At 70.7% G+C, this 44,043-nt stretch carries 33 protein-coding genes; 14 read left to right on the top strand and 19 right to left on the bottom strand.

Annotation, left to right across the window (positions count from 1 at the left end; genetic code table 11):
* Positions 1 to 133 precede the first annotated feature (133 nt).
* The 4 genes from AB0M82_RS42390 to AB0M82_RS42375 all read right to left on the bottom strand — a co-directional run bounded on the left by AB0M82_RS42390 (position 134) and on the right by AB0M82_RS42375 (position 4,645).
* On the bottom strand, positions 134 to 2,032 hold the full coding sequence (locus AB0M82_RS42390; protein ID WP_364734862.1) for an ABC transporter permease subunit: 1,899 nt from the start codon (positions 2,030 to 2,032) through the stop codon (positions 134 to 136).
* 119 nt (positions 2,033 to 2,151) lie between these two features.
* Positions 2,152 to 3,576 carry an extracellular solute-binding protein gene (locus AB0M82_RS42385; protein WP_364734860.1) on the bottom strand — a complete coding sequence of 475 codons (1,425 nt, stop codon included), beginning with the start codon at positions 3,574 to 3,576 and terminating at the stop codon, positions 2,152 to 2,154.
* Positions 3,577 to 3,670: 94 nt separating this feature from the next.
* Entirely contained in the window at positions 3,671 to 3,850 is a 180-nt protein-coding gene (locus AB0M82_RS42380) for a hypothetical protein (RefSeq protein WP_364734858.1), read from the bottom strand.
* A gap of 48 nt (positions 3,851 to 3,898) precedes the next feature.
* Complete coding sequence (locus tag AB0M82_RS42375) at positions 3,899 to 4,645, bottom strand: FadR/GntR family transcriptional regulator (RefSeq protein WP_364734857.1); 747 nt, start codon at positions 4,643 to 4,645, stop codon at positions 3,899 to 3,901.
* A 74-nt stretch (positions 4,646 to 4,719) separates the two neighbouring features.
* Here AB0M82_RS42375 and AB0M82_RS42370 point away from each other — a divergent pair, with 74 nt between their 5' ends.
* Complete coding sequence (locus tag AB0M82_RS42370) at positions 4,720 to 5,877, top strand: mandelate racemase/muconate lactonizing enzyme family protein (protein WP_364734855.1); 1,158 nt, start codon at positions 4,720 to 4,722, stop codon at positions 5,875 to 5,877.
* A gap of 271 nt (positions 5,878 to 6,148) precedes the next feature.
* On the opposite strand, the gene AB0M82_RS42365 is transcribed toward AB0M82_RS42370, so the two are convergent.
* The 3 genes from AB0M82_RS42365 to AB0M82_RS42355 all read right to left on the bottom strand — a co-directional run bounded on the left by AB0M82_RS42365 (position 6,149) and on the right by AB0M82_RS42355 (position 8,898).
* Entirely contained in the window at positions 6,149 to 6,730 is a 582-nt protein-coding gene (locus AB0M82_RS42365) for a short chain dehydrogenase (RefSeq protein WP_364734853.1), read from the bottom strand.
* Positions 6,727 to 8,229, bottom strand: a complete 1,503-nt coding sequence (locus AB0M82_RS42360; RefSeq protein WP_364734851.1) for an amidase — start codon at positions 8,227 to 8,229, stop codon at positions 6,727 to 6,729. The genes AB0M82_RS42365 and AB0M82_RS42360 overlap by 4 nt, the downstream gene beginning before the upstream one ends.
* A gap of 438 nt (positions 8,230 to 8,667) precedes the next feature.
* Positions 8,668 to 8,898 carry a hypothetical protein gene (locus tag AB0M82_RS42355; protein ID WP_364734849.1) on the bottom strand — a complete coding sequence of 77 codons (231 nt, stop codon included), beginning with the start codon at positions 8,896 to 8,898 and terminating at the stop codon, positions 8,668 to 8,670.
* Positions 8,899 to 8,944: 46 nt separating this feature from the next.
* Here AB0M82_RS42355 and AB0M82_RS42350 point away from each other — a divergent pair, with 46 nt between their 5' ends.
* Positions 8,945 to 9,208, top strand: a complete 264-nt coding sequence (locus AB0M82_RS42350) for a TetR-like C-terminal domain-containing protein (protein WP_364734847.1) — start codon at positions 8,945 to 8,947, stop codon at positions 9,206 to 9,208.
* A gap of 417 nt (positions 9,209 to 9,625) precedes the next feature.
* Here AB0M82_RS42350 and AB0M82_RS42345 read toward each other — a convergent pair whose 3' ends face one another.
* Positions 9,626 to 10,219: a hypothetical protein gene (locus AB0M82_RS42345; protein ID WP_364734846.1), complete on the bottom strand. Its 594-nt coding sequence runs from the start codon at positions 10,217 to 10,219 to the stop codon at positions 9,626 to 9,628.
* Positions 10,220 to 10,376: 157 nt separating this feature from the next.
* Here AB0M82_RS42345 and AB0M82_RS42340 point away from each other — a divergent pair, with 157 nt between their 5' ends.
* Together AB0M82_RS42340 and AB0M82_RS42335 are read left to right on the top strand one after the other, a co-directional pair.
* Positions 10,377 to 11,432 carry a sensor histidine kinase gene (locus AB0M82_RS42340; protein WP_364734844.1) on the top strand — a complete coding sequence of 352 codons (1,056 nt, stop codon included), beginning with the start codon at positions 10,377 to 10,379 and terminating at the stop codon, positions 11,430 to 11,432.
* A complete protein-coding gene (locus AB0M82_RS42335) occupies positions 11,429 to 12,055 on the top strand; it encodes a response regulator transcription factor (protein ID WP_364734842.1) in 627 nt (208 codons plus the stop codon). The genes AB0M82_RS42340 and AB0M82_RS42335 overlap by 4 nt, the downstream gene beginning before the upstream one ends.
* A gap of 79 nt (positions 12,056 to 12,134) precedes the next feature.
* Here the strand turns inward: AB0M82_RS42335 and AB0M82_RS42330 are convergent, their stop codons facing one another.
* Entirely contained in the window at positions 12,135 to 12,995 is an 861-nt protein-coding gene (locus tag AB0M82_RS42330) for an LLM class F420-dependent oxidoreductase (protein WP_364734840.1), read from the bottom strand.
* A gap of 80 nt (positions 12,996 to 13,075) precedes the next feature.
* On the opposite strand from AB0M82_RS42330, the gene AB0M82_RS42325 reads away from it, so the two are divergent.
* Together AB0M82_RS42325 and AB0M82_RS42320 are read left to right on the top strand one after the other, a co-directional pair.
* Entirely contained in the window at positions 13,076 to 13,996 is a 921-nt protein-coding gene (locus AB0M82_RS42325) for a LysR family transcriptional regulator (RefSeq protein ID WP_364734838.1), read from the top strand.
* A 457-nt stretch (positions 13,997 to 14,453) separates the two neighbouring features.
* Positions 14,454 to 14,807, top strand: a complete 354-nt coding sequence (locus AB0M82_RS42320; protein ID WP_364734836.1) for a hypothetical protein — start codon at positions 14,454 to 14,456, stop codon at positions 14,805 to 14,807.
* A 5-nt stretch (positions 14,808 to 14,812) separates the two neighbouring features.
* On the opposite strand, the gene AB0M82_RS42315 is transcribed toward AB0M82_RS42320, so the two are convergent.
* A complete protein-coding gene (locus AB0M82_RS42315; protein ID WP_364734834.1) occupies positions 14,813 to 15,172 on the bottom strand; it encodes a hypothetical protein in 360 nt (119 codons plus the stop codon).
* 58 nt (positions 15,173 to 15,230) lie between these two features.
* A complete protein-coding gene (locus AB0M82_RS42310) occupies positions 15,231 to 19,514 on the bottom strand; it encodes a polymorphic toxin-type HINT domain-containing protein (protein ID WP_364734832.1) in 4,284 nt (1,427 codons plus the stop codon).
* A 226-nt stretch (positions 19,515 to 19,740) separates the two neighbouring features.
* Here AB0M82_RS42310 and AB0M82_RS42305 point away from each other — a divergent pair, with 226 nt between their 5' ends.
* The 3 genes from AB0M82_RS42305 to AB0M82_RS42295 all read left to right on the top strand — a co-directional run bounded on the left by AB0M82_RS42305 (position 19,741) and on the right by AB0M82_RS42295 (position 23,345).
* Entirely contained in the window at positions 19,741 to 20,271 is a 531-nt protein-coding gene (locus AB0M82_RS42305) for a hypothetical protein (protein WP_364734830.1), read from the top strand.
* 67 nt (positions 20,272 to 20,338) lie between these two features.
* Positions 20,339 to 22,288: an FG-GAP-like repeat-containing protein gene (locus AB0M82_RS42300; RefSeq protein ID WP_364734828.1), complete on the top strand. Its 1,950-nt coding sequence runs from the start codon at positions 20,339 to 20,341 to the stop codon at positions 22,286 to 22,288.
* A gap of 559 nt (positions 22,289 to 22,847) precedes the next feature.
* A complete protein-coding gene (locus tag AB0M82_RS42295) occupies positions 22,848 to 23,345 on the top strand; it encodes a GNAT family N-acetyltransferase (protein ID WP_364734826.1) in 498 nt (165 codons plus the stop codon).
* Here the strand turns inward: AB0M82_RS42295 and AB0M82_RS42290 are convergent.
* From AB0M82_RS42290 to AB0M82_RS42280, 3 genes are all read right to left on the bottom strand, one after another.
* Positions 23,336 to 23,857: a GNAT family N-acetyltransferase gene (locus tag AB0M82_RS42290; RefSeq protein WP_364734824.1), complete on the bottom strand. Its 522-nt coding sequence runs from the start codon at positions 23,855 to 23,857 to the stop codon at positions 23,336 to 23,338. The two genes, AB0M82_RS42295 and AB0M82_RS42290, sit on opposite strands and share 10 nt — an antisense overlap.
* Positions 23,858 to 24,102: 245 nt before the next feature.
* A complete protein-coding gene (locus tag AB0M82_RS42285; RefSeq protein ID WP_364734822.1) occupies positions 24,103 to 25,689 on the bottom strand; it encodes a cellulase family glycosylhydrolase in 1,587 nt (528 codons plus the stop codon).
* A 271-nt stretch (positions 25,690 to 25,960) separates the two neighbouring features.
* Positions 25,961 to 26,497: a MauE/DoxX family redox-associated membrane protein gene (locus AB0M82_RS42280; RefSeq protein ID WP_364734820.1), complete on the bottom strand. Its 537-nt coding sequence runs from the start codon at positions 26,495 to 26,497 to the stop codon at positions 25,961 to 25,963.
* A 131-nt stretch (positions 26,498 to 26,628) separates the two neighbouring features.
* Here AB0M82_RS42280 and AB0M82_RS42275 point away from each other — a divergent pair, with 131 nt between their 5' ends.
* From AB0M82_RS42275 to AB0M82_RS42255, 5 genes are read left to right on the top strand one after another with little or no spacing between them, the layout of a single operon-like run.
* A complete protein-coding gene (locus tag AB0M82_RS42275) occupies positions 26,629 to 27,309 on the top strand; it encodes a hypothetical protein (protein WP_364734818.1) in 681 nt (226 codons plus the stop codon).
* A gap of 11 nt (positions 27,310 to 27,320) precedes the next feature.
* Positions 27,321 to 27,845, top strand: coding sequence for a hypothetical protein (locus tag AB0M82_RS42270; RefSeq protein WP_364734816.1), 525 nt, complete (start codon positions 27,321 to 27,323; stop codon positions 27,843 to 27,845).
* Complete coding sequence (locus tag AB0M82_RS42265; RefSeq protein ID WP_364734815.1) at positions 27,811 to 28,374, top strand: hypothetical protein; 564 nt, start codon at positions 27,811 to 27,813, stop codon at positions 28,372 to 28,374. The genes AB0M82_RS42270 and AB0M82_RS42265 overlap by 35 nt, the downstream gene beginning before the upstream one ends.
* Positions 28,374 to 28,553, top strand: a complete 180-nt coding sequence (locus AB0M82_RS42260; RefSeq protein WP_364734813.1) for a hypothetical protein — start codon at positions 28,374 to 28,376, stop codon at positions 28,551 to 28,553. The genes AB0M82_RS42265 and AB0M82_RS42260 overlap by 1 nt, the downstream gene beginning before the upstream one ends.
* Before the next feature lie 18 nt (positions 28,554 to 28,571).
* Entirely contained in the window at positions 28,572 to 29,135 is a 564-nt protein-coding gene (locus AB0M82_RS42255; RefSeq protein WP_364734812.1) for a hypothetical protein, read from the top strand.
* Here AB0M82_RS42255 and AB0M82_RS42250 read toward each other — a convergent pair.
* From AB0M82_RS42250 to AB0M82_RS42230, 5 genes are all read right to left on the bottom strand, one after another.
* Positions 29,110 to 32,445, bottom strand: coding sequence for a S8 family serine peptidase (locus AB0M82_RS42250; protein WP_364734810.1), 3,336 nt, complete (start codon positions 32,443 to 32,445; stop codon positions 29,110 to 29,112). The genes AB0M82_RS42255 and AB0M82_RS42250 overlap by 26 nt on opposite strands.
* Before the next feature lie 101 nt (positions 32,446 to 32,546).
* Positions 32,547 to 33,764 carry a cytochrome P450 gene (locus AB0M82_RS42245; RefSeq protein ID WP_364734808.1) on the bottom strand — a complete coding sequence of 406 codons (1,218 nt, stop codon included), beginning with the start codon at positions 33,762 to 33,764 and terminating at the stop codon, positions 32,547 to 32,549.
* Complete coding sequence (locus tag AB0M82_RS42240) at positions 33,761 to 35,080, bottom strand: MFS transporter (RefSeq protein ID WP_364734806.1); 1,320 nt, start codon at positions 35,078 to 35,080, stop codon at positions 33,761 to 33,763. Before AB0M82_RS42240 ends, AB0M82_RS42245 begins: the two co-directional genes overlap by 4 nt.
* Positions 35,077 to 43,818, bottom strand: coding sequence for an amino acid adenylation domain-containing protein (locus tag AB0M82_RS42235; RefSeq protein WP_364734804.1), 8,742 nt, complete (start codon positions 43,816 to 43,818; stop codon positions 35,077 to 35,079). The genes AB0M82_RS42240 and AB0M82_RS42235 overlap by 4 nt, the downstream gene beginning before the upstream one ends.
* A partial coding sequence (locus AB0M82_RS42230) for a hypothetical protein (RefSeq protein ID WP_364734802.1) occupies positions 43,782 to 44,043 on the bottom strand: 262 nt, incomplete at its 5' end. The genes AB0M82_RS42230 and AB0M82_RS42235, both read right to left, overlap by 37 nt.

Below are 44,043 nucleotides of genomic sequence, written 5' to 3'. Positions count from 1 at the left end.
ACTTCCTCACGAAGGCGCTGGCGGCCAAGGCGGGCGTGGGCACCGAGGACTATTGAGGGACTTCAAGTCCCTCAATGCGACATTCACGGCTTTTCCAGCGCCCGGAGGAACGCGAGGACCCCACCGCGTCCGGTCATCCCTTCACCGCCCCCGCGGTGAGGCCCTCGGTCAGGAACCGTTGCCCGAAGCCGTACATGAGCACGACCGGGATGCTGACCAGCAGCGAGGCCGCGGCCAGCTGCCCCTGCGGCACGACGTCACCGAAGATCATCGACTGCATGCCGAGGGGCAGCGTCTTGTTGTCGTCCTTGGTGATGAACACGAAGGCGAACAGGAACTCGTTCCACGCGTTGGTGAGCGTGAACAGCGCGACCGCGAGCAAGCCCGGCTTGGCCAGCGGCAGCACGATCCGGATGAACGCCCCGAACCGCGTGCAGCCGTCGACCAGCGCGGCCTCCTCGAGGTCGGCCGGGATCGACTTGAAGTAGCCGACGAGCAGCCAGGTCGCGAACGGCAGGGTGAACGTGGGGTAGGCGAGCACGAGCGACCACAACGAGTCGTTGAGTCCGATCCCGCTCATCAGCTGGTACAGCGGGATGAACAGCAGCGCGCCCGGCATCACGTAGGTGAGCAGGATCGTCACCGTGAAGCTCTCCGAACCCCGGAACTTCAGCCGTGCCAGCGCGTAACCGGCCAGCGCCGCGCAGACCAGGGCGATCACGGTGGACGCCACCGAAACCAGGATCGTGTTGACGTACCAGGTGCCGAACGTGCCGGTGAACAGGTTGGTGAACTGCTCGGTGGTCCACGGTGTCGGCCAGAGGTCGTCGGTACGCGCGACGATCTGGTCGTCGGACTTGAAGGCCGTGATCGTCATCCAGTAGAGCGGCGCCAGCACGAAGCCCAGCAGGCCCACGAGCGCGACGCCCGAGCCGGTGCCGGCGACCAGGCGTGCGGCCAGCCGCTTGCTCCTCGCTGCGAGCGCGGAGACGACCCGTCCGACGGCGGCCGCGAGCACCACGAACACGCCCAGCACGAGCGCGGCTTTCCACACGATGTGCGGCGACGCCCAGACCAGCACGAGCACCGAGGCCGCGACGATCACCCACGGCAGCGCCTTGCGCTGAACGGGAGTCAGTCGCCGGTGCCCCAGGTCGGCGGCGCCGGGCAGGTCGCTGCGCCGCATCATCCGCACGAGGATCACCACGAGGATGGCGATGATCGGCAGCATCACCAGCGTGACCGCGGCGCCCGCGCCCAGCTGCAGCTGCTGGATGGCCTTGGAGTAGGCCACCATCACGTACGGGGCGGTGGCGTCCCCCGGTCCGCCCTGGGTCATCAGCCAGATCAGGTCGAAGTTGTTGAACGTCCAGATCGACGACAGCAGCACCGTCACGATCATGACGGGGCGCAGGCCCGGCAGCGTGATGTGCACGAAGCGCTGCCACGGCGAGGCGCCGTCCATCATCGCCGCCTCGTGGAGGTTGCTGTCGATGGCCTTGAGCCCGGCGAGGAACGTCACCGTGAAGAACGGGATGCCCTTCCAGACATTGACCAGGATGACCGCCGGCATCGCGAGCGCGGGATCGGACAGCCACTCCGCGGGCCACTTGTCGACGAGCCCGATCGCGGCGAGGCCCGGCCCGATACCCGATTCGGTGAGCAGGACGTTGACGCTGCCGAAGATCGGGTCGAGCAAAGACCGCCAGGTGAAGGCCGTGACGACCGTCGGAATCACCCACGGCAGCAGGATCACCCCGGCGACGATCGCCCGGCCGCGGCGCATGTGGTGCAGCATCAACGCCGCGATGAGACCGAAGGTCACCTTGAAGATCTCGGCGTACGCGGTGAAGACGAACGAGTTGAGCACGCCCTTGTGGAACAGGGCGTCGTCGACGAGGGCGGTGTAGTTGTCCAGCCCGGCGAAGACCGTCTCCGCACCGTGGCGCTCCGTGACGCTGGTGAAGATCGAGCTGACGATCGGGACCAGGATCAGGCCGGCGACCAGCACCAGCGTCGGCCCGATGAACACCGCGGCGAGGCGCCAGTCGCGCCCGAGCCGCCGCTGTGTCAGGGTGAGTGAGGACGACGTACCCGGCGCCGGACGGGCCGGCGCCGACTGTGTCCTTTTAGGACGTGGACGCAGGACTGTCACTGCCGGTAGCCCTGCTGCTCGAAGATCTGGACGATCCGGGTGTGGGTCGCGGCAACGGCGTCGGCCGGGCGGGTGCCCTGGATGACCGACTGCATCATGTCGGTCAGCAGGTAGGCGGCGAGGGCGGCCTGCTCGCCGGGGCTCGGCGCCTGGGGGAACGCGTAGCCGGTCCTGGTCTTCATCGGGAGCGGCGCACGGGTCTGCTCGCGCAGCGCGGCGAAGGCCGGGTCACCGCTGGTGTAGTACGGGTCGGAGTCCCACACCTTGTCCCACGAGGGATTGACCAGGCACGGCGCTTCCTTCGCGACACCTAGCAGCGCGCTCCCGCTGACCATGAACTTCGCGACCAGCTTGGCGAGGTCGGGGTTCTTCGCCCCCTTGAACACGACGAACGAGTTGGACTCGCCATACGCGAGCGGCCGGTCGATCGCCGGTCCGGTGGCGCCGTTGAACGGGTGCGTGTTGGCGTAGACGGGGTTCTTCTTGGTCTTCGAGTCGGCGTAGACGCTGTACTGGTTCAGCGTGAGCCCCAGGATCTGGGCCAGCCAGTTCTCGTTGTTGCTCGAGTCGGTCCAGCTGCCGATCCCGGGTGGCAGCATCGGCTTGTACTTCGGGTTCGTGTAGATGTCGCCGATGAACGTGACGGCGGCGACGGTCTCCGGCGAGTTGAACACCACCTTCGTGCCGGTGTTGTCCGCGATCGCCCCGCCGTAGGTGTTGATGACGTTCTGGATGAAGCCGTTGGCGTCACCGGAGCGGTTCACCGTGAGGCCCCAGCCGAAGCGCCGCTTCGCCGGGTCGGAGACCGCCAATGCGTTGTCGCGCAACTCTTCCCAGGTGTAGTAGGGCTTGAGCGGAAGCCCCTTCTCCTGGTACCAGTCCTTGCGCAGGTACATTCCGGACGCGATGAAGTGGTACGGGATCGCGAACCAACGCCCGTCGAACACACAGAATTTGGCCGACGCCGTTGCGGGCTCCCCGTAAAGCGCTTTCATCTCGTTGACCACGTCGGTGACGTCGGTGAGGGCGCCGAGGTTGTGGAGCTGGCCGACGAACCGCCGGTCACTCATGAAGGCCAGATCGCGGTTGGTGCCCGCCTTCACCTCGGCGTCCATCTTCGCGACCATGTCGCCGGCGTCGCCGGAGACCAGGTCGTTGCGGACCGTGGTGCCGGTGGCCTGCGCGAACACCTGCAGCGACCGGTCCAGCGCCTTGTTGGCGGCCTCCGAGTACAGCTTCTGCGAGAGCATCCCCACCGACCCGCCGCGGAGCGCGGCAGCCTGGTCGAGCAGCGCCTTGGGCACCTGGACGTCGACCTGCGGCGCCTCGGCGGGGCCGCCTCCGCAGCCGGCGAGACCGAGCACGCCCAGCGCGCTCACCCCGAGGAACGTGCGCCTCGACAGATCCGTTTTCTCTTCCATGACAACTCCTCTCGCGTCCGATCGAGCGGACGCGTACCGACGGGCGACGGTGCAACCGGCGGGACAGCGAGGCGAGCGCCGCGCTGCGGGTCGTTCATGCGCCGAAGGACGCCGAACTGCTGATGCGTTGTCCGGACGACCCGTCGAACAGCGCGGTCGAGCCACGGGGCAGCCGCCGATAGCGCGGAAGGCCGCCGGATGAGTGGTGGCGCAGGAGTTGCCGCGCCGCGCCGATCAGCCCCAGCCGGAGCGGCGGGATCGCAGGTGCTGCCATGCCTCGTCCGTCCTCGTCATCGGTTCCGGATTTCGGTCGTGCAGTGTGCTAGCGCCGCCGGGCGGCCCGCTTGCTTCGCTGCTCCTTTTCCGCGAGGAGCGTGGAGTAGTTGTTGCTCAGGTGCCTGCGCATCGCCGCGCGGGCCCCGGCCGGATCGCGCGCCACGAGCGCCTCGTAGATCTCCGTGTGTTCGGCGGTGGCGCGGCGCAGCCCGGCCGGCGCCTCGTTGGTGAGGCGCCGGCTGGCCGTGCCGAGCCAGCGGGCGGAGTACATGATCCGGTCGAGGATGCGGTTGTCGGCCGCCCGGCAGATCTCCATGTGGAATTCTTGGTCGACCTCGAGGTAGGCGTCGGGGTCCGCCTCGAGTGCCGACATGCGGTCGATCTCGTCCCGGAGCCGCTCCAGCGTCTCGTCGGTGATGCTGACCGCGGCCATCGCGGCCAGTTCGGGCTCGAGCAGCACGCGCAGCTGGTGCAGCTCCTGCAGCAGCTCGTCGACGATCTCCGCCGGCAGCCACTCGATCAGCAACGGGCTCAGGTAGTCCCACTCCGCGCGGGGGCGCACGACGACGCGGCGACCCTGCGCGATTTCGACGATGTCGAGCGAGGCGAGCATCTTGAGCGTTTCCCGCGCCACCACGCGGGACACCCCGAACTCCTGGGAGATCTCGAGTTCCGACGGGGTCCGGCCGTCCTCGATGTCGCCGCTGACGATGCGCCGGGTCAGGCGCGCCGCCACCTGCACCGGCAGCGTCCGGACCTTGACAGCGTCCGGAGACTCTTGTCTCCTTTGCATGTCAGCAGCTTATCGGACAAGTTCGACATCGCATTAGTCCGTTCATACGCATGACTTGGGCAGTATGGAGCGCAATGCGGATCGTGAACGTCACGACGGCCGTGGTGGCCTACCACGGTCAGGCCACACTGGTCCGGATCGACACCGACGAGGGCCTCAGCGGGTTCGGCGAGGCCAATCCCGATGCCGGCGCGGGCGCCGTCGTCGGGATGATCGGCTTCCTGACGCCCCTCCTGATCGGCGAGGACCCGCGCAACGTCGAGCGGTGCTGGGAAAAGCTGCGCCGCGGCAAGGTCTTCGCCGGCGCCCAGGGCGGGGTGTTCGTGATCGCCCTGTCCGGGATCGAGCTCGCGCTGTGGGACCTCGCGGGCAAGGCCGCGGGCCAGCCGGTCCACCGGCTGCTCGGCGGGAAGTTCCGCGACCGGATCCGCCTCTACGCCGACTGCGGCGACGGCGACGACCCGGCGGGCTCGATCGCCGGGTGCGTCGACCGGGCCCAGCGGATGGTCGCCGAAGGCTTCACCGCCATCAAGTTCGACGTCGACGACCTGCGCCACCCCGCCAAGTTCGACGCCTTCAACCACACGATCAACGCCGCCGAGCTGCGATCGATGGTCGAGCGCGTGGCGGCCGTCCGGGAAGCGATCGGACCGGACGTCGATCTGGCCATCGACCTCCACGCCCGCTATGACCTGCCGAGCGCGTGCCGGATCTCGTGGGAGCTCGAGCCGTTCCACCTGATGTGGCTCGAGGAGCCGCTGCCGGCGGAGAACATCGACGCGCTCGTGCGGGTACGCGCCCAGACCCGCACACCGATCTGCGCCGGAGAAAACCTTTACCTGCGTTGGGGATTCCGCGAGCTGCTCGAACGCGGCGCCGTGGACGTCATCGAGCCGGACGTGCCGAAGTGCGGTGGCCTCGCCGAGGCCAAGAAGATCGCCAACCTCGCGGAGCTGCACTACATTCCCTTCGCACCGCACCTGGTGTCGACCCCGCTGGGCACGATGGCCACGTCGCACCAGTGCGGAGCGATCCCCAACTTCCTCGTCCAAGAATGGCACGCCCTCGAGGAGCGCGCGGTGTGGGACAGCTACGTCCACGCCCCCGACGGGAGCGGCTCGATCGTCAAGGACGGCTACATCACGCTCCCCGACACTCCGGGCATCGGCGTGGAACTCGACATGGACGGCGTCCGGGCACACGCCGTCGCGGGCTACGGAATTTTCGAGTAGCGGAGCCACTCGGCTTGGTGTCGCGAATGACCAAGGCCGGGCAGTTAGCTGCGGCAGCGAGCTGTCAAGCTGCCCGATTGGCCCGGTTTCAGGTGCTCGCCCACAGCCGTGAATGGCTCATTAAGGGACATAGAGTCCCTCAATGGGCCATTCACGGCCTTCCGTTGACCGCTTGCGCGGCAGAGGAACCCTTAACTACCCGGCCTTGCTTGAATGACTCATTCGGGACCAAGAAACGCCCTCGCAGCCACCGCCAAGAGACTTTGCCGGGCTACCGGGGGACGACGGTGGTGCCCCGCGCGTCCCCTTCGACGAGTTCCCGGTAGGCCTCGGCGACAACAGCCACGGACGTCCCGCCCGCGCCGTCTTCTCCCATGGCTTCAAGGGTTTCCCTGATCCAGCCGGGGCTGACGACGTTGATCCGCGGCCCGTGCGGCCGCTCGGCGCCGACGGACCGGACGAAGCTTTCGAGCCCGGCGTTGACGAGCGCGCCGAGGCCGCTGCCGGGGATCGGCTCGGTGAACGTCCCGCCGGTGAGGGTGATCGAGCCGCCCGCGGGCAGGCGCTCGGCCGAGAGGCGGGCCAGCTCGACCTGGCCGAGAAGCTTGCCGCGGAGGTCGTCGGCGACCTGCTCGGCGGTCAGGTCGCCGAGCGGCCGGAGCGGGACGTTCGCGGCGCAGCACACGACGGCGTCCGGCGCGGTCTCGAACAACCCGCCGAGCGAGGCGAGGTCGCGCAGGTCCGCGCGCACCGGCGACCTCCGCGAGACGGAGACGATTTCGTGGCGTGCTTCGAGAGCGGCGACGACGGCCCGGCCGACGAGCCCGGTGGCACCCACTACGACGATCTTCACGTCTCCGACGCTAGCGGACCCGGCAACCGGGTTCCCGGCTCAGAAGGGCCCGACGGCGCCTGGAAGCCGCCGATCTTCCGCTCGAGCAGTTCGGCCAGCCGCAGCGGGGTGCGGTCTTCGAACATCGGACCGATGAGCTGCACGCCGACCGGCAGGCCCTCGGGGGACCGGCCCGCGGGTATGGCGGTGGCGGGCAGGCCGGGCATGGTGGCCAGGCCGGCCCAGACGAGCTGGTCGAAGTACGGGTACTCGACGCCGTCGATGTCGATGCGCCGTTCCAGCGGATTGGGGTCGTGGTCGTGCGGGAACGCGGGGGTCGGCGTGATCGGGCACACCACGGCGTCGAACTCGGCGAACAGCCGCCGCCAGCCGTGGCGGTGGACCTCGCGGCGGTGGTTCGCCTCCATCCAGTCGCGGTGGCTGAACACCATGGCGCGCAGTCGCGTCGCGTCGAGACTCCGGTCGTCCGCGCCCAGTGCGGCGGCGCGGGTCCGCAGCCGCTCGTCCGATTCGACGGGAAAGCGTGCGACGGAGCCCGAAATCAGCAACTGCGTGTAGAGCGTCGCGGCTTCGGTCAGATCGGGCAGCAGCGGACTGCGCCGTTCGACGAGGGCGCCGCCGTCGACGAGCGCGGCGGCCACCCGGTTCACGCCCGCCCGCACGGCGGACCCGGTCGGAATGAGCGGATGCTCGTCGAGGACCAGGACCCGGAAATCGCCGAGCCGCTCGTGGCGGGCGGGCGGCAATGCCAACCGGTGCGCCACGCCGAGCGTCAGCGGGTCCGGTCCGGCCATGACGTCGAGCAGGAGCGTGAGGTCGCGGGCGGTGCGCGCCATCGGACCGACGACGGCGAGGTCCAGGTCGGCCGGCAACGCCGGCTCGGACGGCGGGACCATCCCGCGGGTGGCCGCCAGCCCGAGCGTCGGCTTGTGCGCGTAGACACCGCAGAAATGCGCGGGGGTGCGCAGCGAGCCGGCGATGTCGGAACCGATGGACAGCGCGCCGAACCCGCACGCCAGGGCCGCCGCCGACCCGCCGGAAGACCCGCCCGGCGTGCGACCGTGATCCCACGGGTTTCTGGTGGTGCCGTAGATCTCGTTGAAGCTCTGGATGTCCTGCAGTCCCAACGGCACATTGGTCTTGCCGAGCACCACCGCGCCGGCGGCCTTCAGCCGCGACACCTGTACCGCGTCCTCGGCCGGCACATGGTCCCGGTGCGGTGGCATGCCCCAGGTCGTCGGCAGCCCGGCGATGTCGTACGACTCCTTGACCGTCACCGGAACACCGAGTAGCGGCCGGTCCTCACCACGCGCGCGTGCCCGGTCGGCACGGCGTGCGGCGGCCCGCGCACGGTCGAAGTCCGGCACGCAGATCGCGTTGATCACCTCGTCGTCGCGCTCGATACGGGCGATCGCCTCGTCGGTCAATTCCACCGATGTCACCGCACCGGCACGCAACGCGGCAACGAGGTCTTCGGCCGCCTGAAAGCTCCATTCCATGAATCCGAAGCTATCGGCCCGCCACAGAGGACACGAAATTCCGGTTCGCGCAACAGGCGGCCGGACGGGCCACCTTCACCGGCGAAGTCGCGCACTCGTTCCGCCTTCGAAGCTGGCCCACCGCAGGTCACAGCGCCGGAAGCGGGCCGGCTCCATTGGCGCAGGCCATGAAATGCCGCGGCGTGCAACAGGACGGACGTCTCAATTCCTGGCCAATGACCGTTGATATTCCCGATCGCCCAGTGGACCTTGCCGAACAGGCCGCGGGGGCGCGCCAGGCGCGGCTTGGTGATGATGTCGTTGTCCCAGTCCAACCAGCTCCACCGCAGCGAAACACCGCCCAACCTGGAACAGAAGTTCCCAGTTGGGCGGTGTTTCGTGTACCCGCATCCTGAGCCGCCCAGTAGGTGAAGCGACGGCCCAACGGTTCAGGCGCGATCAGATCAGGTAGAGCCACCACTTCTGGCTCGCCGGGCTGTTGGAGTGCGGGCCGGTGCAGTCGTACCGGTACGCCTTACCGGACAGCACGTATTGCAACCCCCAGGTGTCGCACGCGGACTCCGTGGCGTACTTGGCGTACGGGTCCTGCGCGGACGCCGTCCCCGCGCCGGCCAGCAACATGCCGAACGCGGCCGAAGTGACCGCCGCTGTGGTCAGAACTCGCTTCACTGGTGCTCCCTCCAGTCGATGTCGATGATCATGATGCCATGCGGGCGTGGGGTGTGTCCGCTCGATCGCCGAGCCGGCGGATTTCGAACCCGGCTTCGCCGCGTTGATCAAGGAGTCGTTCCCCGACCTGCCACCGGCGGCTGTCGCGCTGGCGATGCGAGTATGGGGCCGCATGCATGGCCTGGTGGCCTTGGAGGTCTACGGCCACCTCCGACCCCAGGTGCGAGACCCGGCAAAGCTGTATCGCGCTGAATTGCGCGACCTGACCACAACGCTGGGACTTACGTCACCTCCGAACCGTCCAATGTGAACAACGAACAGCGCGCTTCGCTGCTCGAACATGATCACGAAACTGCGTCGTGCCGCCCTCGGCTGAGAATGGGCGCGTCCACAGTTGCCGTCCTGACCGAACCGGCCCAGCCACTGGCCCAGGGCAGGTGCCTGCCCGTCCGCATCGCCGCACTGCGCCACCTCGCCGACATGGCGATCGTCAACGATCACGTGTGGGCGGTGGCTCGCGCGATCACAGACAACCCGCACGGATCGCCTACTTCGGCGGCTGGCGCGTCTTCACCGAAGACGAAGAGATCAGGACCGCCGCATCCGCGCTGCTCGGTTGATCACCGACCAGCCCAACACAGCGCGGTCCCGGAACGTGCCCATCGCGGAATCGTGAGGGGCCGTTTCGGACCGGTCCACCGCACGACGTCATCGGCTCGTCCGCCGCTCACGTCGTCACCGACCTCGATCCGAGCCGATGCGCCAGCGCAAGTAGAATGCCGGCATCCGAGACACCGGCTGACAGCCACATCAGCGACCCTCCGGCCACGACGTGCACGACGCTGGTGACCGGGGTGTCCGGCAGCCGCGCCGCGACCGCCAGCACGGGCAACGCGACGAGGTAGGCCACCGCCGGGACGCGGGGGTGGATCCTGGCTCGCAGCATGGACACCCCGAACAACACCGCGCCGGTGGCGAAGACCAGCGCGCTGCCCAGCAGCGCGACCATGGTCGGGCCACGCAGCAGTTCCTCGACCACCGCGTCGTCGAGGAAGAACAGTGCCAGGTTCAGGGTGAACGCCGCGCCGCCGAACAGGCCGAGGCCGACGGCGTTCACCGTGTAGGCCACCGCGCCGAAGGCGCCGGCCGCGGTGGCCTGCCGCAGGTGGAGCACGGTGAGCAGCGGGACGGCGAACGCCGGGGACAGACCGAGCATGAAGCTCGTCGGCGCGCTCTCGCCGGTGAACGCCTCGATCAGGCCGGGCACGGCGATGGCCAGGCCGGCGAGCACGCCGCACCAGGCGCCCAGTCGGGTCAACATGGGGAATCTCCTTGGGACGTAAGAGTTTCCCTGAACGGTAGGAACCGCGACCGACACCCGGGAAGTGCCGGCCGGCCAGTGACCGCGTGGCCGACCGGCACGTGCCGGTCGGCCAAAGTCGGGTCCCGGCACCGGCGAATGGCCGTAGGCTCGGGTGATGGTGACGCGGATCGTGCCGTGGGTTTCCGGTGCCGTGTACGGGATCGTGCTGCTGGCCGGGCTGTACTACGTGTTCGCCGGCCTCAGCCCGGCGAACGGGGCACGACTCGCCGGCTTCGTCGCCGGGATCGGCGCGTTGTTCGTGCTGGAGGCCGTCGAGCGGCGAGTGGCCCGCGGGCCCGTCGCGTTCCTTGTCGCGCGGCTGGTGCTGTTCTTCGCGGTCGCCGCGCTTGACGAGTCGGGGCTGTCGCGGGTGCTGTTCGTGCTGGTCCCGTTCGCCGCGTACCTGACGCTCGGGCGCACGGTCGGGCTCGTGCTCGGCGGGCTCTGCCTCGCGTTGCTCGTCGGCGGGTTCGCGGTGTGGGTGCCCGGCTGGTACCGGGACACCAGCTACGTGTCCGACGTGCTCATGTTCACCATGGGACTGGTGCTGGCACTCGCGATGGCCGACGTCGCGGTCCAGGAGCGGCGGGCCGCCTCGCGCGTCGCGGAGCTCTCCGCCGCGACCGAACGCAACCGGCTGGCCCGCGACATCCACGACAGCCTCGGCCACCACCTGACCGCCGTCTCCATCCAGCTGGAGAAGGTGGCCGCGTTCGCCGACCGGGACCCGGACGTCGCCGGCCAGGCGCTGGCCGACGCGCGCCGCTCGGTGGGGCACGCGCTGGAGGACGTCCGGACCTCGGTCAGCACGTTGCGGGCCGGGGAGCGTTCCCTGGTCGACGCGCTCACCGAGCTGGGCGTGGCGCTCGATGTGCACGGCGAGGAACCCGACCTCGACCCCACGACGGTCACCACGCTCTACCGAGCCGCGCAGGAGGCGGTCACGAACGCCCGCCGGCACGGCCGGGCCAGCCAGGTGCTGGTTTCGGTGACCTTCGGCGCCGCCACCAGCCTGGTCGTCACCGACAACGGCCGCGGCTTCGACACCGGCGCGCCCCAGTCCGGGTTCGGCCTGCTCGGCCTGCGAGAACGCGCCGCGCTCGTCGGTGGCGCCGTGACGGTGGACAGCGAGCCGGGCACGGGCACCAGGGTCACGGTGACCGTGCCGTGAGTGTGCGGGTGCTCGTGGTCGACGACCAGCGGCTGGTGCGCGAGGGCATCGCGTCCCTGCTGGACATCCAGCCGGGAATCTCGGTGGTCGGCATGGCGGCCACCGGCCGGGAGGCGATCGAGCGGACCCTGGCGCTCGGCCCGGACGTGGTGCTGATGGACGTGCGGATGCCGGAGATGGACGGCGTCGAAGCGGTCGCCGTGCTGCGCCGCCGCGCCCCGGACTGCCGCGTGGTGATGCTGACGACGTTCGACGACGAGGAGTACGTCGTGCAGGCGCTGCGGGCCGGCGCGGCCGGCTACCTGCTGAAGGACCTTCCGGCCGCGGAGCTGGCCGAATCGGTCCGGCTGGCGCACGCCGGAGTCACCCAGCTCGATCGCACGGCGGCCCGGCACGTTGCCGCGGCGCTGTCAGGGCATCCGGCTCCCTCGGATGCCCTGACCAGCCGGGAGACGGAGGTGCTGCGCATGGTCGCGACCGGGGCGACGAACCGTGAGATCGCGGCGAAGCTGTTCCTCAGCGAGGGCACCGTGAAGAACCACATCTCTCGCGTCCTCGGCCGCCTCGGCCTGCGCGACCGCACGCAGGCGGCTGTCTACGCCCGCGACCGGGGTCTCATCTGACCGCCTCGACGAGGGCCCTGACGCGGACAGCCACCACCGACACGCCTGAACTGGACTCGGTGTCGGCTCGCCGAGCCGGTCAACGTGAAGCGGGACCGTGCGGCAAACCGGCGTGGTGTTCCAGGAACCGCGCGACGTCCGACGGATCCTCGAGCGGCAGCGGGTAGATCACCAGGCGGTCTACTCCGAGGTCGGCGTAGCGCTGCGAAGCACGAGGATCCACCATCACCGGATCGAGTGGCAGGTAATTGATCTCCAGCCTTCCCAGCCGTTCCGGGCGCTCGACCTCGCTCGCGGCCTGCCGCAGACCGGCGAGGTGCCGGGGCAGGTCGTCGAGCGTGCCGTTGCCGAACCATCCGTGGCCGCGGGTGACCGCGCGGCGGAAGGCAGCCCGGCTGTGACCGCCGATCACGATGCGCGGCCCGCCGTGCCGCGCCGGGCGAGGATGCGCGTCGATGTCACGGAACGCGACAAAACGGCCCTGATATGCGGGAGCCGGGGCGGTCCACAACGTTGTCATCGCATCGAGGTATTCATCAGTACGTCTGCCTCTTTCGGACATCGCGACGCCCACCGCGCGCATCTCGGGTTCGAGATATCCGGCGCCGACGCCGAGCAGCAAGCGGCCACCGCTGAGCACGTCCAGGCTCGCGGCCTGCTTGGCGAGGACAAGCGGGTTGCGTTGCGGCAGGATCACGATCCCGGTCCCGAGCTCGAGCCGCTGCGTGACGGCTGCGACATAGGACAGGTGGACCAGCGGGTCGAGAATCGGGTCGGTCGGCTCCATCGGCGAATCCGCCACCCGGGGGCTCGGCAGCACCACATGATCACCCGCCCACCACGACGAATAGCCGAGATCCTCGGCCAGCCGCGCCAGCTTGACCGTCTCGGCCGAGCCCAGCGTGGCTTTCGCGTTCAGCCCCGACACTCCCAGTTCCATGCCCGTGCCCTCCTGTCGATGATCACTTCCCATCGTCCGGCAGCTCGGGCACAGCCGTCCAAGACTTGCGGCTATAGCCTATGGCTATGGATGTTCACGTCCGGGACCTGCGTTACTTCGTCGCGGTGGCTGAAGAGCTGAGCTTCACCAGGGCAGCCCACCGGCTGTTCATCGCCCAGCCGTCATTGAGTAAGCAGATCCGCCGGCTGGAAACCTCGTTGCAGGCAGCGCTTTTCGAACGGGACCACCGCGCCGTCGCGTTGACCGCCGCGGGTGCGGCCCTGCTGCCGCAGGCCCAGCGGATCATCGAGCAGTGGGCGGTTGCGCAGAGCGCGGTCTTCAACGCGGTCACTGCGCGGAGAACAACCCTGACGGTCGGTTTCCACACCAGGATCGGCCGTGGTCTCATCCCCCACGTCACGGCCGGGATGGCGAAACTGCTGCCGGGCTGGAAACTGCTGTTTCGGCAGGTCCCATGGAGTGACCCCACCGTCGGACTCGCGAGCGGCGAGGTCGACGTAGCCGTCGCCTGGCTGCCGATCCCGGACGACGGCGAGTACTCCTGGAAGGTCGTCGCCACCGAGGAGCGTTGGGTGGCCCTGCCCGCCGGCCACCGGCTCGCACTCCGGACGGTCGTCCCGCTGGATGAACTGGCCGACGAGCCCTTCATCGCGCTGCCGCGCACAGCAGGACCGCTTCGCGAGTTTTGGCTGGGAAACGACCAGCGCCCGGCACCGGCCCGGATCGCCGCCGAGGCCGAAACCGCCGAGGAGTCCCTCGAAGCTGTCGGCTCTGGGCTCGGCGTGGCACTGCTGTCCGCGGGCAACGCCGAGATCTATCAGCGCGACGACGTCGTGTGCCGCCCGGTGACCGGGCTCGGCCCCTGCGAACTCACCGTGGCCTGGCGAGCGAGGGATGACCGTCGCGCAGTGCATGTAGTTGTCGAAGCGTGCACACGATGTCTGTGCGGCGGACCGGATACCACCTCCTCCTTCGGGTGACGAACCGACGTCCGGAAGATCGTGTACGGCCATGGCCGCGCAAGGGGATCTTCAACACTGAGCCGGTACGTCCGCGGCACTTGGAGGGCTCCGGGCTTGGTGGTCAGAGTGATCGACAGGCCCTGTCCATGGCGTGGAAGGATTGCTTGGGGGGGCGAGGCTGCCGTCGGGCATCAGCTTGCAGACCTCGCAGGAGGCCAGGTCGAGGTCGAAACGCGGGTCGGCGACCCTTCTCACGGTCGATGACCACAAGAATCGGCCTTCATCTTGGTGGAGTACCGCGCAGAAGGATGCTGCGGCCGGACACTCGTACAGACTCGACCGAATTTCGCCATGAAGGACGAGTTCTCGCGAACGTGACTGTCCGCTCTGAACGTCCGGCATGCCGCGAAGCCACCCGGCCGTTACCGGTCCGGGTGTGCCCAGCGTTTCCGGCAGTCTATGGGACCATGCGAGCATGAGCTACGACTTGGCGGTGTGGGACGGCGCCCGTCCCGCAGCCGATCGATGGGCCGAGAGGCTCTTTTCGCAACTGTATGACAAATACATCCTCACCGACGCCACCCAGCCACCGAGCCCAAGAATTCTGCGGTGCATCGCAACACTGGTCACAAAATGGCCAGACCTGAGCATCGACAACCTGGACACATGCCCATGGACATGCTCGCCATTAATCAGCAACGCGCGCGGACCGATGTTTTATTTCAGCATGAATTACGAGATGGCCGACGATGTAGTGGCATTTGTCATCGAAACCGCAAAACGACTTTCCCTGGTATGCTACGACCCTCAAACGCGTAAGCTTCGGTAATCAGTCTACCGGCGGGTGAACCACTCGCCGATCGACTTCCACTCGAATTTGTCTCGCCATGAGAAGTCGCCCTTCGCCCAACCGGCGAGGGCAGCTACCACATCATCACGAGAATCTGTTAATGTCTGGAAGTGTTCCGCCGCACTCCCCGATCGATATTCAAGCTGATAGCCGCCCTCCGGTCGAAGCCTGGCTTGGGCATAGTGAACGTCGATTTTCCCTTGCTCACCATCGTGTTCCAGAATTACGTGCTCGCCAGGCCGAAGGCCGACTACCGTTATCCGGATGTTCAGTTCGCTCGCCGGACGAACAGTCGCACCATTGAATTCTCGAATGACAACTTCCGCATCCACGACATCTCCCATGGGGCACCTTCGAACTTACACCACAGGCAGATCATACCAGAACAACCGAAAGCAGGGTTCAGACGTGGATCTTCCGCACACCGATGATTCTGAAATCTCGAGCCCGACCAGTGCCTTTGGCTATATTCCCACTTTCGACCCAGTGGTCGAACGCCCGCTGGGCGGCGTCCCGATCAGCCGTCCCACTCTTTACTTCGATGCCAACGTAGTCACCGTTCCCCAGATCGATGGCCCCATCGTAGACGCGCACCTGCTCACCGTTGCCAACGCAGTAAATTCGCCCTCGCACAATGTTCATTCCACGCGCCGAAAGGTCGTCCCACACCGCCTTTTCAGCGTCGACTCCGACATTCGCACCCAAAGTTCCGGCCCATTTACCGTCTGCGGTGCGAATAGATCCGTCGTCATATCGAAATATGCCGTCACCCAAGTCCTCGACGCAGCGGGCTCCGTTGTGTACGAGAACGGCAATCGTTCCCGCCATCACATAGAACGTGTGGACGTTGCTGATAGTCAGGTTGTACGTCCGGGCAACCGCCGTATGCCGATGGGTGCCGATTACCGTGGTGCGAACATCACCAGGGGCATCGAGTTGCTCACCGTGCACGAGGTCAGCGGCATACGTCCATTGTCGAGTGGTGTCATTCCAGAACAGGTGATGCGCGGTCGCAGTAATGATCCCAGTACCGCTGGAACCAGCGATGGCCAGGTCGACGAAGTCGGTGTCGTTGTCCGTGACGTGGACGGCTTGCACTGTGTGCGACTGGACTTTCCCGTCGTCTGGCGAAGCATTGAGGACCAGATCGCCTGGTTTGACGTCCTCGATGGACTTGGTGGTCCGGTCGGCCATCAGTACCTGCGTACCAGGGACGAAGCTGTTCGGCACGCAGGCGATCGGGTTTTCGGAGAGCTCACTGGCGATTTTGCTCAGCTGCCTCTGTTCTGCGGCCGCCTCGGCCGCGATTTCGGCGGCTTCGCCGAGTTCGGCGTCGATTTCGACGCCGAGAATCTCGAAAGCGCTCCTGCCTGTCGCCAAGGCTTCCGCGATCGCGGCCGATGTTTCGAGAGCGTCGACTGCTCCGAGTTCGGCACCGGCGCCTCCGAGCAGTGCGAGGATGTCGCAGATGCCTTCACAGGCGGCGGTAAGCAAGCTGATGCCGACGAACAGGAAGATGTCGTCGAGCGGGTCCCCTCCACTGTTGGACTGGAGAGGATCGGGATCCCGGGGCTTGAAGTCGGGATTGAACAAGTTGTGCGGGTCCAGACACGACTGAACCTTGAAGCTGCCGTAGGGGTTGAGCTGGCGGCAGAGGTCCTTCAGGTGCTGCAGGATACGGTCCTTGTCCGCCGGGGTTCCGGTGATCAGCAGGATGCAGTCTTCGGTGCTGTAACCGGCTGTTTCCGAGCCGGTTCGCATGGCGGGCTGACACGCTTGCCTGCGCTGTTCGATGACCTGTTGTTTCTCGGTCTCGACTTTCCTCGCGGCCGCTTCCCAGGCTGTGTGTGCGGCTTCAGCAGCTTGCGTGGCGCTTTTGCCGGCATCGAGGGCGTCGTTGTATGCATTGTGTGCATCGTTCGCCGCGTCACGCGCGAAACGCGCGGCGTCCGCCGCTGAGTGGGCGGCCCAGGCCGCGGAACGGCCGGCCCTGTCGGCGGCGGCGGTCGCGGAGGCCGCGGCCGAGGCGGCCGTGTGCGCCGACGCCTGCGCCTGCTGCGCGGACGTGGCGGCGCGGTTGGCAGCCTCCTGGGCTCGGTTGGCGGCCTCGGTCGCTTGAGCGGCGGCGGTAGTGGCTTGGTCGGCGTAACGCGTTGCGTCGTCGGCCGCGTTGCGGGCGCGTGCTGCGGCGGCCTGGGCTTCGTTGGCGTCGTGGGTGGCACTGGCCGCGGCACTGGTAGCTTGCAGGAGCAGGCTCTCGACGGCGTCGTTGTGCGCGGCGGTGTTCTGGTCGCGCCGGGCCGCGGTGAACTGGCCGACGGTCAGAAACTCGCGCGCCAACGTCGGCGGGCCGTCCAGCGCAGCCTGCGCACCGGCGACGACCTCACGAGCCCCGGCCGCCCGGGCAGCCGACTGAACCTGGGCGACCTTCACCTTGTCGTCGATCTGCAAGGATACGTACTGGTCGGTGTCGAGGAAGTCCCGCAACGCCTTGTCGGTCCCGACATCCAGCGCGGTTTGGCCGTGCTGCACGACCACGGTGCGACCGGCCGCCCTTGCCGCGGACATGATCTGGCTGACCTGCAGGGTGTCGTCCTGCAACCGGCCCGGGTAGTCGCGGCTGCGCAGGAAGTTCCGCACGTCGACGTCCGAGCCGGCGAGCGCGGCGGCCGCGGCGGTCTTGAAGCCGGGCGTCCCGTTGTCGGAAAGCTGCTTGAGGATGACACGGTCGTCCTGCCCCGCAGCCGCGTTCAGGCCGGTGGTGATGAAGTCGACGACTTCGTCGTCGGTCGCGGCGACCGCGGTGAGCGCCGCGGCCTTCACCCAAGAACCGCCGGTGTCCGCCAGCTTCAGCGCGGCCTTGCGCGCGTCACTGATAACGGTGGCACGGGCGGTGCCCGGAGTGGTCGCTTCGGCGATCAGGCGGTTGGTCTCCGCGTCCCAGATGCTGGCCTGGTCCAGGTCCCACCGCGGCGGAACCCGCCGAGAAGCGTATGCCGCCGCGGCAGCGAAAGCCGCGTCGTCGGCCTGCTGCCCCGCCAACGCGATCCGGTCGTCGTCGGCTTTGCGCGCCACCTGGGCGATCTGCGACGCCTGCTGCGCCGCCGTCCCCGCCGTGTTCGCCGCTGCCGTCGCCGCGTTGGCGTGGTCGGTGGCCTTCCGGGCCGCGTCGGCCGCGTTCCCCGCGAAGACCGCCGCCTCGGCGGCGGCGTTGGCGGCCGCGGTGGCGTTGGCCGCGGCGGCGTCGGCGGCATCGGCGGCCTGGCCGGCAGCCGTACTCGCCTGATCCGCCCATGACTGGCTTGCCTGCGCGGCGGCCACCGCACGCGCAGCCTGTGCCCGTGCCTTGGCCGCCGCAGCCTGCGCCTGCCGGGCGTCAGCGCCGGCGGCTGCGGAGGCATTCGCCGCATCCGTGGCCGCTTGCGCCGCCGTGCGTGACTGATTCGCCGCATCGGTGGCCGCCTGCCCGGCAATCTTGGCTTGCTGCGAAGCAGTCCGGGCGGATCGCGCGGCATTGGCGGCCGTCGTCGCGCTCACAGCAGCGTCGCGGGCGGTCTGGGCTGCCGCGTTGGCATCTGCTGCTTTGGTCTTGTCGCCCAGTGCCGCAGCGGCAGCATCGTAGGCGTGGGAGGCCGCGTTGCCGGCCTGGGTGGCGGCAGTCGCGGCTCGTGACGCGGCGACGGCCGCGGTGTGCGCGGCTGCGGTGGCGGCGTTGGCCGCGCCGATCGCCCGGCGTGCGGTGATCGCGGCCTGGTCAGCAGCGTTTGCGGCCCGGTTCGCGGCGTCCGTCGCCTCACTGGCGTTTCCCTGCGCCGCCGCCGCCGCATCCTTCGCTTGCTGGGCTGCCTTCTGGGCGGCAGCGGCCTCGGTGACGGCTCGGTCCGATTCGTCCTTCGCCTGCTGCGTCTGAGTCGCTGCTTGTTCCGAAGCAGCTTTGGCCGTCGCGACGAGCTGTCTGATCGAGGCCGTTTCCGCGTCCCGCGCTTGGGCGACCGGCAGATCGATGATCAGGAACTGGTTCAGCGCATCGAGGGTGCCCGCGTCCAGAGCCTGCTGGCCCGCCCTTTTCACCTCGGGGCCGCCGCCGGATCTTGCGCGGCTGACCTTCACCGTCTGGTCGGTCTGGAACGGGATCTGCCACCCGGAATCGAGGAACGTCTTCAGCGCGTTGTCGGTCCCCGCGTCGAGCGCCTTCTGTCCGGCCTTCTTGACCTCCGCGCCACCGGCCGACATGACCTGGCTGACGCGCACACTGAGGTCGATCCCGTGCGGCGTTTCCCAACCGGTGTCCAGGAACGCCGTGAGCGCATCGTCGGTGCCCGCGTCCAAAGCCCGCTGACCGGCCGACCGGGTCGCCGGTCCACCGGCAGACATCATCCGGCTCACCTGCACGGTCCGGTCGATCGAGGCGTCCCGATCTTTCTGCGTCGTCAGGAATCGGGTTACATCCGCGTCCGTTCCGGCCAAGGCCGCTGCGGCATCCCGCCGGGTTGCCGGACCACCGAACTGCCATAACCGCAGCACCTTCGCACGATCCGAATCAGGCGCAGCATTCACGGCAGCCGCTGCACTCGCTGCCTTCGGCTCCGCCGCGACGGCATCTGGCACCGTGATCGCATTAGAAGTCAACGTCGCGATCAGAACAATTGTCAGGGCAGCACGAAACACGGGTCTTGCCGCACGCATCTGAGTCCCCCTCGATCGACCGGCGCGAAGATTTCGCCCCGACATAAATCGCGCACAAGAACATCTACCGGGGAGGCCAAGGACCGTCAACCGCCGTTGAGCCGTGATCGAGATCACAATGCGTTTTCCTGAATTGGCTGATTAACCTCGCGCTGCCCGCAGCGTTTCGACACTGCCATCCACATTGGGCGATATGTCGGAATTTTCTCATCTTGAAGGGGGAGTCATGCGCCGGTTGAGCCGGACATTTCTCGGCACAGTGGTGGCGGCGATCGCTGCTGCCACTGTGAGCATCATTGTCGTCCCGTCCGGCGGGGCAGCCTCAGCGGCGGACGAGCAGCCGTCTGCCGTGGAGGACTACAGCTACCCGGGGGCGGACGCGATCCTGGCCAGCGATCACGTGCAGTTGATCAGCGGCGATGGCCACATTCTCTACAAGCCATGCCCGCCGATGGAGGCACCGGGGTTGATCATCGTGCGGAGCAGCGACACCATCGGCTCCCTGGGTAACGGCAGGCTGTGCTTCGAGGTCACCGCCGCAGCCGGCCATCTGACACTGAAGATCCCGAACGTCTTCGCCGTCCGCGGTGACGGCACCACGGCGACTGCCGGCCACAAGCTCAAGGCCGAGCTGACCACCGACGCCGGCGCGCATACGACAGTGGACGTCGATCCGAATAACGACACCGAGGTCGGGATCGCCGCCACTCCGCCGGGCGACCCCACCACGCTGCTGCAATTGGACGCCTCGCGTTAATACCGGCTGGTGCTTTTTTCGTAGCCGACGGCACATCAATCTTCGCTTTTCGAAAGCAGGAACTTCCGTGCACAAGCTGAGAGCGCTCGCGCTCGTCCCCCTCGCCGGCCTCGCAACCGGCCTCCTGACCGCCTTCCCGGCCGAAGCGATCTCCAACGCCTCCGGCGCCGCAGACGGCGCTTACGCGTTCACCGCGAAACTGTCGAACGAGTCCGCGGCCTGTACCGGCGCGCTGGTCGCGCCGCAATGGATCATCACCTCGGCCGGCTGCTTCCCCCAGAACCCCCAAGGCGGCACCCCCGCCAAGCCGACCACCGTCACGGTCGGCCGCACGAAACTCGGCAGCACCGGCGGGCACTTCGCCACCGTCACCAACCTGATCGCCCGGACCGACCGCAGCACGATGCTCGCGCGCATCGACACCCCGATCACCGACATCACCCCGGTGTCCCTCACCGCCACCGCTCCTGCCCCCGGGGACACACTGCGCCTGGCCGGCTACGGCCGCACCAGCTCGACATGGGCCCCCGACCAGCTGCAGACCAGCGCGTTCACCGTCGCATCGACCAGCTCCACCAAGCTGGCACTGACCGGCGATCAGGGCGCCGACGCCTGCAAGGGAGACGCAGGTGGCCCGGTCTTCCGCGAGAACGCCGGCCACACCGACCTCGCAGGTGTCGTGACAACGACCTGGGGACACGGCTGCCTGGTCACCACCGAAACCCGGCAGGGCACCACCGCGGACCGCACCGACGACCTCGTCGACTGGATCCGCCAGCAGGTTCTCTCCCCGTCGGCCAAGGCTGTCGGTCACTCGATCACCGTCAACTGGAACGCACTCGCCGCGCAGGACAACGCCTCCTACCGCGTCTACAGCTCCACCACCACCCCGGTCCCGATCGACGCCGCGCACCTGGCCGGGACGACCCAGGCCACGACACTGACCCAGACGTCGATCCCGGCGAAGCAGACCCGCTACTACCAAGTCGTCGCCGTGACCGCGGGCGGGCGGACCACACCACCGACCGACGTTGTGTCCGCATCCACCCCGCTCCCCATCCCCGTCGACTTCACCGGTGACGGCAAAGCCGACATCGCCACCTTCACCCGCGGCACCGCCGGCGACGTCTACGTGGCTGCTTCCGACGGAACGAAGTTCACCGGCAACAGCGTGCTGTGGCACGACCGGTTCTCCATCGGCACCGAAATCCCGCTCTCCGGCGACTTCAACGGCGACGGCAAAGCCGACGTCGTGACCTTCGCCCGGGGGACCAGCGGAGACGTCTACGTCGCCCTCTCCGACGGCACCAAGTTCGACGGCAACGGCGTGCTGTGGCAGGACTACTTCGGCATCGGCGACGAAATCCCCGCCGTCGGGGACTTCAACGGTGACGGCAAAGACGACATCGCCCTGGTCAAGCGCGGCAGCACAGCCGACGTCCTCGTCGCCCTCTCCGACGGCACCAAGTTCGGCGCCGGAACACTCTGGCACGACCACTTCGGCATCAACGACGAACTGCCCTACGTCGGCGATTTCAACGGCGACGGCAAGGACGACATCGCCGTCTTCACCCGCGGCACCACCGGCGACGTCTACGTCGCCACCTCCGACGGCACCAAGTTCGTCGGCGACGGCGTGAAGTGGCACGACAACTTCGCGTTCAACAGCGAGATTCCCGCGGTCGGGGACTTCAACGGCGACGGCAAAGACGACCTCGTCGTCTTCACGCGCGGCTCCGCCGCCGATGCCTTCGTCGCCATCTCAGACGGTACGAAGTTCGTGGGCACCAGCGCCAAGTGGCACGACCACTTCGCCGCCAACGCCGAAATCCCCGCCGTCGGAGACTTCAACGGCGACGGCAAAGACGACATCGCCACCTTCACCCGCAGCACCACCGGCGACGTCTACGTCGCCACCTCCGACGGCACCAAATTCGTCGGAGACAGCATCAAGTGGCACGACGACTTCGCCTACAACAGCGAAGTCCCAGCCCCACGAGCCATCACCATCCTGTAGAACCTGACGAGCCCGGGCCGGCACTTTCCCGGCCCGGGCCCCCTGCACGAAACAAGTACGCTCACGCCGAGCGGCGGACGCATCCCGGAGCCGCGGACCTCGCCCCATCTCACCGTAGGAAGCCTCCTGCTGACGAGCGCAACCGACGACGAGTCACACTTCGAAACCGAACCCAGCGGCCCCGACATCGCCGCAGCGCATGAGGCACCCACGTGCTCCCGTCTCCGACTGAGGCATCGAGCGGGCACACCTGCCCGGCAAACAGCCAGAGCCATCATCGGCTCGTGCCGCTGAGCGCGTCGGGCCGCCCTGCGTCGACCACCCCGCCAAATGCCGCTCCACGACCTGGACGGCCCGGCGTAACCCACTGCCACTCGGTGGCTCTATGGCCGAGTGGGGAAGGCAGCCATTCGTGGAAGGCCCGCTTCCAGTGCTCGCTCATGCCGAAGAGGGTCGTGATATGTCGGGTGCCTCGTGCTCGGATCTGTGACAGGTTGCCTCAGTGCGGAACCATCACCACTCGGCGACATCGAACAGGCCGAAGCCGGATGTTCGCATCGTGCATCTGACCGGCCCGACGTTCGACTCGCTCGCCCGCGGCGACCTGGCAGCAGCGAACGCGACCAGTCCGGTACGCCTGACGGCCTACCTGGCCGGACCGGACAGGCGTCGGCTGTGGGAGAGGCGCAGCAGGCAGGTCGCCGCGGACCCCAGCAGCGCCGCCTGGGTTACCGGCGTCATCTGGGATCAGCAACACCTGTTGGCCGTCGGAACGGCCGGTTACCACGGGCCTCCCGACACATCGGGCATGGTGGAGATCGGCTATGCCGTCGTCCCGGCACATCGGCGACGCGGTTACGCGCGGGCGGCGCTGGAACTGTTGCTGACGCGTGCCGCCCGCGAGCCGCGGGTGCACACCATCCGGGTCACGATCAGCCCCGACAATACGGCCTCCTATCGGTTGGCATCGCAGTACGGCTTCGTCGAGATCGGCCAGCAGTGGGACGACGAGGACGGGCTCGGGATCATCTACGAGATCCCTGCGGCTCAGCTGTAGTCAGACGTCAAACCGTGCGGCGTGCGTGTCTCTGTTCCATGGTCGAGGTCTTTGGCCATGACGACGTTGGTCTCGACGTAGCCGAGTTTCCGGTAAAGCGACCGGGCGGCCGAGTTGTTGCCGAAAACCTGGAGCCGCACCGTCTTCAGACCGGCGGAGCGCACCTCGTGCTCCATCGCCCGCATGAGTGCTTCACCATGCCCCTGGCCACGCAGGTCCGCGTCGACCTTGATGTCGTAGAGGTAGGCGACCCGGCCGGCGCCGTGAGGGCGTTCGGCAAACCAGACCATGCCGACCTTCTGGTCGCCGTTCCGCGCGATGTAGAGGTGGTGGCCGGGTGTGGCCACGCCCACGGGCAAGAGCTCGGCGTACTCGTCGACGGCGCGCTGCCGCGCCCCATCGGCCGGCCAGCTCTTCGCCGAAACATGGGCCTCGGCATAGGCCAGGACCGCGTCGCGGTGGTACGCCGCGTATTCCTCGCTGGTCATCCGATCGAGCCGGACGTCTGCCATGGCCACCCTCCTGTTCGCCTGCCTCGGACGGAGGCCGCCGCCGAACACGAGCAGCTTCGCAAGAAGGAAGCCTGCTCGTCTACGCCGACAGCGTCGCCCCCGTGCTCGGCCGGGGCGTGCTGTGGGAAGGCAGCCACGCTCGAACCCGCGCCCGGCCACACCCGGGGCTTAGTGGCGTCTGCCGGTAGCCGGGGATCCGCGCCCCTGGCCGCGGTGCCTGCGCGGCACCGCGGCCAGGGGGCCGGTCACGTGGTGCAGGCCGCCGCGTTGAGCGTGACCGCCGCGGGTGCGCCCGACGGGCCGTTGGCGGTGAAGCCGAGCGACACGGCCGCTCCCGCGCCCAGGGACGGGCTGTGCGACGGCGCGGTCACGGTGACCGTGGTGCCGGACTGGGTGAAGGTGCCGTTCCAGCCGCTGGCGATGGTGGCCCCGGCAGGCAGGGTGAACACCACCTTCCACGGGTTGGCGGCGCTCGTCGCGGTGTTGGTGACGGTCAGCGTGCCCTGGAAGCCACCCTGCCAGGAATTGTCCAGCTTCCACGCCGTCTTGCACCCGCCGGTGCCGCCGGACGTCGGGGTGGTCGTCGTCGGGTCGGGGCCGCCGACAGGCGGGATGAGGTAGGGCTGGAGGATGCTCTGCTTCGCCTGGTTGACCGTGGTCCAGTCGTCGTTGAGGATGCCGCCGGTGTCACCCGAGTTGGGGTTCCACGACCAGTAGGTGAACGAGATGCCGTTGACGCCGGTCCCGGTGTAGGCCATCAGCTTCTCCAGCCACACCTTGTCGACCGGGTTCGCCAGCGTGGTGCCGAACTCGCCCATCATCAGCGGCGCGATGTTCTGCTTGTACAGGTAACCCCAGTACTTGTCCCAGATCGCGGTCATGTTCGCCGGGTAGTCGGGAGCGCTGAACCACGGCTGGTTGTAGACCGAGGTGGCGTACTCGTGCGGGGAGTACACCAGCCGGCCGGGCACCGACAGGCGTACCGGGAACTCGCCGGCCTTCGACAGGTTCCCGCCCCACCAGCCACAGTCCTCGTCGTTGGACGGGTCGCCGTCCCACACGTTCGACAGTCCGCCGCTCGGGCAGCTCACGCCCTCGACGAAGATCAGCCAGTTCGGCTGCACGCCCAGGATCGCGTTGCCCGCGCGTTCGGCGGCCAGCCGCCAGTCGCGGGCGGTGTCACCGCAGCCCCAGCACGCGCCGGTCGCGGCCGGGTTGGTGCCCTCGGCGTGCGGCTCGTTGTGCAGGTCCGCGCCGATGACCGTGGTGTTGCCCGCGTAGCGCTGGGCGAGGGCCTTCCAGTCGTTGATCCAGGTGCTCTCCGGGACGCCCGCGGTGTACCAGAGCGGGGTCTGGCCCGAGCTGGTCGGCCGGTGCCGGTCGAGGATGACGCGCATGCCCTTTTGGCCCGCGTAGCCGATCACCTTGTCGAGGATCTGCAGCGGGGAAAGCCCGATCAGGTCGGGATTGGTGTAGTCGTTGATACCCGTGGCCTTGGCGCCGGGTTTCAGCGCGTCGTCGGAGAACGGCACACGCAGGGTGTTGTAGCCCAGCTGAGCCATCTGGTCGAGCTGCTGCCGCCAGGTGCGGCTGGACCACAGGCCGTGGAAGGTCTTGTTGTCGGTCTCCATCCCGAACCAGTTGATACCGGTCAGCCGGACCGTCGCGCCGGTGCTGTCCAGGATCCTGCTGCCGCTGGTGTGCAGGTACCCGGTGCCCGTACCGCTTGCCGTCGCCGCCGCGACCTGGCCGGTCGCACCGAAGGCGACCAACCCGCTCGCGGCCACCACCGCCGCGGCCAGCGCGCCGAACGCCTTTCTCCACTGCGTCATCTGCTCTCCTTTGAGCAATACCGAGCAATAACCGAGTTCTGGGAGCGCTCCCAGACGCCAGGATAGCTGGTGAAACGTCGAATGGGCAGCCCCTGCGGCACGCGCGCCCGGCCGGTGAGGACCGGCAGGTCGACGAGCGGACCGGCCACCCTCGCCCGGGCACACGTCCATGCCGTGGCCGCGGAATTCTCCATCGAAAAGATCGAAAAAATATGACGTGCGTGCGGCGGCGACCACGGGACCAACTCCGGAAAACGGCGAAAGAAAATCATCAACCAGCGCGGCCGGATTTTCGTCCGCCGCCTTCGCGCCAAAACGGAATCAGGTGGTTCGCCATCGCGAGGACCACCCCGGCCGCCACGCACGACCACCGGTCCGGCACCGGCTCGACCGCGCCGGCCGCCGCGCATCCGGCACTGCCCGCGGAGAGCGTGACCGCTCTGGACACCACCACCCACGACACCTTTCCGGCGCCGAAACATCCGCACGGCACTCCCGCCCGGCGCGTCCGCAGCAACGCCGCGTAACCGGCGAAAGCGCAGTACACCACGGCTTGCGCGGCGACCGGCAGGACCACCGCCGACGGGGCCGTGACCAGCGCGGCGAGCACCGCCACGCCCACCGCGAGCTCCGCGCCGGCGGTCGCCGCCGCCACGAACGCCGTCGACGCCGGCGGGAGCAGGCGGTGGGTGCGCAACACCGCCCGGTGCTCCCGCGGCCGCGCCGCGTGGGCCGCGCCGGCCGCGGTCAGGAGAATCGCCCCCGCCGCGGCCAGGACGGTCATTACCGGCGGCCAGAAAACGTTCATGGCCCCAATGTATTGGCTGACAAAAGTACCGTCCACGTTCGGACCAACCAGAAAACCGTTCCGAAACGATCGTGGCCACGGCCGAATCCGTCGGCTAGTGTCACGGGCGGATTCCCGGAATCGGAGGTCTCATGGCGACACAACGGTTGCGGTTGGTGGCGCCGAGCGGTGACCGGGTGATCGTGGACCTTCCCGCGGCGGCCCCGGTTTCCCACGTGGTGGCCGGGGTCCGCTTCGTCGGCGGCTCGTTCGGCACCGGGTTCCAGATCGGACCCCGCGGTTACCACGATTTCGCCTGCACGCACGTCGCGCCGGGCAAGACGCGCGAGCGCCTCGTCGTCCACGGCCGGGAAGTGGTCGTCGCCGAGGCGGACGACGGGCAGTCGTCCCTGGCCACCCTGATCGGCGCGTACCACGAGCTGATGACGGTGTACGCCGGACCGGCCCCCCACCGCGAGCGCGTGCTGGCCCTGTTCGGTTCGCTGCGGATCGAAGACCACGTCGGCGGCATGATCGTCGTCCCCCGCGCGGCGACGTTGCTGGACCCGGCGAACGAGCACTTCGTGGTCGTGGTGAAGGACCACGGTTCGCTGTCCATTCCCGCGCCGCGCCACGCCACGGCCTTGCTGCCGGAACACGCCGGCGCACCCACGAAACGGGGTGAGGTCTGGCGGTCCGATTCGGCGCGCTCGTTCGTCCTGGGGTGCCCGGCGGGGGCGGCCGAGGTCCACCTCGCGGACACGACGGTGACGACCGAGCGGCAGCGGCTCGACTGGCTGGACGAGATCGGTGTCACCTGGGACCAGGGCTGAGGAAGACGCCGATGACTTCGTCGATCGCGTTCGACCTCATCACCTGGGCGGCGATCATCCTGCTGTTCTTCGGCCTGGCGGCGGTTCTGCGCGAGGTCCGGCTGCTGCGCGGAGTGGTCGCCCGGGGCACGGACGGGTTCGTCGCCGTGCCCCCGGATCTGGCCCTCGGTCCGCGGTTCGCCGGGGACGGCGGGCGGATCGTGGCGGCGGTCGATTCCGGCTGTCCGCTGTGTCTCACGGTGGTCGAGCGGCTGGCCGAGCTCGGTGCGGAAGCGACGCTGCTGACCCACGAGCCGCTCACGACGTGGACGCACCTCGCCCGGGGACTGCCGGTGATCAGCGACGGCGAAGCGTGGCGTTCGGTCTCCCATCTTTCGCCGCCGGTGCTGATGCTGCTCGACGGGACCGGCCGCGTCCGCAGGATGCTGCTCCCGGCCCGGGCGGCCGAAGTGGACATCACCCTGGCCGACTGGGCCGGCCCGAAGTCAGGAGGCGATACCGGTGACGCTGACGTTGGCGCGAATTCCCGGCCATGACCGGCCCGCGCCGGGTGCCGTCGGCACCAGCGCTGGGAAGAAGCTGAAGGCCCGCACGCGAAGGACGTTCCTGCGGGCGGTGGCGCTCGGCGCGCTGACGATCGGCGCGACCGCGCTCGACTGGTCCGGGCTGTCCCGCACCAGGAAGGCGAACGCCGAGTTCGGCCCGTACGGCATGCCGGGCTTCGACCGCAACGACTGCCGCGACGCCTACCCCACCGGCTACGGCGAACTGCCCGACACCAGCGGCGCCTACGTCAGCACCTACGCCGCCTGCTTCGGCGGGTTCTGGCGGGGCAGTGGCTACTGCGAGGCGGGCTGGCACAAGTACGGCACCTGGAACGAGGGCGGCATCCAGGTCGACCATCAGCCCGTGGCCAACACCTGCGGCCAGTTCGTCGGCAAGAACGCGTGGCGGTGGACGACGCCCGACCTGAAGGTCTACCGCTGCTCGGACGGCTTCTCCACCTTCTGGGGCGGCGGGCACACCGGCCAGACGTACCTGACCATCTGCCGCGCCGCCCTGTGATGCCCAGGAATTCCCAGCGCCGGCGCCGGTGGCACCCGCTGACGATCGCCGCCGGCCTGGTGCTCGCCGCGGCCGGCGTGACCGCCGCGCTCGTGTTCGCCCGGCCGGGCTGGCTGCTGCCGAGCGCGTGGCTCGTGATGTGCGCGGCGGCGGGGTTCGCCACCAGCGGCTCCAGTTGAAGCCGGAACTCGGCCTTCGTGCTGAGCTCGCCGGTCTGGCGGGGTACTCCGACACTGGCGTTCTGCGCGGGACTGGTCTGCGGCGGCGCCCTGACCGCGTTCGTCCTCGTCGTGGTCGGCTCGCTGCTGCGCGCACCGCTACCCGCGGCACTCGGCTGGGCCGTGGTGGCCGTGGCGCTGGCCGCCGTACTGCTCCGGGAAACGGGCGTGTGGTCGTTCCGGCTGCCCGAAAACCGGCGGCTGGTGCCGGACACCGTGTTCCGCCTCGGCCGCCACCTCGGTCCGCTGCAGTTCGGCTTGGAGATGGGCACCGGCGCGCGCACCTACCTGCCCAGCGGGCTGCCCTACGTCGCCGCGATCGCGGTGGCTCTCACGGCTTCGGTGCCCGCGGCTCTGTGCGCCGGCGCCGGGTTCGGGATCGGCCGGGCGTTGATGACCACCGCGAACCTGCGGTACGACGCGGACAACGGCTGGGACGGCGAATGGTGGGCCCACGGCCGGAAGCTCAAGGTCCTGACCGGGGCCGCCTTCGTCGTCCCGCTCGCCACGATCGCCGTCACGGCGTCGTCTGGTACGCCCTGATCACCGTCTGGGTCACCGAGTTGCCGCCGGTGTCGCGGGCGGTGATCCGCAGCGACACGAACCCTTCGCCCGGCGGGTTGTGCACCACCGCGAGACCGCCGTTGCCGATGCGCGCGGCGGGCACCGACGTCCAGGTCGTGCCGTCGTCGCTGGACGTCTCGACCTTCAGCTCCGCCAACCGGAAGTCCCCCGCGCCCGGCTGTCGCTGCGCGCTCAGCGTGAGCACGAACGGCCGGCCGGCTGGTGCCCGGCTCTGGTCGTCGACCGCGCCCTCGGCCCGGACCACCATCAGCGGCAACGGGACCGCCGGCGCGGCCGGGCCCGGCTCGTGGAACGTCCACGCCACGTCCACTTCGGTGCCCACCACCGACCACGGCACGCTGCGCGTGGCGACGGCTCGCAGCGTGTAGGCGCCGGCGCCGTCCGGGATGGTGAACGCGCCGAAGACCGGGTTCCCGGTGGTGCCGAGCGCGACGCCGTCCCGCGACAGGGTCATCGTGCCGGTGAGGCCTCCCGGCGGCGAGGTGTACTGCTCTGGGTCGCTGCCCGAAACCAGCGGGATCGCGTACGTCAGCTGGTTCCCGGCGCGGAGCACACCCCAGCCGTCCTGTGGTGCGCCGAAGGCGGGACCGACCGGTGCCCGGTTCCACCCCGAGTGCTGCGGGCCGGGCCGGTAGTTGCGGTACGAGTAGTCGTTCTCCGCGTCGGTCAGCGGCTCCGGGTACACCGCCACGATGTGCTGCCAGCCGACCCCGGTCGTGTAGTACTCGGTGCGCCGGCTCGGCAACGCCTGCGGCACCAGCTGGTACGTGCCGCTGTCGGCACCCGGGAAACCGAAGGTGACGTCGTCGAGGCGCAGGCTCTGCGCCGGTTTGCCCTGGGTGTGGTAGCGGGCGTCGACCACCGCGAGGTCGCGGTCGCGCACCCGGAAGACCGGGTCGGCCGGGACGCGGCCGCGTTCGAGGAGCGCCAGCTGGTAGACGTACCCGTTCGGATCCACCCCCGGCGGCCGCGCGGCCAGGGTGGCCCGGAAGTACAGCGCGTAGGTGTGGTCGGTGACCGCGGCGTCCGAGCCGACCGCGTACAGCTCGTTGCCCGGCTGGGCGATCCAGGCGAGCGTGCTGGTGCGCGTCCCGCCCGGGTTTCCCGACACCAGGCCGAGTTCGCCACCCTGCGGCCGCGCGTCCGGGCGGTCGACCACCGCGCGCACGGGCTTTCCCGCCCGGGCGTCCAAAGTGAACGACACGTCGCCGGTCACCGGCCGGCCGGGCCGGGAGAACAGCGTCACCGCGGCCGGCCGGGTCTGGCCCGCCGGGTCGCCGGACACGTCGAAGGCGTTGAGGTCGTACCGCCCCTTGGGCACCCGCACCGCGGCCGTGCCGTCGGCGCGGAACGGGCGGACGCCGAAGGCGGCCCCGGTTTCCGTGTCGACCAACGTGGCGACGCCCGCGGTGAACCCGCCGTCCCGGCCGATCAGCCGCACGGTCACGGTGTAGCTCTCGCCCTCGAGGACGGCGCCGAGCGCCGTCTGCACGGTGATCCCGGGCGCCGTCGCGGTCAGCCTGCCACCGTACTGACCGGCGCCGCCCGCTTCCGTCCGGAGGGTGACACCGACGTCGGCGCTGCCGTGAGCGGGAACGACCACGGACGCCGCCGAGGGCGTGAACAGCCGCACCGGCCCGGGGCTGCCGTCCGGTCCCGTGGCGGTGGTGGCGAGCGCCAGGGTGACGGCCGCGTCGCCGTCGTTGCGGTAGGTCACCGTCTTCGTGACGGACTGGGTGCGGGGCCAGGGAAAGAAACCGTAGCTAAGGCTTCCGGTGGTGGCGGTGACCTGCTGGGTCACCGCGCGGCCCGCGTCCACCCGGCCCGCGCCCTGCTCGGCGACGCCGGCGGTGGGCTTGGCGGTGCTCGTCAGCGCGGTCTTGAGCCGGCCGGCGAGCCAGTCCGGGTGCCGCTGGAGCAGGAGCGCCGCCGAGCCGGCGACGTGCGGCGCCGCCATGGATGTGCCGGAAAGCCTGGTGTAGGCGGCATCGACCGGAGCGGTGTCGCCGTCGCGGGTGCCCGCGGCCCTGGCCGAGACGATGCCCTCGCCGGGCGCGGCGATGTCGGGCTTCACCGCGTGGTCGCCGAGCCGGAAACCCCGGTTGGAGAACGGGCTCGTGGTGTCCTGGGCGGACACGCTGCCGACCGCGAGCGCCGCGTCCGCCGCGGCGGGCGCGACGACCGGCCCGGGTTCGGGCAGGTCGATCGAACGGTCGTTGCCCGCCGGGGCGACGAACAGGGTGCCGTACCGGCCGGTGAGCGCGTTCACCGCCTGGGACACCGGATCCGTGCCGTCGGTCGCGTCGCCGCCGAAGCTCATGTTGACCACGCGCGCCTGGGGCGCGATCCACTCCATGCCGGCGATCACCGCGGACTCCGGGCAGCCGTGTTCGACGCAGACCTTGCCGCTGACCAGCCGCGCGTCCGGTGCCACGCCGCGGTAGCGGCCGCCTGAGGCGGCGCCCGTTCCGGCGATGATGCCGGCGACGTGCGTGCCGTGCCCGAGGTCGTCGCCCCCGTCCGGCCTGGTCCCGGTGAAGTCCTTCGCCGCCACGACTTTGCCGGCCAGGTCCGGGTGGTCGGCCTTGACGCCGGTGTCGAGCACGCCGACCGTCACCCCGCTGCCCGTGTAGCCCGCCTGCCAGGCGGCCGGGCCGCCGATCTGCGGCACGCTGACGTCGAGGGCGGGCGTGGCCAGGCCGTCCAGCCACACGACTTCGGCCCGCGGCGAAGAGGACGGCCCGGTGAGCCACTTCCAGAACTCCGTGCCACGGCGCCTGTCCTGGCGCAGGGCCGTGCCGTGCACGCTCGGCAGGGCGCGGACGGTCGTGGTGGCGGGCGGCGCATCGACGGGAGCCGTCGCGGCCGAGTACGTCACGATCAGCGGGAGGCTCGCCGCGGAGTCGGCGAGGTGTTGCCTCAGCAGCTCGGAAACGTTGAACAGCCGGGGATCCACCCGGCCGGCCGCCACCAGCGGGAGCGCGTCCGACGGCACCACGGTGATGTCGCCGCCGCGGCCCCCGGTGCCGGTGGTCGTGTCGCGGAAGAAGCCGATCCCGGCACGGCCGGGCCCCGGTTCGACCGCCACCGCGGCCGCACCGCGGTGGTTCGGCAGGACCCGCACCCGGTCCCCCGTGACGAGCGTGACCGTCTGCCCGGGATCGCCGGACGCCGGTGGGGCGGCGGCCGCCGCCGGCACGGGAAGCGAGGAACTCGCCGCCAGGACGGCGACCACCGCGGCCGCCACCGCCTTCCGCTGGTGCTGCATGTCAGAACCCCTCAGTGAGAACGGTCCCCCCGGATCGTTTTCCACGCGCCCCCGCGATGCCCGTTTCCCAGTCGCTCGGCGAGCGGGTCCTGTTACCGGAGTCAGGCCGGTTCGACGTCGAGCGGGAGGCGCTTGACGCTGACGATCACCGCCGGGTTCTGGAATTCGACCCGGTCGTCGGGGGCGACGGCGAGGTCCCGGTAGCGCTCGAAGAGGACTTCGAACGCCACCCGGCCTTCGAGCCGGGCCAGCGGGGCGCCGAAACAGAAGTGGATCCCGTGCCCGAAGGTGAGGTGCGGGTTCGGGCTGCGGCGCGCGTCGAATTCTTCGGGCCGGTCGAAACTCGCGGGGTCGCGGTTGGCCGCGCCGAGGTCGGCCATCACGATCGAGTTCGCCGGAATGGCGCAGCCGCCCAGTTCGACCTCCGTCGTCGTCCGCCGCCCCAGTTCGGGGAACGGCGGCAGCATCCGGAGCACCTCCTCCAGCGCGGCCGGCAGCCCGGCGGGTTCGGCCCGCAACGCGGCCGCGGCGTGCGGGTTCCGGTCGAAGCTGACCACGGCGTTGCCCAGCAGCGCGGTCGTCGTGATGTGCCCGGCGATCAGCAGCAGCGCCACGAAACCCACGATCTCCTGGTCCTCGAGCCGCTCGCCGTCGAACTCGGCGGCCACCAGCCTGCTGGTGAGCCCGTCGCCGGGATGCGCGCGGTGCTGCCGGATGTGGTCGAGCAGGTAGGCGTTCATCTCGCGGATGGTGGGAGCGATGGCGTCCAGCGCGCGCTGGATGTCTTCCATGTCGGCCGACTCCCCCAGCTGGTCCCCGCTGAACAGCACCCGCGCCCACCGGGTGAACAGCGGCCGGTCCGCGACCGGGACGCCGAGCAGTTCGGCGATCACGATGATGGGCAGCGGGTAGGCGAGCGCGTCGACGACGTCGATCCGGGACGCGCCGCCGACCTCGTCGAGCAGTTCGCCGGCGATGGCGCGGATGCGGGGTTCGAGCCCGGCCACCACGCGCGGGGTGAACGCCTGGGTGACCAGCGTCCGCAGTTTGCGGTGGTTCGGCGGGTCCATCCCGACGAAGTTGCCCTTGCGGAAGGCTTCGAAGTCCTCCTGCACCGGGGTGAGCCCGCTGAAGTCCGACGAGAACGTGGCGGGGTCGGACAGCACCCGCGAGACGGTGGGGTGGTCGAGCACCCGCCAGATCCCCCGCTCCTCGTCGTGGTACACCGGTCCGCCGCGCTCGCGCAGCTCGGCCGCGCGCGCCAGGAGGTCTTCGAAGGCGAAGCTCAGATCGCGGGCGCCTGACAGGTTCTGGGTCATGGCTTGGTCTCCTCGGTCGTCGATCCGTCGGAGTGCGGGGCCGACGGCGGCCCCGGCGGTTCGTGGTGCGGGCCGCCCACCGGCTGCGGTTCGGCCGGCCCGGCGGTGAGGGCGTCGGCGCGGGGGAACCGGCGCAGGGTGGGGCTGCAGGTGACGACCACGGTCACGAGCGCGATCCCCGCCGTGCACAGCACGACGGCGCCGGCGCCGGGCACGGCCTGCACCAGCAGACCGCCGAAGGCGGGCCCGGTCGCGGCGGACACCCCGCCGATCACGCCCATCACGCTGGTCAGCCGGCCGCGCAGCCGGTCGGGCGTGAGCAGCAGCTGGTAGGTCCCGATCGTCGTGTTGGCGGTCGGCGGGAGCAGGGCCATGGCGACGAACAGGGCGCCCATGAGGTAGCCATCGTGGATGACGATCGCGAGCGGGGTGAGCAGGGTGAGCACCCAGAACACGCTCATGATCGACGCGTACGGGCTGAGCCGCCGCTGCAGGTACGGCGCGACGAGCGAGCCCGCCACCCCGCCGACGCCGAGCATCGCGGCCATCACGCCGATCTCGCCCGAGGAGATGCCCCGGTCCTTGGCCAGGACGATGATGACGAGGTAGTAGGCGCTGAAGAAGAAGTTCAGGCTCACCGCGCACAGCACGGTGACGCGCACGTGCCGTTCCCCCCACACCCAGCGCAGTCCCTCGGCCATCTCCCGGCCCAGGTGCCGGTCTTCGGGCGGCACGGGCTCGTGGCGCGGTGCCCGGACGAAGCACAGCGCGACGAACGAGAGCGCGTGGGCGAGCACGTCGAACGCGAACGGGACGGCCCGCCCGATGCCGTACAGGAACCCGCCGACCGCGGTGCCCGACAGCTGGCCGAGCGCGCCGCGCGCCGAGTTCATCGCGACCGCGGTGGGCAGCTGGGCCGCGGGCACGATCCGGGCCAGGGTCGCGCCTTCGGCCGGGCCGAACAGCGAGCGGCAGCAGCCCATGACCGCCGCGACGACGACGAGCTGGGCCACGCTGACGACGTTCCACCAGATGGCCGCCACCAGGCTCGCCACCGTCAGCGAGTAGACGGCCTCGCACGCGAGCATGATCTTCTTGCGGTTCCAGCGGTCCGCCAGCGCGCCGGCGGGCAGCCCGGCGACCAGCTGAGCCATCGCGTCCACGCCGAGCACCAGCCCGGACAGCGCGGGCGAGCCGGTCACCGCGAGCACCAGCAGCGGCAGCGCGATGACCGACGCGCTGAAACCGGCCTCCGACAGCGCCTGGCTGCCCCACAGCAGCCGGTAGTCCCGGTTCCGGGAGAGCGGCCGGGTCACCGCCGGCCGGCCCGGCTGTCGGCGGCGATCTGCCGCAGGGCGTCGGCGAAGTCCCCGGCCACCGCCTCGACGGTCCGCCGGTCGTGGCGGCCCGGCTGGTGGATCAGCGAGAACACCAGCTCGCCGTCCTGGACCGCGCCGACCAGGTCGAGCAGGTGCGGGCGGTGCTCGGCCGGGTCGTGGTCGTGGCCGAGCGAACCGTGGAGGGCGGCGTACAGGCTGTCGGACGCCGCCGGGCCGGCGGCCCCGGAGCCGTCCCACTGGCCGAGGTAGTTGAACGAGATTCCGGGCTGGGGCCCGGATTCGGTGAGCCGCTCCCGGACGTCCGGGGGGCCGAGGTGGCGCAGCGCGCCGTAGCCGAACCCGTTGCCCGGCACGGCCCGCAGCTGCTTGCGGACCGACTTGACCAGCGTCCGCCAGTCCGGCCGGTCGACACTGTCGGCACTGTCGACAGTGAGTGCGACCGGGTACAGGGTGGTGAACCAGCCGACGGTCCGGGTCAGGTCGACGTCGTCGAGGACGTCCTCACGGCCGTGGCCCTCCAGGGCGATCGACACGCCCGCGCGGCCGGTCCACCGCGCCAGTGCCCAGGCCAGCGCCGTGAGCAGGACGTCGTTGACGCGGGTGCGGTACGCCGCGGGCGCCGACCGCAGCAGGGCGTTGGTGTCCTGCGCGTCGAGCACCACGGTGACCTCCGCCGTGCCCGTGCCGCCGGGCTCGCCGTCGTGGTCCACCGGCAGGGCGCCCGAGCCGGGAAGACCGGTCCAGTACGCCACTTCGTCGTCGAACCCGCCGGCGCGGACGTGCTCGGCGAGCCGGTGCGACCAGTCCCGGAACGACGTCGTCCGCGGGCCGAGGTCGATCGGGGCGTGCCGGGCGGCCTGCCGGTAGGCGGTGTCGAGGTCGTCGAGCAGGATGCGCCAGGAGACCGCGTCGACCACGACGTGGTGCGCCGCCAGGAACAGCCGCGGCCGCCACGCCGGTTCGGCGGTGACCAGCGCCGCCGCGAGCAGCGGGCCGCGGGTCAGGTCGAAGCCCGCGTGGACTTCGTCGGCGATCCGTTCCAGCGCGGCCGGCCGCTCGGCCTCGGCGACCGCGGTCAGGTCGTGGTGACGCGGGGCGGGTGCCGGGTCGAGCCCGGCGTTGTGCTGCCGCCAGCCGCCGTCGGTCCGCTCGAACCGCATCCGCAGGGCGTCGTGGTGGGCCCACACCGCGGCCAGGGCCTGCTCGAGGGCGGCGACGTCGAAGCCGGGGGCCAGCTCGACCAGCATGGACTGGTTGAAGTGGTGCGGGTTGACGGTGTGGGTGGCGAAGAACCAGTCCTGGATGGGGGTCAGCGGCACCGGCCCCACCACCAGCCGGCCGGGTTCCGCCGCGCCTGGCACGTCAGACACCGCGGTCGCCCGCGGCGCGAGCGCGGCGATGGTCTGGTGCAGGAACATGTCCTTCGTGGTCAGCCGCAGCCCGGCCTGCCTCGCCCGGGACACGACCTGCATGCTGAGGATGGAATCGCCGCCCAGTTCGAAGAAGTTGTCCTCGGTGCCGACCCGGTCCAGGCCCAGCACCTGGGCCCAGACCTCGGCCAGCACGCGCTCGGCGGGCGTGACCGGTTCGACGTGGCAGGCGGCGGGCTCGGCCGCGGCGGTGACCACCGGCAGGGCCCGCCGGTCGACCTTGCCGCTCGGGCCGAGCGGGAGGGCGGGCAGCGGCTGGAACGCCGACGGCACGAGGTGGCCGGGCAGCGACCGGCCGAGGAACTCGCGCAGGCCGGCGGCGCCGGGCGGGTCGGCCGGGGACGCCGCGACGAAGCAGGCGACCAGGCGCTTGTGCCCGGAGCCGTCCTGCTGCACGGCGGCGACGGCCTCGGTGACGTCCGGGTGGCGCAGCAGCGCCGACTCGACCTCGCCCAGCTCGATCCGGAAGCCGCGGACCTTGACCTGGTCGTCGGCCCGGCCGGTGAACTCGAGCTGCCCGCCCGCGGTCCAGCGGACGACGTCGCCGGTGCGGTACATCCGCTCCCCCGGGGCGCCGAACGGGTTGGCCGGGAACCGGTCGGCGGTCAGGCCCGGCCGGTCGAGGTAGCCGCGGGCCAGGCTCGGCCCCGCGACGTACAGCTCACCCGCCACCCCGATCGGGACCGGCGTGAGCGCGTCGTCGAGCACGTAGACGCGGGTGTTCGGGATCGGCCGGCCGATGGGCGGCGCCGTCCCGGGGGTGAGCGGCTCGCTCCAGGTCGCGACGACCGTCGATTCGGTGGGGCCGTAGGCGTTGATCATCCGCCGGCCGGGGGCCCAGCGGTCCACCAGCTCCGCGGGGCAGGCGTCGCCGCCCACGACGAGGGTGCGCAGGTGCGGCAGGGCCACGGCCGGGACGGTGGCCAGCGCGGCGGGCGGGATCAGGGCGTGGCTGATTTCGTGCCTGGCCAGGAACTCGGCGAGGGGCTCCCCCAGCAGGGGCTCGGGCGGGACCACCACGAGCGCCGCGCCGGCGGGCAGGGCCAGGCACAGCTCGAGCACCGCGGCGTCGAAGCTCGGTGAGGAGTAGGCCAGGACGCGGTCGCCCTCGCCGACGCGCAGGTGCTCGGCCTCCGCTTCGGCGAAGCTCGCCAGCCCGGCGTGGGTGACGACCACGCCCTTGGGGCGGCCGGTCGAGCCGGACGTGTAGATCACGTACGCGGGGTTGCCCGGCCGAGGCGGTGCCGGCAGGTCCCCCGGGTCCGCGGCGAGCGCGGCCGGATCGTCCAGCGAGAGCACCGGGATGCCGTCCGGGACCGGCGGGGCGAGGGCGTCGAGCGTGAGCACCAGGGCCGGGCGGGCGTCGGCGAGCATGAAGGTGATGCGTTCGAGGGGGTAGGTCGGGTCCACCGGCAGGAACGCCGCGCCCGTCTTCAGGACGGCGAGCTGCGCGACGAGGATGTCCACCGAGCGGGGCAGGGCCAGCGCCACGATCCGCTCGGGGCCGATGCCGTGCCCGGCGAGCACCCGGGCCAGCCGTTCGGCGCGGGCGTCGAGCTCGCCGTAGGTGAGGGTGCCGTGCTCGTCCGAGACGACCGCGATCGCGTCCGGAGTCCGCCGGGCCCTGGCCTCGACGCGTTCGGGCAGCGTGCCCGGCCCCACCTCGCGGCCGGTGTCGTTCCAGGCGCCGAGCAGCCGGCGGCGTTCGGCCGCGCCGAGCAGCGGCAGCCGCGCCAGCGGCCGGGCGGGGTTCTCGGCGATGCCCGCGAGCAGGACGCTCAGGTGCTCGGCGAGGCGGTCGATCGTCTCGCCGTCGAACAGGTCGGTGTTGTAGGTCAGGGCGGCGCGCAGCGCTTCCCCGTCCGGCTGGAACTCGATGGTGAGGTCGAAGTTCGCCGCCGTCGCGGGCTGCGCGACGTCCTCGGTCTCGATGCCGGGCAGCCGGGCCGGTTCCCGCGGCGCGTTCTGCAGCACGACCATCGCCTGGAACAGCGGGGTGCGGCTGGGGTCACGGCCGGGCTGGACGGCGTCGACGACGCGGTCGAACGGCAGATCCTGGTGGTCGAACGCGGCCCGGACGCCGGCGCTGACCTCGTCGAGGAACTCGGTGAAGTGCAGGCCCGGGCGGACCCGGGACCGCAGGACCAGGGTGTTGACGAAGAACCCGACGAGGCTCTCGAGTTCGGCGCGCTCGCGGCCGGAGGTGACCGTGCCGACGGCCACGTCGTCCTGGCCGGACCAGCGGCCGAGCAGCACCTGGCAGGCGGCGACGAGGGTGGTGAACAGGGTCGTCTCCCGCTGCCTGCTCACCTGCTCGAGCCGGGCGGTCACCGCCGCCGGGACGACCAGCTCCCGGGTCGCGCCGCTGGTGGTGCGCACCGGCGGCCGGGGCCGGTCGGTGGGCAGCTCCAGGGGCGCGAGGTCGCGCAGCCGCTCGGTCCAGTAGGCGACCTGGCCGGCGAGCACCCGCTCGGCGAGCAGGCCGCGTTGCCACGCGGCGAAGTCCGCGTACTGCACGGGCAGCGGCGGCAGGTCCGCCGGCTCGCCGCGCAGCGCGGCGGTGTAGCGGAGGCTGATCTCTTCCGCGATGAGCCCGTTCGACCAGCCGTCGGTGACGATGTGGTGCACGGTCAGGGCGAGCACGTGCTCCCGCGCGGCCAGCCGGATCAGCTTCACCCGCAGCAGCGGGCCTTCGCGGAGGTCGAACGGCTGCTCGCCGTCGGCGCGCAGGACTTCGGCGAGCGCCGCCTCCCGGGCGCCGTCGGGGCGGCCGGTCAGGTCGGTGACCGGCACCGGCACCGGGGCCGGCGGGTGCACGACCTGGACACCGTTCCCGTCGACCGAGGCGAACGTGGTGCGCAGCGGCTCGTGCCGCGCCACCAGGCCGGTGAAGGCCTCGGCGAGCGCGTCGACGACCAGCTCGCCGCGCAGGCGCACGGCCGTGCTGGTGACGTACTCGGTGCCGCCGGGCTCGAACTCGTCGAGGAACCACAGCCGCTGCTGGGCGAAGGACTGGGGCAGCTCGTGGTCGCGGGGCACGGCGGGGATCGGGTCGGCGGCGGTGCGGGCCACGCCGACGGTGCCGATCGCGGCGGCGAGCCGGGCGACCGTCGGGTGGGCGAACACCGCCCGCGGGGACATCGACACGGCGAACTCGGCCAGCAGCCGCGAAACGAGCCGGATGCTGAGGATCGAGTCACCGCCGAGCTCGAAGAAGTTGTCCTGCCTGCCGACCCGCTCGGCCCCGAGCAGCCGCTGCCAGATTTCGGCGACGGCCCGTTCGGTGGCGGTGGCGGGCGGGACGTACGCGCGCCGCGGGGCGGGCGGGCCGTCCGGCGCGGGCAGCGCGCGGCGGTCGACCTTTCCGTTGCGGTTCAACGGAAGGGCGTCCAGGACGGTGACGACCGCGGGCACCATGTACTCGGGCAGGGTCTCGGCGGCGTGCGCGCGCAGCTCGCCCGGGTCGGCGGCGCGGCCGGGCGCGGCGACGACGTGGGCGACCAGGCGCCGGGTGCCGGCGGGGTCGGTGTGCACCGTCGCGATCGCCTGCCCGACCGCCGGGTGGGCGGCCAGCACGGCTTCGACCTCGGCGGGTTCGATCCGGAACCCGCGCAGCTTGACCTGGTCGTCGGACCGGCCGAGGAACACCAGTTCGCCGTCCGCGCCGCGCCGGACGACGTCGCCGGTCCGGTACATCCGCTCCCCCGGCGCGCCGAACGGGTCGGCGACGAAGCGGTCGGCGGTCGGGCCCGGGCGGCCGAGGTAGCCGCGCGCCAGGCCGGGTCCGGCGAGGCACAGCTCGCCGGGCGCCCCCGGCGGCAACGGGCGCAGGGCCTGGTCCAGCACGTAGGCGCGGACGCCGTCGAGCGGGCGGCCGATGGGGACCGGCTCGGGCACGGCGGCGGTGCCGGGCATCCGGAAGGAGGTGGCGAAGGTGGTGGTTTCGGTGGGGCCGTAGCCGTCGACCACGACGAGGCCGGGGCAGGCGGCCTGGACGGCGCGCACCGCGGCCGGCGGGACGACGTCCCCGCCGGTCCACACCTCGCGCAGGCCGCGCAGGGCGTCCGGGGCGTCCTGGGCGAGCAGGCGGAACAGCCCCGCGGTCAGCCACACCGCCGTCACACCGTGCGTGGACACCGCGCGCCGCAACGATTCCACGGTCAGGTCGGGGGTGCCGGCCGGCACCACGGCGCCACCGCCGAGCAACGGGACCCACAGTTCGAAGGTGGAGGCGTCGAAGGCCAGCGGCGAGTGGGCCAGCACCCGGGTGCAGGCGCCGCCGGTGAACCGGCTGTCCTGGGCCAGCGCGGTGACGTCGCGGTGGCACACCGCGACGCCCTTGGGGACGCCGGTGGATCCCGACGTGTACATGACGTAGGCGAGGTTGCCGGGGTCGGCGGTACGGTCCGGCGCGGACGGCGCCCGCTGCTCGCCGACCGTCAACGTAGGTCCACTGTGGACGGTCTCGGCCGTCGTCACCCAGGTCGCGCCGGCCACCACGACCGGCGCCGCGGCCTCGGCGAGCACGGCCCGCAGCCGCTCGTGCGGGGCCCGGGTGTCCAGCGGCACGTAGGCCGCGCCCGCCTTGAGCACGGCGAGCTCGGCGACGACGTGGTCCACGGACGGCTCGAGCAGCAGGCCGACGCGGTCCTCCGGGAGGACCCCCAGCTCCACCAGCCGGTGCGCCAGGTGGTTCGCCCGCTCGTCGAGCTCGGCGTAGGTCAGGGTCCGGTCGACGGCGAGCACCGCGGGAGCCGACGGCGTGCGGGCCGCCTGGGCGGCGAACAACGCGGTCACCGTGGCGGCGGGCGCGGCCGCGCCGGGACCGTGGGCGTCGGCGAGCACCTGGGCGCGTTCGGCGCCGTCGACCCACGGCACCCGCGCCAGCGGGCGGGCGGGATCGGCGGTGACGGCGTCGAGCAGCAGGCACAGCCGGTCGGTCATCGCCGTGATCGAGGCGGCGTCGAACAGGGCCGGATCGTAGGCGAGGTCGAGGACGAGGCTGTCGTCCAGGGACGCGCGCAGGCACAGCGGGAAGTTGGTGGCGTCCGCCGAAGTGACCGCGAGGACCCGGGGCGCGCCCGTGGTGGCCGGCTCGCTGATCGGGTAGTTCTCGAACACCACCATGCTGTCGAACAGGTTCTGCCCGGCGGCCACGTCGCTGAGCGGCCGCAGCCGGCCCAGCGACACGAAGTCGTGGTCGCGGGCATCGCTTTGCGCCGCCTGCAGTTCCTTCAACCACCGTCCGACCGGCCGCGTGCCGTCGACGCGGACGCGGGTGGGGATGGTGTTGATGAACATGCCGATCATGGTTTCGACGCCGGCCAGGTCGGCCGGGCGGCCCGAGACGGTCGTGCCGAACACCACGTCCCGGTCGCCGGAGAGCATCGACAGCAGCAGCGCCCAAACGCCCTGCACGACGGTGTTGACGGTGAGGCCGTGGGTGCGGGCGAACTCCCGCAGCCGCAGCGTCGTTGCCGGGGCGGGCTCCGTCCGGACCGAGTCGGTGGACCGGGACCGGTGGGCTTCGGCGGGCGGGCGGTCGTAGGGCAACGCGGTCGGAGCGTCGAAGCCGGCCAGGGTGGCCCGCCAGAACTCGTCGGCGCGTGCCTGGTCCCGTTCCGCCAGCCAGCCGAGGTAGTCCCGGTAGGGGCGGCGGGTGACCAGGGCCGGCCGGGTGCCGGCGACCGTCGCGGCGTACTGCTCGCAGGCCTCGGCGAAGACCTGGGCGGAGCTCCAGCCGTCGAGCAGGACGTGGTGGGAGGTCCACACCAGCTCCACCTCGTCGCCGGGCAGCGCGGCGATCGCGAGCCGGGTCAGCGGTGCCCGCCCCAGGTCGAAGGGGACGGCGCGGTCGGCCTCGACCACCGACCGGACGGCGGCCTCCCGCGCCGCCGGGTCGAGGTCGCGGAAATCGTGGTGGGTGACCGGCAGCTTGGCCGTGCGGTCCACCACCTGGACGGGTTCTTCGACGCCCGTCAGGACCAGCCGGGTGCGCAGCACCGGGGTGCGGTCGACCACCCGTTGCCAGGCCGCGGCGAGGCCTGCCGGATCGGCGATCCCGGCCAGGCGCACGCGAACCTGCTCGAAGTAGGCCGGGGAGTCGCCGTCGAGCAGGGTGTGGAACACCATGCCGGCCTGCAGCGGCGTCAGCGGGTAGAGGTCCTCGACGCCGCGGCCGTCGCCGGCCACGGCGTCCAGTTCGGCCTGGCTCAGCCGGGCGAGCGGGAAGTCGGCGGGAGTGCGGCCGCCCGCCCCGGGGCCGGCGCAGTGCGCGACGATCTCGCGCAGCGCCTCGGTGAGCTGCTCGGCGAGCCCCCGGACGGTGCTTTCGTGGTGCACCTCGGGTGAATAGGTCCACGCCAGTTCGAGCCTGCCGTCGTCGACGATGCCCACGACGTCGAGCAGGTGACTGCGCGACCGCCGCGGGTCCACGTCAGCACCCAGGTCGCCGCCCCAGGCTCGGTACAGCCCGCCCGGCTCGGCGCCGCCGGCGCTCCACTGGCCGTGGTAGTTCAGCGAGATCTGCGGAACGGGACCGTCGCGCAGGGGCGAGCCCGGCGTCAGCTGCCGCAGCGCGCCGTAGCCGATCCCCTTGCCGGGCACGGCCCGCAGCTGCTCCTTGACCGACTTCAGCGTCGTTCCCCAGTCTTCGGCGGCCGGGATGGTGAGCGCGACCGGGTACTCGGCGGTGAACCAGCCGACCGTGCGGGAGAGGTCGAGGTCCTCGAAGAGCTCCTCCCGGCCGTGTCCCTCCAGCGCGAGCAGGACCCGCTCACGTCCGGTCCAGCGGGCCAGCACCCGGCCGAGCGCGCTGAGCAGGACGTCGTTGACCTGCGTGCGGTAGACCTCGGGAACCTGGTGCAGCAGGGCGTCGGTGGTGCCGGTGTCCAGGCGGACCGTGACCGTGCGGGCGTGGCCGGCGGTGGTGTCCCCCGCCGCGTCCACGGGGAGGTCCGCGACGACGCCGTCGAGCACTTCGGCCCAGTACGGCAGTTCGGCGTCGAAGGCGCCCGCGCGGGCGTGCCCGGCGAGGCGGTCCGCCCAGCGCAGGTAGCTCGCGGGCGCCGGACCGAGGTCGACCGGCCGGCCCGCGGCCGCCTGGCGGCAGGCGGTTTCCAGGTCGTCGAACAGGATTCGCCACGACACGCCGTCGACCACCAGGTGGTGGACGACCAAAAGCAGGCGGGGCGGCCGCTGCCCGGACGTGACCAGCACGGCCGCGACGAGCGGACCGCCCTCGACCCTCAGCGTGGCGCGGGCTTCGGCCGCGGCGGTGCGCATCGCCGCGGCGACTTCCGCTGGTCCGTGAATGTCGCATTGAGGGAAAACGGCAGCACGCCGAGCTTCTGCCCGTCTTCGCGCACGACCGTGCTGCGCGGCGGCAGCTCGCCGGAGACGTAGGCCGCCTTGAGCCCGCGCTGCCCACGATGATCCACGAGCGGGGGACGGACGGCACTCCCGCCATCGCGGTGGTGCCGACCGTCATGGTCACGCACCCGTAGGTGA

Source organism: Amycolatopsis sp. NPDC051128 (assembly GCF_040682715.1).
In the GTDB taxonomy this organism is placed as follows: domain Bacteria; phylum Actinomycetota; class Actinomycetes; order Mycobacteriales; family Pseudonocardiaceae; genus Amycolatopsis.
The sequence above is the reverse complement of the archived record's forward strand: the minus strand, read 5'-3'. Positions and strand labels throughout refer to the sequence as shown.

What these genes read in the sequence shown, in the direction of transcription:
- AB0M82_RS42385 (WP_364734860.1), bottom strand. Translation starts at nt 3,576, where the DNA reads ATGGAAGAGAAAACGGATCTGTCGAGGCGCACGTTCCTCGGGGTGAGC.
- AB0M82_RS42380 (WP_364734858.1), bottom strand. Translation starts at nt 3,850, where the DNA reads ATGGCAGCACCTGCGATCCCGCCGCTCCGGCTGGGGCTGATCGGCGCG.
- AB0M82_RS42375 (WP_364734857.1), bottom strand. Translation starts at nt 4,645, where the DNA reads ATGCAAAGGAGACAAGAGTCTCCGGACGCTGTCAAGGTCCGGACGCTG.
- AB0M82_RS42370 (WP_364734855.1), top strand. Translation starts at nt 4,720, where the DNA reads ATGCGGATCGTGAACGTCACGACGGCCGTGGTGGCCTACCACGGTCAG.
- AB0M82_RS42360 (WP_364734851.1), bottom strand. Translation starts at nt 8,229, where the DNA reads ATGGAATGGAGCTTTCAGGCGGCCGAAGACCTCGTTGCCGCGTTGCGT.
- AB0M82_RS42345 (WP_364734846.1), bottom strand. Translation starts at nt 10,219, where the DNA reads ATGTTGACCCGACTGGGCGCCTGGTGCGGCGTGCTCGCCGGCCTGGCC.
- AB0M82_RS42340 (WP_364734844.1), top strand. Translation starts at nt 10,377, where the DNA reads ATGGTGACGCGGATCGTGCCGTGGGTTTCCGGTGCCGTGTACGGGATC.
- AB0M82_RS42330 (WP_364734840.1), bottom strand. Translation starts at nt 12,995, where the DNA reads ATGGAACTGGGAGTGTCGGGGCTGAACGCGAAAGCCACGCTGGGCTCG.
- AB0M82_RS42325 (WP_364734838.1), top strand. Translation starts at nt 13,076, where the DNA reads ATGGCTATGGATGTTCACGTCCGGGACCTGCGTTACTTCGTCGCGGTG.
- AB0M82_RS42320 (WP_364734836.1), top strand. Translation starts at nt 14,454, where the DNA reads ATGAGCTACGACTTGGCGGTGTGGGACGGCGCCCGTCCCGCAGCCGAT.
- AB0M82_RS42315 (WP_364734834.1), bottom strand. Translation starts at nt 15,172, where the DNA reads ATGGGAGATGTCGTGGATGCGGAAGTTGTCATTCGAGAATTCAATGGT.
- AB0M82_RS42310 (WP_364734832.1), bottom strand. Translation starts at nt 19,514, where the DNA reads ATGCGTGCGGCAAGACCCGTGTTTCGTGCTGCCCTGACAATTGTTCTG.
- AB0M82_RS42305 (WP_364734830.1), top strand. Translation starts at nt 19,741, where the DNA reads ATGCGCCGGTTGAGCCGGACATTTCTCGGCACAGTGGTGGCGGCGATC.
- AB0M82_RS42290 (WP_364734824.1), bottom strand. Translation starts at nt 23,857, where the DNA reads ATGGCAGACGTCCGGCTCGATCGGATGACCAGCGAGGAATACGCGGCG.
- AB0M82_RS42285 (WP_364734822.1), bottom strand. Translation starts at nt 25,689, where the DNA reads ATGACGCAGTGGAGAAAGGCGTTCGGCGCGCTGGCCGCGGCGGTGGTG.
- AB0M82_RS42280 (WP_364734820.1), bottom strand. Translation starts at nt 26,497, where the DNA reads ATGAACGTTTTCTGGCCGCCGGTAATGACCGTCCTGGCCGCGGCGGGG.
- AB0M82_RS42275 (WP_364734818.1), top strand. Translation starts at nt 26,629, where the DNA reads ATGGCGACACAACGGTTGCGGTTGGTGGCGCCGAGCGGTGACCGGGTG.
- AB0M82_RS42270 (WP_364734816.1), top strand. Translation starts at nt 27,321, where the DNA reads ATGACTTCGTCGATCGCGTTCGACCTCATCACCTGGGCGGCGATCATC.
- AB0M82_RS42260 (WP_364734813.1), top strand. Translation starts at nt 28,374, where the DNA reads ATGCCCAGGAATTCCCAGCGCCGGCGCCGGTGGCACCCGCTGACGATC.
- AB0M82_RS42250 (WP_364734810.1), bottom strand. Translation starts at nt 32,445, where the DNA reads ATGCAGCACCAGCGGAAGGCGGTGGCGGCCGCGGTGGTCGCCGTCCTG.
- AB0M82_RS42245 (WP_364734808.1), bottom strand. Translation starts at nt 33,764, where the DNA reads ATGACCCAGAACCTGTCAGGCGCCCGCGATCTGAGCTTCGCCTTCGAA.
- AB0M82_RS42235 (WP_364734804.1), bottom strand. Translation starts at nt 43,818, where the DNA reads ATGCGCACCGCCGCGGCCGAAGCCCGCGCCACGCTGAGGGTCGAGGGC.